Consider the following 57291-nt stretch of genomic DNA (forward strand, 5'->3'; position numbering starts at 1 on the left):
GCGGGCCCGCTTCAAGACCGACGCGCAGGGCCGCTACGCCTTCTGGACGGTGACGCCTTCTCCCTACCCGATCCCCACCGACGGCCCCGTCGGCAAGATGCTGGAGCTTACCGGACGCCACCCCTACCGGCCCGCCCACGTGCATTTCATGTTGATGGCCGAGGGCTACGAGACCCTGGTCACCCAGATCTTTGCCGAGAATGATCCATACCTGGATTCCGATGCCGTCTTCGGCGTCAAGGATTCGCTGGTCAGGGACTATGCCTTGAAGCCCCCCGGCACGGCTCCGGATCACCACACCATGCAGACCCCGTATCGCTATTTGAAATACGACTTCGGCTTGAAGGCAAGCTGAGAGTCTCGACGCAAAAACCATTGTTCCACAAGAGGTCAATCCGATGACTGCCATCGATCAGAACGCTATCGACACCCTGTTTACCGGCGCCCGGACGCACAATGTCTGGCAGGACAAGAGCGTCAGCGAAGAAAAGCTTCGGGAGCTCTATAACCTGATGCATTTTGGCCCGACGTCCATGAACTGCCAGCCCCTTCGCGTGTTGTTCCTGAAGAGCCAGGCGGCCAAGGAGCGCTTGAAGCCGGCACTGATGCCCGCCAACCAGGAAAAGACGCTCAAGGCACCCGTGGTGGCCGTGCTGGGTTATGACACCGAGTTCTACGAGCATCTGCCGCGCATGTTCTCTCACAACAAGGACGCCAAGTCGCTGTTCGAAGGCAAGACGGATTTCATCAACGCCACGGCCTTCCGTAACAGCTCCCTGCAGGGCGGATATTTTATTCTGGCCGCACGCTCGGTAGGGCTGGACGCCGGTCCGATGTCGGGTTTCAACAACGCCGCCGTGGATGAAACGTTTTGGCCGGACGGCAAGGTCAAGAGCAACTTTCTGTGCAACCTCGGCTACGGCGATACCGCGTCGCTCTTCCCGCGCCAGGAGCGTTTTGCCTTCGACGAGGTGTGCGAGGTTCTTTAGGGAAGTTAGTTGTTTAGGCAAGTTCTCTAAGAAAGCTTTTTAGGCAAGTGCGCTAGGTCAAACCTGTAAAGCCGACCGGGCCGAAGTGATCGGTCCGCTGGATCTTGCTCCTGTTGGGTCGTGACATATCACGGCCCCTTTTTATGGATATTATCGCGGGGCCGCGGATGGTTTACGACTGGCAGTTCATTGCATTGCTGATCTTTGCCGTGCTGATCACCGGCATCTCGAAATCGGGCTTCGCTGGGGGCGTGGGTGTCGTCGCCGTGCCGCTGCTCTCCTTGAAGACGAGCCCGACCGTGGCGGTGGCCCTCATGCTGCCCCTGCTGATCTTCATGGATGCCTTCAGTCTCAAGGCCTGGTGGAGGCACCGGGTCGACCAATTGCTTCGTCTGCTGTTTCCGGCAGCGGTGCTGGGTGTGGTGGTCGGCTATCTGACCTACGGCGTGTTCAGTGAAGACATTCTCAAGATCTTGCTCGGCGTATTTTCGATTCTCTTCGGGCTATGGGGATTGCTGAAACCCTTCAGGGGAAAGCATGCCATGCCGGGCTGGGCGGGGGCCGCCTGTGGAGGTCTTGCGGGATTCACCAGCTTCATTGCCCATGCGGGAGGGCCACCGCTCAATTTCTTTCTATTGCAGAGGTCCCTGAGCAAGGAGGCTTTTCTGGGCACGGCCGTGGTGTTTTTGGCCGGCATCAACCTGGTGAAGCTGGGGCCCTATGCGATGCTCGGCCTGATCAATGTCGAGAACCTGACGGTCGCGCTGTTGCTGATACCCGTGGCCTGGCTGGGGGTACGCCTGGGCCTGGTGATCCAAAAGCGAATCAATGGCGAGACCTTCTTCACGATCATCTTGATTCTGTTGTTGATTCTGGGAATTCGCCTGATAGTGGATGGCGTAACGTGACCCGCGAGCAACTCCCTTTTAATTGCACAGAGGAAGTGCATGGGACTAATGTGGATTTTCCCAGTCGCTTCATTGCCGAGGCGGATATGAATGATCAACTGCACGAGTTGCACCCCGAGGGGCCCTACGAAGAGCTTTCTGAAATCCCGATGTCAAAACTCTCCAGCACCGAGTTCGCTCGCTTTCTGGATTTCATCGAGAAGTTCGAGGATGCAACCGAGCAGTCCCTCTCCGCGACGCAGGGTTATCGGGAACTGCACATGATGATTCACGTCATGCGCAATCACCTGGCCGGCCGGCTCACCACTCCCACCTCGCTGGCGGACGCCTCCGGGCTTTCCTACGGTACGGCCAAGCGGGGCATCGAGAGTATCATCAAGCGGGGACTGATCCTTTCCCGCCCCCGTACGAAGTCGGGAAAGACAGTCTCTCTGCATCCTTCTCATACCATGATCGTGGAGTGGGAAAGTTATGCAACCCGGGTCAAGGCCTTGGTGGGAAATACCTTCGGGCTCGTCTCGCAGACCGACGCGACGAGCGGGATTATCCTGGCTGAACCCCACCAGTCGCCCGATGTAGTATCGCCGCCCAACGTTCTGTCTCAACGCCTTGAGCTCAAGGGAGGGCTACGGGTCCTGATGCACGCCGATCCCACCTTCATGGCGATGCATAACCTCAAGCGTCAGCTCGAAGCCATCTTCGGGGTGGACATCAAGAACAAGGCGAAGTCGATCGATAGCTTGCGCGAGGAGATTCTTGCCAACGCGCGTTTTGCGCATTCACATTACGACATCGTCACCTGTAATCTTCCCTGGTTCGGGGAATTGGCGTCACAGGACATGCTGCTACCCCTGGACGCCTTTATCGACCGAGAAAGCTACAACCTGTCCGATTTTCACTCGGTCGCCGTTCATAGTGCTCGCTATGCTGGAAAGCAGTACGGCATACCGGTACAGAGCACGCCGGAGCTGTTGTGCTATCGCAAGGACGTCCTGGAAAGTGCAGGCCTGACGCCACCAACGACCACGGAGCAGCTAACCAAGGTAGCCAGGGCGCTTCACGATCCCGGCAAGGGACGTTATGGCATCGCCTGGAATGCGGCCAGGGGAACGCCTTTGGGGCATACTTTCGCCTTCCTGATGGCGAAATTCGGTCAGCCGATCATCAATCTTCAGCGTATCGAGGGAGGCTATGCGTTCGAGGATGTGACAGGGGATCAGCTTCGTCCCATGTTCCTGACAGATGCCGCCTTTCGTGCCTGCGAATACATGCTGGACATATTGAAGTATTCGCCTCCCAATATCCTGCAGATGTCCTGGTACGAGCGCGCCAGGTCGTACGCGGCAGGTGAGGTCAGCATGGCCTATTGCTATACCTCGCTTGCGCCACTGTTCGAACTCAACAAGCAATCACCCGCCTGGCAGCATACCGGTTATCTTCCCCATACCGTCGGCAACCGTGGTCGACCCTTCGTTCCCATCGGCGGCTATGCACTGGCCATCCCCGCGAACCTGTCGGAAGAGCGAGTGGAAGCCGCCTGGGCGGCTTTGCGCCATCTGACGTGCCGGAGCATGTCCAAGCTCTATATCCTGAACGGTAGTCTGGTAACGTCACGGTTCAGTGTTAGCCGTGACCCTGAGGTATCGTCGTTATCCCCTCTCATCGGGGTGGTGGACAGAATGGCCAGGGAAGGCATCCTTCAGGCCTGGCCACGTCCTCCTGTTCCCGATATAAACGCCATCGTCGATATTGCCGGCCAGGAGATTTTCGAGGTACTCGCCGGTCGACGCTCAATAAAACAGGCGCTGACCCGGGCTCAAGACCAGGCCGACCAGCTGATGAGTAGCAAGGGCTACTATTGAGAAAGCAGAAAGCAGAGGGGGGAAGAGTGGTTAAGCCCTTCCAGCGACATTGGGCCAGGACCGAAACAAAGCGCCGCCATACGCTATCCGGAATACCGGATGGGGCAGGGCGGCGAAATCATCACAGCATTGTTACCCGCGGGATCTCACTGCATGATCATGCCGCCATCAATCATCAGCAACTGTCCGGTCATGTAGTCGGATTCCTGGCTGGCCAGGAACGAGGCCGTTCCAACGACGTCTTCCGGGTAGGAGTAGCGCTTCATCAGAATCATCTTTTCGGCCAGTTGGTCCATGGATTGACCCTGCTTGTCGAACTTGCCAATGCTGACAAGATCCTTGTCCAGTTGCTCCCACAGCTCAGTGCGCACGACACCAGGGCCGTAGCCGTTGACGGTGATGTTGTGATCCACCAGCGCCTTGGCGCCGCCATTGATCATGGCGAGTACGGCGTGCTTGCTGCAGGAGTAGGGCACGACATCATCGAAGGCCTGGCGCGACAGGATGGAGCCCACATTGAGGATTTTATAGGGACCGTTCTCCTTGCCTTGCTCGATCATTTGCTTGGCAGCTTCCTGCATGCCCAGCAGGCAACCCAGGGCATTGACATCCATGATCTGGTGCCAGTTCTCCTCGGTGATATCGAGGAACATCAGTGGCTTGTTGATACCGGCGTTGTTGACCATGACGTTGAGACTGCCGAAAGCCTCGACGGTGGACTTCACTGCGGCTTTCATCTGGTCGCGCTCGGTGACGTTCAGCTTGACGGCGATGGCCTTGCCACCATCCTTGCCGTTGATGCGCTTGACGACTTCCTCGCATCCCTCGATGTTTAAATCGGCCACGCAGACATTGGCACCCTGCTCGGCATAGTGCTCGGCGACGGCTGCACCCATGCCGCGAGCCGCACCGGTAATCAAGCAGTTCTTTCCTGAAAGTCGAGACTTGTCCATCGTGTCACCTCGGAGTCTTGTTAGGTTGGGTCATGGCATGGATGCGCTATGAGAATGGCGTTACATCAAGGTCCATGAATTGCGTGCCTTTCGACATGAAGCGTTTACCGCAAGGAGGCATCGAGCCGATCAAGTCTTGGCGGATCGCCTTTCCTTGTTAAGCGCCATTGTCTGCATGTCGAACGGGAAGGGACAGTTGGCTCGCTGAACGTTTTGACCAGATTGGATGTTTTAGTCAGGCCTGACGGGTAACCCACCTCGCTCCACCCCAAGCCATGGTGCCGTCACGCGACGCGTGAACGATTGGCGTGCGTGCTGCGAGGGTTCGGCAGGTTGCCAAGGACAGCCCTATTTACCAGACGGGTAATCAATACGCGGGGCCTGACATCTACAAAGAAGGATGTCGAGCGCGGGATAGGGGACCGCTTGCCGACGGAGCAATCACGAGGGCGAGCTGCTCGACCTGGTGCATGGTTGGTCGGTAGCGATCCTTCGCCGTGCCGAGCCTGCGGCTCGGGGCCTCGTATGGGCTAGCGTAGTGATTCGACCAGTGCGAGGTTCGTGCGCAGCGACTCGTGGGTAACTCGCAGGTGATTGGCAAATTCGCTCTGTTCCTCGACGTCATCGGAGTGCTGGCGATCAAGATAGGCAATCGCATCTCTCAACAGACGTTCCTGGTACGCCAGGTAAGCGGCATCGAATGCCTCGCCTTGCTCTTCCTGCAGCGCCTCGTAGGCCTCGCGGTCATGCGGGGCTGCCTCGACGCTGGCCCGCGCGTTGCCATTTGCCGCCTCTGCCAACCAGTCGTCGAGCAGGGAATGATCCCGACGCAGGGTTTTGGCCAGTTGGATGACCTCGTCGTGCGTCGCACGCTCCTCGGCCAGCGCCGACAGCTCGGCCTGGTGTTGGTGCAGGGTGCGCAGGGTGGCGTGCACTTCTGCCTGGTCGTAATCTGCCTGTGTCGGCAGGGCGAGTAGAGCGATCATCACGGCCGTGGCGAATAGCCAGCCTGGTGCAATTTTTCCTTTCATTCCTTCCTCCCGGTTCCTGTCCATGGTCCGCCCCGTCGTTCGTTCGGTTGCGCAATGCCTTGTTGCTTCCTACGGTAGTACAAGACGTCACGTTTCGGTGCCCGATTTATGCAGAGAGCAATCGACAAGCGCAGCAGGCGACGCAAACCGGAAACGCCCGAGGAAAAGCAGCAGAAGAAGCATGAACTGCTGGTCTTTCTGTTTCTCGCGGGCATCCTGTTTCCGATCCTCGCCGTACTTATCGTCTCTGGCTATGGCTTTGCCGTCTGGATCTTCCAGATATTCACTGGGCCTCCTGGGCCGCCCAGCTAGTGGGGGAGGTTGGCGGGCGTCAGGAATGGAGCTTGTCGAGAAAAGCGAATTGACGAAACAAGAACGAAACATTGTGACCGTGGAGAAACGAAATGGGAGTGGACCCATCGCGGCGGGCCTTGCTGAGAGGCCGCCTCGAATATACGCCCTCACTACGACCGCCCTGGACCCGTAACGAGCCGGATCTGATGGCGAACTGCAGCCAGTGCGGCGATTGTATCCAGGCCTGCGAGACCAACATTATCGTGCCTGACAAGGCCGGTTTTCCACGGGTCGACTTCCAGCTTGGTGAATGCACGTTCTGCCAGGCCTGCGTCGAGGTGTGCGCTGAACCTGTCTTTCATGACCCGGAGCGAACAGCTCCCTGGCGCCACGTCGCAGAAATCGGCCCCGCGTGCCTGGGCCCACAGGGCGTCTATTGCAGAAGCTGTGGGGAGAGCTGTGAAGAGGGGGCGATCCATTTCTCGTTTAATGCCCAGCGTGTGCCGGAGCCGGCGGTCGATACCGAGGCGTGTAGCGGATGTGGGGCCTGCGTGTCGGTATGCCCCACCCAGGCGGTAACGGTAGGCCTGCCGAGTACTCAGCATTCAACGAGGCTTCGGGAAGGGACATGAACGCACAAGTGCATATCTCGAGTCTTGTCGTGCAGCTTCAGCCTGAGCGAATCGCCGACATCAGACATCATTGCCAGGCCCACTCGGGAGTCGAGGTTCACGCCACGGACCCACGCGGCAAGATGGTGTTGGTGCTCGAAACGCCGGGACAACAAGAGATCGTCGAGTTCATCGACTGGCTACAGCAGGAGAAGGGGGTGCTTTCGGTGAGCCTGGTCTATCACCATGTGGAGAGCGCCGATGAACTGGACAGGGAGATGGAGGAGATGAGCTATGACGCTGACGCGACGTGACTTCATCAAGGCTTCGGCAGCGACGACGGCTACCGCAGCCGCGGGGATCAGCGCGACTGGCCAGGCGCAGAACATCGTTACCGATTCCGCGCAGACCCAGCTGAAGTGGTCAAAGGCACCGTGCCGTTTCTGCGGCGTGGGCTGCGGCGTCAATGTGGCGACAAGGGACAATCAGGTGGTGGCCACGCATGCCGATATCAACTCGCCGGTCAATCGAGGCGTCAACTGCATCAAGGGCTACTTCCTGTCCAAGATCATGTACGGCCAGGACCGCTTGACCCAGCCGCTGTTGCGCAAGACCAACGGCGAGTACGACAAGAATGGTGCGTTTACGCCGGTAAGCTGGGACGAGGCCTTCGACGTCATGGCCGACAAGTTCAAGGCGACGATTCGCGACAAGGGCTCCGAGGCGGTCGGCATGTTCGGCTCCGGCCAGTGGACAATATGGGAAGGTTACGCGGCCAACAAGCTGATGAAGGCCGGCTTTCGCTCCAACCATATTGACCCCAATGCGCGCCACTGCATGGCGTCGGCGGTGGCCGGCTTCATTCGCACCTTCGGCATCGACGAGCCGATGGGCTGCTACGACGACATCGAGGCCGCCGACGCCTTCGTGCTGTGGGGCTCGAACATGGCGGAGATGCACCCCATCCTCTGGACGCGGGTGACAGATCGCCGCCTCTCTGCCCCGCACGTGAGAGTCGCGGTGCTTTCCACCTTCGAGCATCGTTCGTTCGAGCTCGCCGACATGCCGATCATCTTCACGCCCCAGGCCGACCTGGCGGTGCTCAACTATATCGCCCGCTACATCATCGAGAACGACCGGGTCGACTGGGACTTCGTCAACGAGCATGTTCGCTTCAAGGAAGGCAATACCCTCATCGGCTACGGCCTGCGCCCGGAGCACCGCCTGGAGCTGATGGCGGATAACGCCGCCGACCCCGGCGGGGCCAATGACATCGACTTCGAACGCTACCGCGAATTTCTGCAGCAGTACGATGCCGACACCGTCACCGAGCTTTCGGGTGTGCCCAAGCGTCGGCTAGACGAGCTGGCGGAGCTCTACGCCGATCCCGATACCCGGGTCATGTCGTTCTGGACCATGGGGTTCAACCAGCACACCCGCGGGGTCTGGGCGAACAACATGATCTACAACATCCACCTGCTGACCGGCAAGATCTCCACCCCGGGCAACAGCCCCTTCTCGCTGACCGGTCAACCTTCCGCCTGCGGTACCGCACGCGAGGTGGGCACCTTCGCGCACCGGTTGCCGGCTGACATGGTGGTGATGAACCCCGGGCACCGGGAGTTCGCCGAGAAGACCTGGCGAGTGCCACCCGGGCTGATTCGCGCCGAGCCGGGCGCGCATGCCGTGCTGCAGAACCGCATGCTCAAGGATGGCGAGATCAACGCTTACTGGGTCCAGTGCAACAACAACGTTCAGGCGGCGGCCAACCTGGTCGAGGAGACCTACCCCGGCTACCGCAACCCGGACAATTTCATCGTGGTGTCGGACGCCTATCCCACGGTCACCACGGAGCTTGCCGACCTGATCCTGCCCACGGCGATGTGGGTCGAGAAAGAGGGCGCCTATGGCAATGCCGAACGGCGCACTCAGTTCTGGCATCAGTTGGTCGATGCACCGGGTGAATCCCGCTCTGATCTATGGCAGCTCATGGAGTTCTCCAAACGCTTCACGACCGATGAGGTCTGGCCCGCGGACATGCTCGACGCCAACCCCGACTTCAAGGGCAAGAGCCTGTTCGACGTGCTGTACCGCAATGGCATCGTCGACGCCTTCGGCCTCGACGAGCTCGACGAGGAGTACGCCAACGACGAGGCCCAGCATTTCGGCTTCTATGTCCAGAAGGGTCTGTTCGAGGAGTACGCCGCCTTCGGCCGCGGCAAGGCTCACGATCTTGCCCCGTTCGATACCTACCATGAGGTTCGGGGTCTGCGCTGGCCGGTGGTGGATGGTGAAGAGACCCTGTGGCGTTACAACGGCGAGTACGACCCCTATGTGGAGGAGGGCCGCAGCATTCAGTTCTATGGCCACCCCGACGGCAAGGCCGTGATCTTTGCCGTGCCTTACGAGCCGCCGGCCGAATCGCCCTCTGAGGACTTCCCGCTATGGCTGGTGACCGGCCGGGTACTCGAGCACTGGCACTCCGGCTCCATGACCCGGCGAGTGCCCGAACTGCACCGCGCCTTTCCTCAAGCGGTGGTCTATCTCCATCCGCAGGATGCGAGCGAGCTGGGCGTGAGGCGCGGCAGCGAGGTACGCATCATCAGCCCTCGCGGGGAGATGAACAGCCGCGTCGAAACGCGGGGCCGCAACCGCATGCCACGTGGGCTGGTGTTCGTGCCCTGGTTTGATGCCAGCCAGCTGATCAACAAGGTGACGCTGGATGCCACCGATCCTATCTCCAAGCAGACGGACTTCAAGAAGTGTGCCTGCCGGATCGAACCGGTCTAGGGGAGAAGAACAATGCGAATGATCGTGACCACCATCGCTATTCTGGGGATCAGCCTGGGGGCGCTCGCCCAACAACAAGAGGGCGATCATGATGCCCTGCGCGGCAACGTGCCACTACTCGAGGAGCGCACTCCCGAGCCGCTTTACGAGGTCGAGAACAATGACCTGCGACGGCCTCGGGCCTACCCGATGCAGCCGCCGACCATCCCGCACAAGATCGACAACTACCAGGTCGATCTCAACGCCAACCGTTGCATGAGTTGCCACAGCCGACAGCGGGTCGGCACTTCGCAGGCGCCGATGATCAGCGTGACCCACTACATGGACCGTGAAGGCAACTTTCTTGCCGAGCTCTCACCACGGCGCTACTTCTGCAACCAGTGCCATGTGCCGCAGACCGATTCGCCGCTGGCGGTCGAAAACACCTTCGTGGACGTTGTCGAGCTTCTTCGTCAGCGGCGCGAGACGCAAGAGTGAGGGCCGCTGAATGATAAAACGCATCAAGCATTTGCTGTCCACATTCTGGCGAATCTTCAATACCCCCAGCGGCTATTTCAGCCTGGGGTTTCTTACCGTGGGGGGCTTCATTGGCGGGGTGTTGTTCTGGGGCGGGTTCAACACTGCCATGGAGGCGACCAACACCGAGCAGTTCTGCATCAGCTGCCACGAGATGCGGGCCAACGTCTACGAGGAAATCCAGCCAACGATCCACTTCACCAATCGCTCGGGGGTGAGGGCGGTCTGTTCGGACTGTCACGTGCCGCACGACTGGACTGACAAGATGGCCCGCAAGATGCAGGCGTCGAAGGAGGTGTGGGGCAAGATCTTCGGGACGATCAATACCCGCGAGAAGTTTCTCGACCATCGCCTGGAGATGGCATCCCGCGAGTGGCGCCGCTTCGAGGCTAACGACTCGCTGGAGTGCCGCAACTGTCATGACGAGGGTGCCATGGACTTTACCCGGCAGAGTTCGCGGGCCGCCGAGGCACACCGGCGGGGCCTGATCGAGGGCGAGGATACTTGTATCACCTGCCACAAGGGCATTGCCCATGAGCTTCCGGACATGGCAGGGGTCGAGGGCTGGGAATGAGGGAGTGATGGGAGCTTAGTCAACCCCCAGTCCTGCGTGGCTTGAGCTGTACCCTCCCGGAGGATGAGATGCGCGCCATTGCCACCGTCTGCCTGAGCGGCGATCTGAGAACCAAGCTTGAGGCCATCGCCCGTGCGGGCTTCGATGGCGTCGAAATCTTCGAGAATGACCTGCTTTCCTTCGATGGCTCACCGGAGGAAGTGCGCGAACTATGTGAGCGGTTAAAGCTGCGGATTGTGGCCTTTCAGCCCTTCCGTGACTTCGAGGCCATGCCCGAACCGCAGCGTAGCCGCAACCTGAAACGCGCCGAGCGCAAGTTCGACCTGATGGAGCAACTCGGCACCGATTTCCTGCTGGTATGCAGCAATGTCTCACCCCAGGTCATCGACGACCTGGACCAGGCCGCTGCCGATCTGCATGAGCTGGCCGAGCGGGCTGCAGCTCGGGGCATCCGCGTTGGCTTCGAGGCACTGGCGTGGGGGCGGCATATTTCCGACTATCGGGATGCCTGGGAGGTGGTGAGGCGTGCCGATCATCCCTCGCTCGGTGTGGTGCTGGACAGCTTCCACATTCTTTCCCGTGGCCATGAGCTGTCTACCATCGGCAAGATTCCCCGGGAGAAGCTCTTCTTCGTCCAGGTCGCCGATGCGCCCTTGCTGAACATGGACGTCTTGCAATGGAGCCGCCACTTCCGCTGCTTCCCCGGCCAGGGGCGTCTGCCGCTCGATAACTTTATGCGGGCATTGGCAAAGACCGGCTACGACGGTCCCTTGTCGCTGGAGATCTTCAGCGATGCCTTCCGTGCGGCGCCAACCGAGATCACCGCCCTGGATGGCCTGCGTTCACTGATACTGCTCGAGAACCTGATAGAGGAAAGCCCCTGGGCCAGTCATATCCCGCCGGCACCAAATTACAATGGCATTCATTTCATTGAGTTCACTCTCGATGAGGGGAGTGCCGCTCCGCTGGGCGAGTTCATCAGTGCCCTGGGGTTTCGTCACGTCGGGCGCCACCGTTCAAAGAATGTCGAGCTATGGAAACAGGGCGATATTCACCTGGTGCTTAACTTCGAGACCGACAGCTTCGCGCATACCTTCAGGCTGCTGCATGGCACCTCAGTCTGTGCCGTGGGTTTCCGTGTCGATGACGTTGAGCAGTTACTGGCGCGCGCTCGAGCCTTCAAGGCGTCGACCTTGCGAAGCCATGTGGAGGAGGGCGAAATGGAAATCCCGGCATTGCGGGGCATCGAAGGCAGCTTGGTCTATCTGGTGGACGACGCGGCCGCGGCCGACCGTCAGTGGCGTACCGATTTCGAGCTCTTTGACCAGGCGAGTCGTGACGAAGCGGGATTGACCCGAGTTGACCATCTCTCATACGTGTTGCCGGCCACTCAACTGCTGAGTTGGCAATTGTTTCATCGAACCGTATTTGGCTTCGATGCCGAGGCGGAGCATGAAACCGTAGACCCCCGTGGCATGATGATCAGCCAGGCCGTCAACAGTCCCGATGGTTCGATTCGCCTGCCCTTGACCATCTCGCAATCGGAGGGCACGCTATCTGGCCGCTTCCTCAGCGAATTCCGCGGTGGTGTACAGCAGATCGCCTTTGCCAGCCACGACATCTTTGCCACGGTCGACGAGCTACAGGCGCGAGGTATGTCACTGCTGAAGATTCCTCAAAACTACTACGATGATCTGGAAGCACGCTTCGGCCTTGATGAAGCATTCTTGGAGGCGATGCGCACGCGCAATATTCTTTATGATTGCAATGAGAGTGGGGAATTCTTCCACGCTTACACCGAAACCTTCTCGGGGCGCTTCTTCTTCGAGATTCTCGAGCGTCGCGGCAATTATCGTCAATTTGGTGCCGCCAACACCGGTATTCGCCTGGCGGCACAGGCGGCACAGCGTTGAATGACGCAGGCACGATACTGATTCGGGAGCATGTCGTAGTCTGTTCCCGAAGCGGAGAGATGACATGAAACTCGGCCTGATCGGCAAGGCAATCATGAATTCCAGCTCGCCGGACTTGCATGTGCGGCTCGGCCAGTTGACCGGTATCCCTGCCACCTACGAGCTCTTCGATGCTAATGAGCAGCCCATCGTATCGCTGGAAAGTCAGGTGAGAAAGGTGATCGCCGACGGCTACCGTGGTGTCAACGTCACCTTTCCCTGGAAGGAAGAGGCCGTGAGACTGGCCACCAAACCCACGGAAGGGGCACGCATGGTCGGCGCTGCCAATACCCTGGTTTTCGAGAGCGACGACATCATCGCCGAGAACACCGACTTTACCGGCTTTATCAGCGGCTATCGGGCCACGCTAGGGGAGCGAAAGCCAGGCAAGGTATTGCTGATCGGTACCGGTGGCGTGGGCAAGGCGGTAGCCTTCGGCCTGGGCAAGCTGGGCGCCGAAGAAGTGGTGTTGATGGACCTCGACGAAGCCAAGTCCCGTCAGCTTGCCAAAGAGCTCAGGAATCAAGGGTACAACGCATCATGCATCTCGAAAGAGCAGATCGCCGAGACGATGCCGAACTGCAATGGCCTGGTCAATTGCACGCCCATTGGTCACGAGAAGAGTCCTGGCTGTCCGCTTCCCAAGGATTTGATCGGTTCACATCACTGGATCTTCGATGCGGTGTACGTGCCGCCGGTTACCGAGTTTGTCGCCGCCGCCAAGGCGGTTGGTGCGGATGTAGTGAGTGGCGTCAGCCTCTTTGTCTTTCAGGGCATCGACGCCTTCAAGCTGTTCTGTGAAGATGCCGAGGAGCGCGCGGCCGTCGAGGAGCAGGCCGTGTCCCTTTTTGCCCACTATCGCCGTGAACTGTTGAAGGAGACCGATGGATGAGCCAGCGCAAGGTACTGGTGCTGCATGGCCCCAATCTCAACCTGCTGGGCACCCGCCAGCCGGAGATATACGGCTACGAGACACTGGATGATGTCAATAACGCCTTGCGCGAGAAGGCAGTCATGGATGGCTGGGAGCTGAACAGTCTTCAGAGCAACCATGAAGGCGAGCTGATCGATGCCATTCATGCGGCCCGACTCGACGGCACCCTGGCGATTATCATCAACCCGGCGGCCTATACCCACACCTCCGTGGCGATCCTTGATGCCCTTAACGCCTTCGAAGGCATTGTCTATGAGGTGCACATCTCCAATGTGCATCAGCGCGAGAGCTTTCGTCACCATTCCTATGTCTCGCTGCGCGCCAATGGCGTGATTGCCGGTCTCGGCACCCAGGGCTATCACGCCGCTCTGGACGCCGCGATCAAGAACGCCGACAAGGCCTGAGCCGGCCCAGGCTGCCGCTTTCCATCGTCCACTTCGACCCGCCGTATTACGGCGGGTCTTGTGCCCCGAGATCGCGCCTGCAACGCTGCCTGGCTCCTCATGGCGGGTTCGGCGTACCCTAAAGACAGGTGCAGTTGCCGCGACCGATGACAGCTGTGTCTTGCCCAAGCGATGCACAAATAATAACCACTGCGGAGGACTCCCAATGTTCAAGCCATTAGACGCTGGCATACCGGCTACGCTCGGTGCCCTGGTCCTTGTCACAAGCACCCTGGCCCAGGCCGATACCATCCGCTTCGCCCATGTCGACCCCGATGACTGGCAGAGCTCCAAGAAGGGCGCAGCCGCGCACATGTTCAAGAGCGTTGTCGAGAGCGAAACCGAGCACAGCGTGGACATCTACCCCGCGGCCTCGCTGGGCGACGAAAACGAGTTGATCCAGCAGGCAATGGACGGTACCACCCAGGTGGTGATGGTCTCCGGGGCCATGTCGCAAATCTGCCCTGCCGCGGGGGTGTTGGATATTCCCTATATGTTCGAGACGCCACTAGTGGCCTGGCGGGTACTCGACGGCGATTTCGGTGACGCCCTGGCTGAGCACTGCCTCGATCAGACCGGGCTGCGCACGCTGGGCTATGGCGAGACCGGGGTACGTCACTTCACCAACAGCGAGCGCGAGATCCGTACCCCTGAGGACATGAGTGGGCTCAAGCTCCGGGTTCAGGATATCCCGCTCTACGTGGAGATGGTCGAGGGGCTCGGCGCCGAGCCTACGCCGATTGCCTGGTCGGAGCTGCCGACCGCCCTGTCGACCGGCGTGGTGGATGGTCAGGAGAACCCGGTCGGGACTATCTACAACAATAATTTACATGAACTGCAGGACTACCTGACGCTCGATGGCCATATCTACGCCGCCGACTTCCTGGTGATCAATGATGCCTACTTCAGCAGCCTCTCCGAGGCCGATCGCGAGGTGATCGAGCGCGCCGGAGTGCTGGCCGGCATGATGGGCCGCTCCATCCAGCAGTTTACTACCGCCCAAGGGCTCAAGGCCGTGCAGGAGGAGGGCATGCAGGTCTACAGCCCGACCCCCGACGAGCTCGCGCAGTTCCGCGAGCAGGCCCAGCCGCCGGTCATCGACTGGCTGGAAGCCGATCTGGGTGATGAAGCCGAGTGGATCCAGCGTCTGCAGGACGCCGTGGCTGAAGCCACCGAGTGATCGCTGGCTACGCCGTGCCGCCAGACGGCACGGCGTAGCCCTCTCCCTGGAGGCTCGAGATACATGGCAGCTATCTTCCAATCATTTCAGCGGCTGGCGGCGAGGGTCTTTGCTGGTGGCGCCGGCCTTTGTATGGCCATGATCTTCCTGATCATCTTTCTCAACGCCGTGGGACGCTACACCCTCGGCAGTTCACTGGCCTGGGGCGACCAGGTGCCGGTCTTCCTGGGAATCTACGGGGTCATGTTCGGCATGGCGTTGGCCTATCTGCAGGATCGCCACGTGCGCCTGGGGGTGATCGTGGACTTCCTGTCGATACGCCTCCGCGAGGCCCTGTTTTTGCTCGTTGACCTGGCCGTGGTCCTGATCGGGGCGGTACTGGCCTGGTCGGGCTACTTGTTCATGTCCAGCCGCGGTGGCATGAGAATCTCGGGGCTCAACAGCACTATTCGTAGCCTGCAAGAAGCGACAGGGCTAGAGGTCTTCAACGTGTTCGGCACCATGGCACCCTACCAGTTCGCCATTGTCCTGGGCGGAGGCATGCTTGCCGTGGCCGCGGCACTCAAGTTCATCGAGCGGCTTGGGGCCCTGCGTGCGACGACAGGCGAGGTGCCGTGAATGGTCTATCTCATCCTGCTGGTTAGCCTGGCCATCGGCGTACCGGTCGCCTTCGCCATCGTGGCGGCCCTGCTCTACTTCATGGCCGTGGGTGAACTCCCCTACCAGCTCGCCGCTGTGGCCACCCAGATGTTCTCCGGAATCAACTCCTTTGCCCTGTTGGCAATACCCCTGTTCATCCTGGCCGGGGAGCTGATGAACGAGAGCGGCATCACGGTACGAATCATCGCCTTCTCCAAGATCCTGGTCGGAAGGCTCAGGGGCGGACTGGCTCACGTGAATATCTGGGCCTCGGTGATCTTCGCCGGGCTTTCCGGTTCGGCGGTGGCCGACACCTCGGCGCTGGGGCGGGTGTTCATCCCCGAGATGGAGAAGGAGGGTTATCCCCGTGATTTTGCAGCAGCGCTCACTGCGGCCTCGTCGGTGATCGGCCCGATCATTCCTCCTAGTATTCCGGTGATCATCTATGCGCTGATCGTCAGCGGCGTCTCGGTGCCGGCGCTATTTCTGGCGGGTATCGTGCCGGGCCTCCTGCTGGCCATCTTCCTGTCAGGTTATGTAATGATCTTCGCGGGAAAGTACCAGAAACAGCCGACGGCACTGCCTACCCGAGAAAAGCGCAAGATCCTGCTTGAAGGGGTTATCCCGTTATTCATGCCGGTATTCGTGGTCGGCTCCATCCTGTTGGGCATTGTCACCCCTACCGAGGCGGCGGCCTTTGCCGTGGCTTATGCGCTGTTCGTGGGCATGGTGATTTTCCGCAAGATCCATCTCCGCGATCTGCCGAGCATCTTCACGCGCACCATGGTCGACACGGCCGTGATCATGATCATTATTTCTGCAGTGGCTGCGGCCAACTGGCTGCTCACCTTCAACCGCGTGCCCAACATGCTCACCGACCTGACGTTGGCCTATATTGCATCGGAATGGACCTTCCTCTTGGCAGTAATCGTACTGTTCCTGGTCGCGGGGCTCTTCCTGGAGGGGATTGCCGCCATGCTGGTGCTGGTGCCCATCCTGCACCCCATCGCGGTGGGCATGGGGGTGGATCCGGTGCACTTCGGCATCATTGTCATCTTCAATCTGATGGTCGGATTGATCACTCCGCCCATGGGGCTCTGTCTGTTTGTTGCAGACTCGGTCGCCAATGTGGGGTTGGCGCGGCTGTCGCGGCGAATCCTGCCGCTGTTCCTGGTGGAGCTGCTGGTGTTGTTGATCATTACCTTTGTGCCGGCCACGGTGACAGGCCTGCCAAGGTTACTGGGCTATTGATCCTTACAGCAGGCCGTAACTTTTCATCAGCCAGATAGCCAGGCTCAGGGTGGCGAAGGAGCCTAGGGTGCCGATCATCAGGGTGGCGGCGCTGACCCCGGCCAGGCCATAGCGGTGGCCAAGTAGCGGATAAATGCTGATCATCGGAGCGCAGGCGAACAACACGGCGCCTGTAACCCATACCGGATCCATCGCTGGCATCAACAAGAAGAACACGAGCACCGCCAGGGGATGCAGGATCAGCTTACCTATCACGATCTGGCTGACGTCGTTCAGCATGCCGCGCACCTGGAGCCCAAACAGCGTGCCACCGATCACGAACAGCGCCGCCGGCCCGGCGGCATTGGCCAGCATGTCGATGGCCTTGGCCAAAGGGCTCGGCAAGGCGATTCCGGTCACGGCCAGCAACAAGCCCACCATCAGGCCGACCAGGATGGGATTGCGGACCAGCCTGAAGAAAGTCTTGCGGGCTACCGTGGCGATGCCGGCGCCGCTCTGGCGACCTGCCTCGGCGAGGATAAGCGCCGCGGGGATGATCAATAGGTTCTCGATCACCATGTTCAACGCCAGCAGGACCGCCGCCGGCGAGGCCCCGAGCACCATGGCGGCTACTGGATAGCCGATGAAGCCGCTGTTGGAAGCGGCCATGCCCAGGGCGTGGATGGCCGCCTCGCTGAGCGACTTGCCCTGCAGAGCCAGTGTCAGCAGCAGGGCGAAGGCGAACACCGCCACCGAGCCCAACCCATAGGCCAGCAGGTAGTGGGGCTGGAAGACTTCCTCGAGGGGGTTTTCGGTCAGGGCCCGGATCACCAGGGCCGGCAAGGCGAAGTAGAGCACGAAGGTGGCCACGCCCTGTATCTGCTCTCGATTCAACAGGCGGATACCCATAGCCAGGTAGCCGGCGCCGATCAGCAGGAAGATCGGCGTGGTGATGGCAAGTATCTCAAGCATGTGGGTCTCCTTACCCATGTCCGGGCGCGTAGCGCAGGCCGATGTCGCTGGCACCGGTGTTGGAGAGATAGCGGAAGCCGAGAGACTGGTGTTTTAGAAACTGCACCCGTCAGCTGACATGAGCGCGGATTTGTCGCGCCTTTTCTTGCAGCAGCGGCAGGTACTGGCGGATCAAGGTGTCGAAGTCGATCCGGGCGGCGTTGGTACTGATGTTGATGGCACCCAGCAGCCTGCCGTTGGCATCAAAGGCCGGTACGGCCACCGAGCGTAATCCGGAGTCGAGCTCCTGATCGGCGATGGCATAACCTTGCTGGCGTGCCTTGAGGATGCAGCGCTTGAGCTCGGCCTTGTCGGTGATGGTCTTGTCGGTATATTTCTCGAGGACTACCCGCGCCAGGAAGGTGTCGAGTTCGGTATCCGGCAACTGGGCCAGCAGCACCCGCCCCATTGAGGTGTGAGCCGCCGGCAGGCGGGTACCCACCGAGAGGGTGATCGCCATCAACCGGTGGCGAGACGAAGAGCGCGCTACATAGGTGACGTCGTCGCCGTCGAGCACACCCAGCGACGACGACTCGCCACACTCCGCAGTGATGTCCTCGAGCAGCTGTTGAATCACGCTGCGGTAGTTATTGGAGGAAAGGAAGGCATAGCCGAGGTTCAGCACCTTGGGGGCCAGCTCGAAGTGGCGCTGTTGCTTACGGACATAACCCAAGGCATGCAGGGTCAGCAGGAAGCGTCGCGCCCGGGCACGGTTCATACCGGTGCGTGCCGCCACCTCGCTCAGCGTCATCTTCGGGTGGGCCTCGTCGAAGGCCAGGATGACCTCGAGACCACTGGCCAACGCCGTGACGAAGTCGCGATCTTCCGCCGAAATGGGGTGATCTTCCACGTTGAATCACTCTTGCCGATTATTGACTAGACTTGGTGTATCGGAGCGATTGCCATGTTCGCATGGCGAACTTTAGGTTGCAAGCCCAGCTACTGAGTGCGACTAAGGTCGGGTTTGATTCGCTCGCCTTCACTAGGTAGGTTTTTTTATGGCGAATTCATGTTCGATAAGCGAACTAAATATCTGGCTAGTCGCTAAACAAGAGGCACCTCTATGAATAAAATTATTAATGCAGCATTTTCAGCGGTTTGTGGCGGTGTTCTCGCCCTCACAGTTTCTGTTTCCAGCGCCGTTGCCCAGGAATGGCCGACCGATGATATTCGCCTGGTAGTTCCTTATGCCCCGGGCGGCACGACGGATGTATTGTCACGGCGTGTCGCCGATCTTCTCCAGCAAGAGCTCGATGCCAACGTGGTGGTGGAAAATCGTCCGGGCGCGGGTTCCACCGTGGGCACTGGTCGTCTCGCCCGTGGTGGACGTGATGTCGACCACACCATCCTGATGGCATCACCGGGACACACCATCGGTGCCGCTATCTACCCTGACCTGGGCTACGATCCGGTCGAAGATTTCGTCTTCCTGCAAAACATGATCGATATCCCCAACGTCATGGTGGTGCCCGCAGACAGTCCTTATGAGAGCGTCATCGAATTCGTCGAAGCGGCGAAAGAGGAGAACATGACCTTCAGCCACAGTGGCGTGGGTAGTTCCATTCACATGTCCGGCGAGTTGTTCAAGACACTGACCGATACCAACATGACGGCAGTCCCTTTTGCGGGTAGCGGCGCGGCACTTCCGGCACTCTTGGGTGGTGATGTGGATGTCTCGTTCGAGAATATGCCCACTGTTCTTTCGCATATCCGCTCGGGTGACTTGCGGGCCCTGGCCGTTACCTCTGCCGAGCGATCCGAGTACCTGCCCGATGTGCCTACCCTCTCCGAAATCGGTGAGTATAACCTCGACCAGTTCGTTACCACGGCATGGTTCGGCCTGGTGGCGCATAAATCCTTTCCCGAAGAAGCACAAAGCGTCATGCAGGATGCGCTGGCCAGGGTCATGGAACGTGAAGAATTCCTGGATTTCGCCGAGCAGCTTGGCGCTGAGCCGGGCCAGGTCTCTGGTGAAGAGTTCAAGCAATTCATCGCCGACGAAGTAGAGCGTTGGGAAGACGTAGCCCAGCAGGCCGGCATCAGCCAGTGAGCTAGGTAGTCTCCCATCAAGCACTGAGGCGAGGGCTTGCGTCCTCGCCTCTCTTGTTTTCTGGAGAAGGCAGCGATGACTACCTCGGAACCTAAACGCAGGGTGAAGGTAAAGGACGCCAGTGACGTGATAGCGGGAGTTGTGCTGTTCGGCTTTTCCGTCGTACTGATCTTTTATCTGGTGCCTAACTATATCAATGAACCACCGATCCTTCAAAGCCCCATGATGTCGCCTCAATGGCTGCCAAGGATCGTCGGCTGGTTGATATTGGTGTTTTCCATTCTCCTTATCCTTCAGGGCTTGCTGGTGGAAGGCAGCAACGAGGAGGATGAGCGAACTATCGAGAAAGGCTCGCCGCGACGTTTTGGGCTGATGGTGGTGGCGCTGGCGATATATGTCACCTTGTTCGAGGTCATGGGCGCCGTATTCTGCGGCATTCTGGCGACCTTGATCCTTTTTGTGGCGCACCCCGTTCGCACGTGGTGGGTATATAGCCTGGCATTCGTGTTTCCCATCGTCGTTACATTCCTGTTCGTAGAAGTCATGAATGTTCCGCTTCCGATGATGCCGTTCTGGTTCTGAGTCGCTAATTATTGTTCTGGGTGAACTATGGAAAACTTTTCGGAAGTCATAGAAATATTCTTTAGCCTGGACAACTTCCTGGCGATAGCCATCGGGGTGGTCATCGGGGTGGTCATCGGCTCCATCCCCGGGCTGACGGCGACCATGGCGGTGGCGCTGGCTCTGCCCTTCACGTTCTCCATGCAGCCAGTAGCGGCCATCCTGTTGTTGGTGGGTATCTACAAGGGAGGTATGTACGGTGGCTCGATCACGGCCATTCTGATAAGAACTCCCGGTTCACCCGCTTCTGCCTGTACCTTGCTGGATGGCTATCCCATGGCCCAGCAGGGCCATGCCAAGAAAGCATTGAAGACAGCGCTTTATTCCTCGGTCATCGCCGACTTCATCTCCAATATTGCGTTGATCTTCTTTGCCGCCTACTTGGCCAAGATCGCCCTGAATTTTGGTGCACCGGAGTTCTTCTGGCTGATCTGCTTTTCTCTTACCATCATCATTTCCCTGGCCAGTGGCTCCATGATCAAGGGCCTGATGGCCGCCTTGCTGGGCATATTGCTGTCAATGGTGGGACTGGATGATGTCTTCGGTTCCCAGCGCCTTACTTTTGGCAGCTATAACCTGATGGATAGCATCTCCTTTATTCCCCTGTTGATTGGCCTTTTCGCCATACCGGAGATTATCGAGTTCTACCGTAAGAAAGCAATTCCCCATATCAAGGCCAAGGCGAGCGGTGCTGGCCTGGCCTTCTCCGAACTCAAGCGTTGTATGAAAAGCATCGTGCGCGGCAGCTTGATCGGCGTGATTATCGGGGCAATTCCCGGAACCGGGGCGACCGCTGCCGCGTTCATTTCCTATAGTGATGCTCGTCGGCGTTCTCCCAACAAGGCAAACTTTGGAAAAGGCGAGGTGGAAGGCGTGGCTGCAGCCGAGGCCGGTAATAATGGCGTAGCCGGGGCCACGATGATTCCCCTCTTGTCCTTGGGCATCCCGGGCGATGTTATCACCGCCATCATCCTCGGTGCCTTCATGATCCATGGGCTGACGCCCGGCCCGCTCATGTTCCAGGAAAACTTGTCGCTGATCTATGCATTGTTCATGGGCATCATGTTCAGCTCAGTCGTCTTGCTGGTGGTGGGCAATGTGGCCATCAAGTACTTCTCCTTGATTGCCGATATTCCCAAGTCGATTCTTTTTCCCATCGTGTTGATGTTCTGTGTCTACGGCGCTTACGCGGTCAATAACGACACCTTCGATGTGGGCCTGATGCTGGCCTTCGGGGTGTTGGGTTATGTCTTCAACCGTGCCGCCATACCTGCGGCTCCGTTCTTGATCGGTTTTATTCTTGGACCCATGTTTGAAGATAATCTGCGTCGCTCTCTGTTGATCGGTTCCAATGACCTTTCTATTTTCGTGCGCGGGCCCATTACCTGGTTCTTTATCGTATTGACGGTGGGCTCCATACTGTTGGCGATCTACCGCTATTTGTCGACTCGCCGCGAGCTCCGGGCAGGCACTGGAACCGGCGATGAAGCTCCATGACTCCATGCTTTCCATCGGAACCACACGCCGCGCGAGCACAAGCCAAGGAGGAAATATCGATGGCAGGACCGTTGGCGGGATTGAGGGTACTGGATCTGAGCCGGGTGATGGCGGGGCCATGGTGCACGCAGAATCTGGCCGATATGGGCGCCGAAGTGATCAAGATCGAGCGACCTGGCCTGGGTGACGATACTCGCCACTGGGGACCGCCCTGGCTGGCGGACCGGGAGGGCCAACCGACCCAGGAATCTGCCTATTACCTTTCCGCCAACCGCGGCAAGCATTCGGTGACGGTCGATATCGGCAAGCCGGAAGGACAGGCGTTGGTACGTGAGCTGGCGGCCCGGAGCGATATTCTGGTGGAGAACTTCAAGAGCGGCGGTCTGGCCCGGAAAGGGCTTGACTACGACACGTTGGGCACGCTCAACCCCGGCCTGATCTATTGCTCGATTACTGGCTTTGGCCAGACTGGGCCTATGGCCCGGATGGCAGGCTACGATTACCTGGTGCAGGCTCAAGGTGGGTTGATGAGCATCACCGGGGTGCCCGATGGGGAGCCAGGTGCGGGGCCTCAGCGTGTCGGCATGGCGGTTGCTGACCTGACGACTGGCATGAATGCGACTATCGCTATTCTCGGTGCGCTACATCATCGCAGTCGTACCGGTGAAGGACAGCATATCGACATGGCACTGCTTGATGTGCAGGTCAGCTGGTTGGCCAATCAGGCGCTCAACTATTTCTGCAGCGGGACTCCGCCGACTCGCACCGGTGACTACCACCCCAACTTGGTACCCTATCAGCCATTTCCTACCGCTGATGGCGAGAAAGTGATCATTGCCATCGGCAATGACAGCCAGTTCGAGCGCTTCTGTACCGCGATAGGCCGTCCTGAGCTTGCCGTAGATCCACGTTTTGTCACTAATCCCCAGCGGGTCAAGCATCGTCCCGAGCTGATACCGATCATGGTGGAAACCACGCTTTCCAAAGCCAAGGATGAATGGATGGAATTGCTGCAGGGAATCGGTGTGCCATGCGGGCCGATCCAGAATATCGCGCAAGTCTTCGACGACCCACAAGTCAAGGCGCGAGGCATGAAAGTCGAGTTGGAGTCGGAACATGGTCCCGTGCCCGGCGTAGCCAACCCTATCAAGTTTTCCAAGACACGGTTGGAGTATCGAAAGGCGCCGCCACGCTTGGGAGAAGATACAAATGCGGTGCTGCAACGTCTGCTTGGCAAGGACGCGATGGAAATCGCCGCTCTGCGTGATAAAGGCGTGCTTTAGTATCGGTCGCGGCCGGTCCCAGTGCTGGGCGCTATTCCGACAGACTGCGCCGCTATCGTTGATCTCCCCGGTGGAACCTAATGTGGTCATCCGACAGTGACGCCGCCACAGACGAAGAGCGTTTGGCCGGTAATAAAGCCGCTGCGCTCGTCACAGAAGAAGCTCACCGCGTGGGCCACGTCGTCGGGTTGGCCCATGCGCTGTAGCGGGATATTGTCGATGATGCGGCGGGCGCGTTCGGAATCGGGAGGATTGTTCTGCCAGAAGGCGCTGGTAGCAATGGGGCCGGGGGCGACGCAGTTGACGGTAATACCCTGTTCCGCCAGTTCCAGTGCCCAGGTTCTAGCCATGGATTGCAGCGCTCCCTTGGTGGCACTGTAGAGAGTGCGCGCCTCCTTCCCCAGCACCACGCGGCTGGTATTCATCACGATGCGCCCCATCCCGCGAGCCTTCATGGCGGGTAGCAGTGCCTGGGTGCAGACCAGCGCCGATCGCACATTGAGATGCATCAGCTTGTCGAAGTCCTCGAGCCGCGCCTCTTCAAGCAGGGCCGGGGCGACGACACCCACGTTATTGACCAGTCGCGTCACCGAATATCGCTCAGCGATCTCCTCCATTACCCGCTGGGTCGCGCCGGCATCGGCAAGGTCGACCTGGCGCGCCGCCGCTTTCAGGGAGTCCGCTTCCGGCTCGACAATATCCGCCACGATAACGTGGTAGCCATCCTGCAGGAGGCGAAGGGCGATGGCTTGTCCGATGTTTCTCGCCCCACCGGTGACAACGGCGCAGTGTCTTTGTGCAGAGTCCTGGTTCATTCGGGTGTCCCTGGCGTGTACCTGTCGAAGAAACTTATGGCTAGTATGAAGGCCTCCCGCCGATAAAACACGGCAAGGCGTAGAGACCCCTCACTATGCGTCATTCCTGCACAAGGAAGATGGGGGCATCATGACGTTGCAAGAGGGATATCCATGTAGGGGAAGCAGGGAAGGCCAGTCTGCCGATCCTGCGAATGGTTTTATTCAATGCGACATCTGTCCCGGTCTGCTTGAATGAAATCCTTGGTCAAGCGAGGGAAAACAGGCTAATGCCGAAAGGTTCATTGCAAGCCATGGTGGTGGGAGCCGGTACCATGGGCACCACCCTGGCCAAATTGCTGGCGGGGCATGGCGTCAAGGTCACCATGGTGGACAGCGACCCGCAAGTGCTGGAAACCAGCCGCCTGGACGTGGGGGAAGGCGCTGTCACCATCCGCTTTACAACGACTTTGAAGGTGGATGAAAGCCCCGATTTCGTGATCGAAACTGTGACCGAAAACGTTGCGGTCAAGCAGGAGGTAGTGGCGCAAATCGAGGCCAGCGTGGCCGATACCTCCATCATCATGACCAATACCTCGGGTATCTCCATCGATGAGATTGGAAGCGCCATGCGCGTTCCACAACGGTTCTTGGGTGCCCACTTCTTTAATCCGGCTGACATCATTCCCGCAGTGGAAGTGGTTCCGGGTAGCCACACCGAGACTCTGGTAGTCGAAAAGGCCTGTCGATGGTTGAAGCGGCTGGGGAAACGACCGGCGGTACTCAACACTTGCGTGCCCGGTTTCGTCGCCAATCGGATCCAGCATGCGGTGATGCGTGAATGCCTCTCCTTGCTGGAGAAAGGCGTGGTGGAGGCCGAGGCGCTGGATGACATCGTGCAGTACTCCATCGGCGTGCGCATGGCGCTGAACGGGCCCTTGTGCCAGCGCGACCTCAATGGGCTGGACACCCACTTGGCCATCGCCCGATACCTCTATCCGGATCTTGATGCACGCCAGGAGCCCGCGGCTCTCCTCGAAGAGTACGTCGCCCAGGGGCGCCTGGGCGCCAAGGCAGGGCGAGGCTTCTACCATTGGAGCGACGAGTCGCGTGCGGAGCACCAGGCCCGGGAGCGGGAAAGCCTGCAACGCATCATTGAAATCGCCACGCAATACTCACCAAAAGACGAACCATGAACCGGGCAGTATAAAAAATGCCCCGAGGGTATCAACGGAGGCGTTCGGCCCCAACGATCGATATGCCCGCCAGGTTTAAGCCCGTTGTAAATCCCGAATTCAAGATAAGCGCTCTTTTGTTATCGCTGATTATTCGGTTATTCGACTATGTGTCTCTTATTGGCACCCCTTCTCGTCATGAGGTTTGTTTATGCTTGCCGCCCTTATCCAGCACCCTTTCATGAGCCAGCAGGCGCTGGCCGAGTGCAACGCCCAGGCCATGGTCGATGCCATGCTGGCCTTCGAGCTGGCTCTGGCCGAGGTCCAGGAGGCCCGGGGGGCGGTGCCCGAGGACGCCAGCCTGGCCATGCGCCAGACCTTCGAAGCGCATGCCTTCGACCTTGACGCTATCGCTGCCGGTGTCGCCAGCGGCGGCAATGCGGCCATTCCCTTCGTCAAGCAGGGGCGTGCGGCCTTGCCGGAAGACCTCAAGCGCTACTGGCACCAGGGTGCTACCAGCCAGGACGTGGTCGATACGGCCCTGATGCTGCTGCTAAAGCCCCGCCTGGCCGCCCTCGATGCCCTGCTGGTGCGCTGTCGCAGCGCAGCCCTCGACCTGATGCAGGCCCATGACGAGACCGTGATGGTAGGGCGCACCTTGATGCAGCAGGCGTTACCGATCACCTTCGGCGTCAAGGTGGCCCACTGGGCCATCGGCCTGGAGCAGGCCCGCCGTCGCCTGGCCGTACTGGAATTGCCGGTACAGTTCGGCGGCGCGGTGGCGGTGCACTCTGGTTTGGAAGGGCCGGGCCGGGACGACCTGGGCCTCGATTTCATGGATGCCCTGGCCGAGCGGCTGGGTCTCGCGACGGCGGTACTGCCCTGGCACACCGATCGCCAGCCGATCCATGCCCTGGCCACGGGGCTGGACGCCGCCGCCGGCGCCACCGAGAAGCTGGCCCTGGACGTGTCGCTGCTGACCCAGACGGAGCTCGGCGAGGTCGCCGAGCCGGCGGCACCCGGCATGGGGGAGTCCTCGTCGATGCCGCACAAGCGCAATCCGGTGCGCTGCGCGCTGATCCGCGGTGCCGCCCGCCAGGTGCATGGCCACACCACGGTGATCCTCAATGCCGCGGCCCAGCCCCTGGAGCGGGGCCTGGGGGAGTGGCACGCCGAGTGGGCGCCGCTGCTCGACAGTGCCCTGCTGCTGGAAGGCGCGCTGGAACAGGCCGCGGTGCTGCTCGAGGGCCTGGAAGTGCACCCCGAGGCGATGCAGCGCAACCTGGCGGCGACGGGCGGCGGCATCATGGCCGAGCCGGTCTCGCGCCTGCTCGCCCCGGTGGTGGGCCAGGACGCCGCCAAGCGCATCAGCGCCGAGGCCGCCGAGACGGCGCGCCTGACGGGACGCCCCTATGCCCAGGTACTGCACGAACAACTCCTGGCGGGGCACGCGGAGGTGGCGGGGCGCATCGAGCGTACCGACCTTGAGCGGGCCAGTGATCCGGCCTTGTACCTTGGTAGTAGCAAGGCACAGGTGCGGCGAGCGACTCACTGGCTAAACAACCAACAGGCAACGGTTTCTTGAAAGAAGACCACCTTCCTTTACAGAAACTGGCTCTTGCATGATTTGACGAACCGTCATTTCGAGATTATTTTGTTCGCATTACAAATCAATGTTCTTATTGCGAACGCGTTAGGGCTGGCCGGTGTCCTGGCTGGTGTCCTACGGAAGGCAATGGTGACGCCCTTGCTCTCGGCCATCCGCTAGGGATGGCCGGCGCGTACCTGCTGTTGACGGCGGCGCATGAACGGTACAGACAGAACAAGCGCTATGCTTTACGCACCCTATGCGTGGGCGTAGGGCAAGGCATCGCGACGCTCACCGAGCAGGTGCAAATAACGAAAGGAGAAGCTTCAATGGCATTTCTGTCCATCAAGGGCCGCAGCGTGGCCTATCGCCTGCTGGGCGCTGATTCCAACCCGCTGGTGATACTGGCGCACCCGCTGGGCATGAGCCAGGCGGTGTGGGACGACGTCCTGCCGGCGCTGCTACCGCGCTACCGCGTGCTGACCTGGGATCTGCCCGGCCACGGTGCGAGCCAAGCCTGGGGCGATGGTCCGATCACCCCGGCCGACCTGGCCAGTGAAGCCCTGGCGCTGGCCGACCACGCCGGTGCCGGCCGCTTCCACTTCGCCGGTACCTCCATTGGCGGTGTGGTGGGCCAGCAGCTGGTGGCCGAGCATGGCGAGCGGTTGCTCTCCACCACCCTGACCAACACCGGGGCGGTGATCGGCAACGCCGAGCTGTGGAATACCCGTGCCGGTCGTGTGCGCCAGGAAGGCCTGGCAGCGATGTCCGAGGAGATCGTGCCGCGCTGGTTCGCCCCGGCCTGCTTCGAGGCCGAGCCGGCGCTCAAGGACGGCTGGTGCATCCAGATGGGCCGTGGCGACGATGAATCCTACGCGCTGCTGTGCGAGATGCTCGGGCGCGACGTCTTCACCGGCAAGCTGACCGGGAAGCAAGTGAAGGTCCAGCTGTTCGGCGGCAGCGAGGACATGGCGACCCCGCCGGCGACGCTGGAGGCACTCGCGGCCGAGTGCGACGGCGCGCCGCTCGAGATCCTCGAGGGCGTCGGCCACGTGCCTTCCGTGGAGGTGCCAGGCCTGTTCGCCGAGAAGCTATTGTCAGTGATGGCGGTGGACCTGGGCGATGTGGGCGCCAACGGAGTGGACTATGCCACCGCCCTTGCCACACGCAAGCAGGTGCTGGGCGAGGAGCACGTGGCACGCTCGACCGAGAGCGCCACCAGCCTGGACGCGCCCTTCCAGCAGATGATCACCCGCCTGGCCTGGGGCGAGCTGTGGAGCAACGACGACCTGACCCGTCGCGAGCGCAGCATGATCACTACTGGCATCCTGGCCGCGCTGGGCCGCGAGGAGCTGACCCTGCACCTCAAGACCGCCAAGCGCATCGGCCTCTCCGAGGCGGAGCTGCGTCAGGTACTGATGCACGTGGCGATCTATGGCGGCGTGCCGGCGGCCAACCATGCCTTCGCGTTGGCCAAGGAGCTTGGGTGGGGCGGGGAGAAAGACTGATTCGCTTGATGGCAGACATGAGAGGATCCGGATGAGCGGTGAGACAGCAACGATGGACGAACCGGGTCAGTGGCGGCAGGCCCTGTTGGTCTACGGGCTGCTGTGGAGCCTGGGACTTTACCTGCGCCTGACGGTGCTGGTGGTGCCGCCGCTGATCCCCCAGCTCAAGGCGGTGCTGGGCTTCACCAGCGGCGAGGTGGCCATTGCCACCAGCCTGCCGCTGGTGACGCTGGCCGTGGGTGGCCTGGCTGCCGGCTGGCTGCTGGCGCGGGTCGGCGTGCTCCCCGGCATGCTGCTGGGGCTGGCGGTGATGGCGGGGGGCAGTGCGCTGCGCAGCCTGCCAGAGGGCTTCCTGGCGATGATGGCGGCCACCGTGATCATGGGGGTGGGCATCGCCTTCATGCAGGCCGCCATGCCGGTGTTGGCCAAACTCTGGTCGCCGGGGCGTGTCGGCCGCGCCTCGGCGGTCTACACCAACGGTCTGCTGTTGGGTGAATTGCTGGCCGCCGGCGCCACCGGCCCCTTGGTGGCGATCTGGCTGGGCGAGCAGTGGCAGTGGGCCTTCGCCCTGTGGGTGGTACCGGTCCCGCTGTTGATGCTGGCCCTGTTGGCGGGGAGTCGTCGGTTACCCAACACCGGGCGGGGCTCCTCCAGTGCCGGGCTGGTGCTGCCGGATCGCCACGATGGTCGCATGTGGCGACTGGTGACGCTGCTCGGTGCCGCCGCAGCGCTCTATTTCACCGGCAATGTCTTCCTGCCGGCCTTGCTCGAGGAGAGCGGACGCCTGGCACTGCTATCACCCAGCCTGACGGCCCTCAACGGTGCCCAGGTGCTCTCCTCTATGCTGCTGGTCCTCTATGCCGACAGGCTGATGGGGCAACACCGATCGCTGGTCGCCATCACGGCGCTGGCCCTGCTGGCCTTGCCGCTGATGCTCTGGCTGCCGGGACGACATGTGGTCTGGGCCGCCGGGTTGTTCGGCTTCTTCACCAGTGCGCTGTTCATCTTCGTGCTGGCCCTGCCCGCCTGGCTGGTGCGCGTCGAGGCGCTGCCGCGACTGATGGGCGGGATGCTGTTCTTTGGCTACCTTCTGGTCTTTGTCATCACCGTGGTCGGCGGCGGGCTCTATGACCTCTCGGGCATCGTGGCGCTGGCCTTCCTGCCGACCCTGATGATCGCCCTGGTGGCCATGGCCAATACCCGCCGGCTGCTCGCCTCCCGTCAGGCGGAGGCCTGAATGCTCAACGCCCGCATCAAGCTGCGCCACCTTCAGGCCTTTCTGGAAGTGGCTCGCCATCGCAGCTTTGCCCGTGCCGCCGACCGCCTGGCGATCACCCAGCCGGGCATGTCCAAGACCATCAAGGAACTCGAGGAGATCCTCGGCACTGCGCTCTTCGAGCGGACCTCCCGAGGGGTGGCGCTGACCCAGGCCGGTCTGACCCTGTTGCGCCACGCCGGCCCGGCGATCCGCGCCCTGGAAGAGGGCGTCAACGCGCTGGGCGAGGTACGCACCACGATCCGCTGGCTGCGGGTGGGCGCGCTCTCAACGGTCGAGAGCCGCCTGCTGCCCGAAGCCATTCGGCGTTGGCAGCAGGCCGAGGCCGTCGAGGCCGGTGTCAACGTGGTTACCGGGCCCAGTGCCTTCCTGCTCTCACGGCTGCGCCGGGGCGAGCTGGACCTGGTGGTGGGGCGCATGACCGAGGCGCGCGAGATCCGCGACCTGGCCTTCGAGCACCTCTACTACGAGCGCCTGATCCTGGTGGTGCGCGTCGGGCATCCGCTGGCCGAGGACGAGCCGCTCGAGGCCCACCGGCTGGAGGGTTACCCCTGGGTGCTGCCGCCTCCTCAGACCACGTTGCGCCAGCAGGTCGATAGCTTCTGCGTGCGCCACTCGCTACGCCCGCCAGGGCGTCAGCTGGAGACCCTGTCGCTGCCGTTGAGCCATCGCTACACCCTGGCGAGCGATGCGGTCTGGGTGGCGCCGGAAGAGGCGGTGCGCGATGCCCTGGACGAGGGTCGGCTCTGCGAGCTGTCCCTGCCGCTGGAGCAGCAGGGCGGCTCGGTGGGGCTCTGCACCAATACCAGCATGGAGCCTTCCCTGGCCCTGGAAGATTTTTGTGAGACCCTTCGGAAGGTAGCCGCGGACATGGCAGCGGCCGCGACATGACGATAATCGAGGGTGATCCATAACCCATGGGTTATGCGTAGAGGTAGAGGCATCAATTGGCAGGGCTGCGACAAGCCGCGACACTGATCAGGATCTACAACCCCGGAGACGATCGATATGCAGGACAACAGCAAGCGCTTCGTGGAGCGCGACCGCAACTGGCATCCACCGGCCTATGCGCCCGGCTACAAGACGTCCGTGGCCCGCTCCCCGCGCCAGGCGCTGGTCAGCATGCAGCATGCCACCGCCTCCGAGCTCACCGGCCCGGCGTTCCGTGGCCTGCGCATGGGTCCCCACGATAACGACCTGTTGCTCAACTTTCGTCAAGGTCAGGGCCAGGGCCAGGATCTCCCCCAGGGCGAGCGCATCATCATGTTCGGCCGCGTGGTCGACCAGTTCGGCAAGCCGGTGCCCCACACGTTGGTGGAAATGTGGCAGGCCAACGCCGGCGGCCGTTATCGTCACCGCAATGACAACTACCTGGCCCCGCTGGACCCCAACTTCGGCGGCGTGGGCCGCTGCCTGACCGACGAGGCGGGCTGGTACCGCTTCCGCACCATCAAGCCGGGTCCCTATCCCTGGCCCAACGATCCCAACAGCTGGCGCCCCTCCCACATTCACGTCTCGGTGATGGGCCCTTCGATCTCTACCCGCTTGATCACCCAGATGTACTTCGAGGGCGATCCGCTGATCCCGCTGTGCCCCATCGTCAACACTATCAAGGACCCCGACGCCGTCGAGACCATGGTCGGTCGCCTGGACATGGCTCGCAGCCGGCCCATGGACTGCCTGGCCTATCGCTTCGACCTGGTGGTACGCGGCGAACTGCAGACCTATTTCGAAAATCAGTAACCGGTTCGAAAACCAGTAACCGGGTTCGAAAATCAATAACCGGTTCGAAAACCAGTGACAGGACGGGGTAACCAGACCATGAAACAGCCCAATTCCCAGCCCGCCAGCGAGCTGATGCTGCGCGAGACCGCCTCCCAGACCGCCGGGCCCTATGTCCATATCGGCCTGGCCCTGGCCGCGGCCGGCAACCCGACCCGCGACGAGGAGATCTGGAACGAGATGGCCCGGCCCGAGGCCGAGGGCGAGCACATCGAGGTCGTCGGTACCGTGATCGACGGCAACGGCGACTTGGTGCGCGATGCCTTCATCGAGGCCTGGCAGGCGGACAGCAAGGGCGTCTACCAGCGCGAGTACGACCTCGAGAAGCCGTTCAACAGTTTCGGGCGCACCGCCACCACCTTCGAGCACGGCAGCGAGTGGACCCTCAAGACCGTCAAGCCGGGTCGCGTGCGGGTCGATGGCATCGATGAAGAGCACGGTGCCATCGACGACAAGGAAAACGACCTGGCGAGTGCGCGTAGTGCGCTGCTGATGGCCCCCCATATCAACCTGACCCTCTTCGCCCGCGGCATCAACATCCACCTGCAGACGCGGCTATACTTCGAGGATGAAGGCGAGGCGAATGCCGAATGTCCGGTGCTGAGTCGCATCGAGTCGCCGATACGCCGCGCAACGCTGATCGCCAGGCGCGAGGAGGTGGATGGCAAGGTACGCTACCGCCTCGACATCCGCCTGCAAGGCGAGGGTGAGACGGTCTTCTTCGATTTTTGATCAAGGGCGGCCGCCCCGGATTCTGGCCACGAACTCTGCCTATGGGTAGGGTTCGTGGTGGTTGTCAACGCGCCGAAAAGGTTCATCCATCCACGCCGACGTAGCGTCTCGGCCTAACGCGAGGTTTCCATGTCCAACCCCTGTATTATCTGCGTCGCTATCACGGGTAGTGTGCCGCGAAAGGAAAACAATCCTGCCGTTCCCGTCACCATCGAGGAGCAGGTCGAGAGCACCCAGGCAGCCTTCGAGGCCGGGGCCAGCATCGCCCATTGTCATGTGCGCAACGACGACCAGACGCCGAGCTCGGATCCCGAAAAGTTCGCCAGGCTGATGGAAGGGCTCAAGAAGCATTGTCCCGGCATGATCATTCAGCTCTCCACCGGCGGGCGCTCGGGGGCAGGCGAGGAGCGCGGTGGCATGTTGCCGCTCAAGCCCGATATGGCTAGCCTCTCGGTGGGGTCCAACAATTTCCCTACTCGGGTCTACGAAAATCCGCCGCAGCTGGTGGATTGGCTGGCCGAGGAAATGCTGAAGTACGATATCAAGCCCGAGATCGAGGCGTTTGATCTGTCGCACATTCACCAGGCGGTGAATCTCACGAAGCAGGGCAAGCTCAAGACTCCCCTCTACGTGCAGTTCGTGATGGGCGTCAAGAACGCCATGCCGGCCGACAAGCCGACCTTCGATTTCTATATAGAGACCCTCGAGCGGCTTGCGCCGGATGCCCAGTGGTGTGGTGCCGGTATCGGGCCGAATCAGGTCGTCTTGAACGAGTGGTCCATCGCCGCCGGTGGGCATACCCGCACAGGACTCGAGGACAACATGCGACTCGATCGCGATACCCTGGCGCCATCCAATGCCGCTCTGGTCGAGCGCACCGCGAAGCTTTGTGAGAAATATGAGCGTCCGGTCGCCACCTGGCAGCAGGCCCGCGAGATCCTCGGTCTGAAGGGCGTCTGATACATAGGAGACCGGAACTCAACTTATGAACAAGTGACCGGGACTCATCTGCGGAATCATCTGCATAGCGTGGCTCGCTGGTTATCCCACAAGGGCTTCGACGTCGAGCGCCTGCGTTTCGGCCTGCGCACGGCATTCGCCTCGTGCCTGGCGCTGGCCGTGGCATGGGCCATTGGCCTGGAGCACCCGCAGTGGTCGGCGATGACCGTCTGGGCCGCCTCGCAACCGGTGCGTTCGCTACTGGTCGAGAAGAGCCTTTACCGAGTCGTCGGCACCCTGGTGGGCACCGGGGCCGGCCTGCTGCTGTTGCTGATGACCGGGGACAGCCTGCTGTGGCTGGTCATTGGGCTGTCGCTATGGGTTGGGCTCTGTGCCGGGGCCGGCAATGCCCTGCACAGCATGATCTCCTACGCTACGCTGTTGTCGGGCTACTCCGCCTCGATGGTCGTCTTGCTCGGCACCGCCTCCTCCCTAAACACCCTGGCGCTGGGCGCCGACCGCCTGCTTACCGTGCTGGTCGGGGTAATCATGGCCCTGCTGGTAGGCCTGCTCTTGACCCCTCGCGCCTCCCGCAGCGATCTCGAGGAGCGAGGCCGCCGCAGTACCGCCCGGGTGTTGCATCTTCTGGCCGACCGACTGGGCCGGCCGTCGAGCCGCACCGTACAGGCGCCCAACGAGCTGCTTGTCGACATCGCTGTTCTGGAGGCCCAGCTGGAGCCAAGCGCAGCCGGGTCTCGCCGGGCCCGCCATTCGGCACGTTCCCAGCGGGCGATCCTCGCGGCGCTGACAGCCGCCCTGCTGTGGGTCCGGCGGCGCGAGCACGGGCCACGCCTCACTGCTGTCGGCGACGCCGTGGCGGAAGCCGCTCTGGCCATGGATAGTGCCGCACCACTGCCAGCGGTGGCGGCGCATCTGGCGCGTGCCCGTCAGCTGTCCACGGGCGATGCAGCGCTGGCCGAGGTGCTCGGACGTCTCGCCGATGCCCTGGCGGAGCGCCAGCGCTTTCGTGACACCGGCCGAACCGACCGAGAATTGGCTCGTCGCCAGGTGATCCGTCATCGCGACTGGGTACATGCTCGCCAGGCCATGCTGCGCACCACCGGCGTGCTACTGGTGATTGGTCTGACTTGGGTAGCCACCGGTTGGACCGCCGGCGCCTATGTGATGCTGGGTACCTCGGTGATGGTGACCCTGTTCTCCACCTTCGAGAATCCGGCATGGATCATGCGGCACATCCTGGCCTGGCAGGCGGTGGGCGCGCTCAGCGCCCTGGCGGTGCGCTGGTGGTTGTGGCCTTGGGCCGGTGCGGAGTGGCAGTTGGTAGCGATGCTGCTGCCGTTCATTGTGGTGACGGTGATTCCTTTCTCTCATCGGCGCACCCTCAATGGCTCCATGGATTACGTGATGATCCTGCTGCTGTTGTCACAGCCGGTTATGCCGCTCACCGGCACGCCCGGACACTCGCTGGCGGTCGCGCTGGCCGTGGTGGCCGGCCCGCTACTGGCCCTGATCGCCTTCCGGCTGGTCTTCCCGACCAACGCCCGACGTCGACAACGGCACCTTGAAAGCATGATGCTCCACGAGTTGGAGGGCATGGCCTTGCGAGGAACCGCCGGACGCGCCGAGATCTGGCAAGCGCGCCTCTACCATCGAGTAATGCGGCTCGTCCACTGGGCGTATCTGCTGGGCGAGCCATCCCATCGGGTGATCGACGCCAGCCTTACCGCACTGGAGCTTAGTGAGACCCTGCAGGCGCTACAGCAGTACCGCCAGGAGAAGGCCTCGCCCGGCACGGAGCGCCGCCTCGAGGCAAGCCTGCGCCGGGTCGGCCGCCTCAGGCAGGCCCCGCTGGAAGCCGCCGCCGCCCTTGAACGCCTTGCCCGTACCCTCGCTTGCCGCCAGCAGGTCGCGCTGGCGCAACGCGCCAGACACTCGGCAAGGCTGCTGCGAGACAGCCCCGGCTTCTTCCAACGGCTTGTCTGAACGGGCAACGCCTCACGCGCGAGCGGGTAGTCGATGCTTTTTCACGTGGGGAGTCGGTACTTTTTCAAACGGTAGGCGTAGGCGGCGCGGGTCATGCCCAGCCGGCGGGCGGCGGCGGTGATGTTGCCGTCGCTGCCGGCCTGGGCGGCCTCGAGCATGGCGCGCTCGACTTCTTCCAGGGTCATGCCGGCCTCGATCAGCGCGCGGACCCGCTCTTGCGGTGACGCTTCGCCAGGCGTGCCATCCGGCGAGGCCGTGAGCATGCCCGAGGCATCGAGGCCCTGGCCCTTCTCGCGCTCCAGGGTGGGGACCCGGTAGTCGCCGAACAGCGCCTTCTCGGTGATGCGCTTGTGATCGGCGGTGAGGATGACGCCGCGCTCGACGCTGTTCTTGAGCTCGCGGATATTGCCCGGCCAGCGGTACTGGCCCAAGGCCGAGCGGGCCTGGTCGGAGAAGCCCAGGGTGCGGCGCTGGTAGTGGTGCTCGAAGCGTGACAGGAAGTGTTCCGCCAGGGCGGCGATGTCCTCGCGTCGCTCGCGAAGGGGCGGCACGCTCAGGGTGAAGGCATTCAGGCGGTAGAAGAGGTCCTGTCGGAAGCTGCCCTCCTCGACGCGTCGCAGCAGGTCGGTATGGGTGGCGGCCACGATGCGCACGTCCACGTCCTGCACCGCCTGGGCGCCGACCCGCTCGATCTGCTGCTCCTGCAGTACCCGCAGTAGGGCGGCCTGGGCACGCGGCGAGAGCTCGGCGAGCTCGTCGAGGAAGAGGGTGCCGCCATCGGCCCGCTCGAAGCGCCCCATCCGCGACTGCACGGCGCCCGTGTAGGCGCCCTTCTCGACCCCGAACAGCTCCGACTCGATCAGCTCGGGCGGGATGGCGGCACAGTTGACGGCGATGAAGGGGCCCACGGCGCGCTGGCTCTGGTCGTGCAGGCGCCGGGCCAGGATCTCCTTGCCGGTGCCGGTCTCGCCCAGCAGCAGTACGGGCACCTCGGAGGGCGCCGCGCTGTCGAGCATGGCGAGCATCTCCTGGAAGGCCGGCGTCGAGCCGATGGGCGCCCAGTCCTCCTGGCCACGAGTGCGTGCCAGGTCCCCCTCCAGGGTGGCGATGCGCGCCTGCAACTCGTAGAGCTCATCGATCAGCGGCTCCTCGCGGAAGTGCTCGGCGAAGGCCTCGTGATCGGGCCACTCCCTGGCCAGCTTGCCGACGATGCGGCACTGGGGATCTCCGCACCCTCGACAGCTGACCTCGCGGAACTGCACCTCGCGGCCCAGCAGGTGGCTGGCATAGGCGCAGGCATAGCCCAGCAGGGTCCAGCAGACGGGCTCGGCCTGGGGCCCTCGCGGGCGCCAGACATCGACCTCGAACGAGCCCTCCCAGACAAACTCGCTATAGAACCAGCCGTTGTCCAGATCCATCTCCAGATGTATCGGAACTGCCTGGACATGGCCCTGCAGGGCATGTAACTGGGGGCCCGCCAGGTAGCTCTCTTCCAGAGCCTCGTCGTCTCCTCTGAGGGACCTGCCCAGCTCGGCATCCATCAGTCCCGAGTGGTAGCCCAGCCGCATGAAGAGTCCCTTGGCGCGCTCCATGCCCAGGGTGGTCACCAGCTCGTTGCGGAAGAAGGACGAGGCCGCCAGCGGCATCAGCAGCATGCGCTGCTCGCCAAGCCAGATCTGGCCCTCCTCCGGCAGGAAGCGCAGGGCATCCATGAGGTCACGGGCGCTGGGGTAGTCGGGGGGTGAAGCGGACATGACGTACTCCAGCTGTGTCGAGTCAAGGCAGGAGGATATCACCCCGCCCCAAAAAGAGGGGGAGGGGGCTATCCTGATGAAGTGAGGCCTTCACCATTTGCGAAAGGGGTCATCAAATGGTTAAGCCATATTATCGAACAGATGTCCGCATTCCGTATGACTCTATGCCAAGGGTGCGCCTAGTGCCCTGAAGACAGGGTCTTTTCCGAAGTCGGCACGGTTCTTGACAGTTAAAGAGTGTGGAGCGCGATGCTAACCTCTTGATTTATACCAAAGTCTAAGGCGTTGGTGTCGGTGTGCTCCGAAGGCGACATGCCCTTGACGAACAAACGGGTGACACTGACATGCACAACACAACAACGGTGCCCTCCCGGCACCTTCCCTCGCTCAGGCTCAAGCCCCTTGCCCTGCTCGGGGCTCTGCTGCTGCCGTCGGCAGTTGCGGCAGCCCCCGACAGCGAACCGGACGTCCGCGACCCCGCCGAGGTCTACCGGCAGGTCTGCGCCCATTGCCACGCCCCCGACAAGGCCGTGGGCCCTGAGATCACCATGGCCTTTCCCGAGGCGGCTCACGAAGCCCGGGGCGACTATGTCCGCATGGTGGTCCGTAACGGCCGGGCCGCCATGCCGTCCTTTCGCGAGGCCAAGATCAGTGATCCCGAGTTGGAGGCGCTGATCGAGGCTCTGGTGAGTGGCGACCTGGCGGATCATAGTGCGGACAAGGAGTAGGGCCATGAACCTGACACGTCGACAGCTCCTGAAGAACGGCATGCTGGTGGGCGCCTCCGCCCCCCTTTCCCTGGGGGCCGCCTGGGCCGCCGAGCGCGGACTCGCCGATGCGCCGGTGCATGGCCCGATCCGCCTCTACGGGTCCGACCGCTCGACCACCGAGCTGGGGCTGGGGCTGCGCCAGCAAGGCTGGGAACCGCGCTACGAGGGCCGCCTGGACCCGCTGGCGCTCAACGCCTTGCCTGCCGGCGCTCTGGTGACCGGTTTTACCGACGAGGCGGGCCTGGTGCTGTTGACCAGCCTGCTGGCCGGGCGCGGCCGGATCCTGGCACTGGGGCGCCATGAGGCGGGTCAGCACCGACTGCTGAGTCATCGCGGCCCCGTCGCGGCGCCGCTAGCGGAAGAGAGGGGTAGCTGGCAGGCCGCACTGGGGCGCGAATATGCCCGCCTGGCGCTGGCCAACGACGCAGGCCGACATGCTGAGTATTTTCGTCGCTCCGGCGGTGCCGCAGAGAACGCCAGCGAGCTGAGCTTCCTGGTTCAGCTGTAAGCCCCCGATCACGACAATCGAGAGACGAATTCATGAGCACGACACAGCGCATTCTTCCCAAGGGCGTGAGCGAAACAGACTTCGATGCCGCCCTGAGCCGTTTTCGCGAGATCATCGGGGCCGGCAGCGTCTTGACCGAGAGCGACCAGCTCGCGCCCTATACCAAGATCATGATGGCCGGCGACCAGTCGGATTACATTCCGTCCGCGGCCCTGTTGCCCACCACCACCGAGCAGGTGCAGGAGATCGTGCGCGCCTGCAACGAGTACAAGGTGCCGATCTGGACCATCTCTACCGGCAAGAACCTGGGCTACGGCTCCGCTGCGCCGGGCGCGACCGGCCAGGTGATGCTCGACCTGCACCGCATGAACCGGATCCTCAACGTGGACCCCGAGGTCTGCACGGCGCTGCTCGAACCCGGCGTGACCTACCAGCAGCTCTACGACTACATCAAGGAAAACGACCTCAAGTTGTGGCTCGACCCGCCGGCGCCCTCGGCGATCGCCGGGCCAGTGGGCAACACCCTGGATCGCGGCGTGGGTTACACCCCCTACGGCGAGCACTTCATGTTCCAGTGCGGCATGGAGGTGGTGCTGGCTAACGGCGAGGTGATTCGCACCGGCATGGGGGGCATCGAGAACTCCAGTTCCTGGCAGGTCTTCAAGTGGGGTTATGGTCCCTATATCGATGGCCTCTTCACTCAGTCCAACTACGGCATCGTCACCAAGATGGGCCTGTGGCTGATGCCCGAACCGCCCGCCTATCGCCCCTTTCTGATCCAGTACCAAGACCCCGAGGACATCGAAGAGATCGTCGATGTGCTGCGCCCGCTGCGTATCGCCCAGATCATCCCCAACGCCGTGGTGATCGTGCATACCTTGTGGGATGCGGGCACCCATGTGATGCGCAGGGACTACTACGACGGCACCGACTCTATCCCGCGCGAGGCCATCGAGCGCATCAAGGCCGATGAAGGCATCGGCGAGTGGAACGTCTACGCGGCGCTCTACGGCACCCCCGAGCAGATCGAGGTCAACTGGAAGATCGTCGAACAGGCCTTCGGGGCGAGCGGCAAGGCGAAGATCATGTACGGCGAGGAGGCCGAGAAGCGCGGCGGTGGCTTCGAGTATCGCTCGGCGCTGATGAAGGGCGACATGAACCTTCAGGAGTTCGGCCTCTACAACTGGCGCGGGGGCGGTGGCTCCATGTGGTTCGCCCCGGTCTCCCAGGCCAAGGGCAGCGAGACCAGGGATCAGACCGAACTGGCCCAGCAGATCCTCGGCAAGTATGGCTTCGACTATGTCGCCGAGTACATTGTCGGCTGGCGCGACATGCACCACGTCATCGACCTGCTCTACAACCGCCAGGACCCGGAGGAGACCCAGCGTGCCCATGACTGCTTCGCCGAGCTGATCGACGAATTCGCCAAGCGTGGCTACGGGCTGTACCGCACCAACACCGAGTTCATGGAGCAGGTCGCCGGCACCTTCGGCGACCCGCTGCGCGAGGTGCACCGCACCCTGAAGAATGCTCTGGATCCCAACGGCATCCTGTCGCCCGGCAAGTCGGGTATTCGCTCATGAGCGCAGTCCAGGCAACTTGCTTGCCTGGAATCGGGGACCTTCGGCAGTAAGTTAACCCCTGCTCGCCCCAGCGGAACTTCGCGCCAACAACGCTACCAACAACAATGGAGAGACATCATGAAAGCATTGCCCAAGCGCGCTTTCATCGTCGCCCTGGCGGGATCGCTGGCTGGCCAGCCCGTTTTCGCCGAGAGCCAGCCGGATGACGCTGACCACAGCGAGACCACCGTGGTGATGCTCGGCACCGGCACGCCGGTGCTTAAGCATGACCGAGCCGGCCAGGCGATACTGGTGGTGGTCGACAAGGAGATGTACCTGTTCGATGCCGGGCCGGGCTCGGTCAGGCACTTCGATGCCCTCTCGGGCAAGGACTTCATGCCCGAGGATATCTACTTCAGCAATGACTCCGTCTACGGCGAGATGAACAAGGTGTTCATCACCCACCTCGACTCGGACCACGTGCTGGGCCTGCCGGAGCTGATGCTACGCCCCTGGATCATGGGCCGTAGCGAACCGCTGAAGGTCATCGGTCCCCAGGGCCTCGAGGACATGACCGTCAATATCCTCGAGGCCTATCGGGACGATATCGACCATCGCCTGCACGGTACTCAGCCTGCCAATGAGCTTGGCTTCACGGTCGAGGTGACCGAGATCGGCGATACCCAGGTCGTTCATCAGGACGACAAGGTGACCGTTACCGCCTTCAAGGTGCCTCATGGTAGCTGGTCAGATGGCATGGCATTCGGCTATCGGGTTGAGACGCCGGGGAAGACCGTCGTTATCAGTGGCGACACCCGCCACGACGAGGCGCTCTACGAGCATTTCGAAGGCGCCGACATCCTGATCCACGAGGTGATGAGCGAAACCGGGGTCAGTCAGTTGCCGCAAGACTGGCAGGATTACATGTATCACGCTCATACCAGTACTCGGCAGCTGGCGGAAATCGGCCGGAAGATAGCGCCGGAGCTTCTGGTGATGACCCATCCGCTGCTCTTCGGTCAGACCGACGAGCAGCTGCGTGACGAGATGGCAGGCTATTACGACGGCAACTTCGTGCTGGCGAGTGACCTCGATATCTACGAATGAAGCATCAATCCCATTACAGCTAGGCCATGGCGGCCTGGAACATGGTCGCAGGAGAAAAAAGATGAGTGAACGCTACAGCAACTTCCATCTCCAGCCCATCGCCGGCGAGTGGCGAGAAGGCAGCAGCGAACGCAGCGCCGAGGTGACCAACCCTTATGACGGCAGCGCGCTGCTCGATATCCGCCTGGCGGATCGCAGCGATCTGGACGCCGCCTTCCTGGCGGCCGAGAAGGCCCAGGTCGAGTGGGCGGCGAAACCGCCGGGAGAGCGCAGCGCCGTGCTGCAGCGAGTGGTGGAGATCTTCGACGCTCGCAAGGAAGAGATCATCGACTGGCTGATCCGCGAGTCGGGCAGCACCCGCCTCAAGGCGAACGTCGAGTGGGGCGCGGCCCGCGGCATCACCCAGGAGGCCGCCAGCATGCCGGGCCGCGTCCACGGCATGACCCTGGCCTCCGATGTGCCGGGCAAGGAGAACCGCGTCTATCGCAAGCCGCTGGGCGTGGTGGGGGTGATCAGCCCCTGGAACTTCCCGCTGCATCTTTCCCAGCGCTCCATTGCGCCGGCGCTGGCGCTGGGCAACGCCGTGGTGGTCAAGCCGGCCAGCGATACCCCGATCACTGGCGGCCTGCTGCTGGCGAAGATCTTCGAAGAGGCCGGCCTGCCCAAGGGGCTGCTCAGTGTCGTGGTAGGCGCCGGCAGCGAGATCGGCGACGCCTTCGTCGAGCATCGCGTGCCGCGGCTGATCTCCTTCACTGGCTCGACCCCGGTGGGGCGGCATATCGGTGGGATCTGCAGCGGCGGTGAGCATATCAAGAAGGTGGCCCTGGAACTGGGCGGCAATAGCCCCTTCGTGGTGCTGGATGATGCCGACATCGACCAGGCGGTGAGCGCCGCGGTAATGGGCAAGTTCCTGCATCAGGGCCAGATCTGCATGGCGATCAACCGCATCATCGTCGCCGAGAACCTCTACGACGCCTTCGTCGCGCGCTTCGTCGAGCGGGTAAAGGGGCTTCAGGTCGGAGACCCCGACGATATGGCGACCGTGATAGGGCCGATCATCAATGCGAAGCAGCGTGAGGGGCTGGAGGCGAAGATCGCCACGGCCAGGCATGAAGGCGCCAGCGTGCTGCTCGACGGCGAGGTCAACGGCCAGTTGGTGCCGCCGCATGTATTCGGCGATGTGACGCCAGAGATGGAGATCAGCCGCGAGGAAATCTTCGGCCCCTTGGTCGGCATCCAGAAGGCCCGCGACGAAGCCCACGCCTTGGAACTGGCCAACGGCACCGAGTACGGCCTGTCGAGTGCCGTGTTCAGCGGCGACCTGGCGCGAGGCGTGCGCTTTGCTCAGGGCGTCAGGGCGGGTATGACTCACGTGAACGACATGCCGGTGAACGACGAGGCCCACGTGCCCTTCGGCGGCGAGAAGAATTCCGGCCTGGGTCGCTTCAACGGCGACTGGGCCATCGAGGAGTTCACCACCGACCAGTGGATCAGCGTTCAGCAGACGCCGCGCAGCTATCCGTTCTGAGTCAATCTGCTCCGGGCCACCAGTAGGGTGGCCCGGCTTCTGAGCTTTCAGTCAAGGAGAACGAACCATGCAGATTCAAGCGGCCGTGACCCCGGAACTGGGGAGTGACTTCGCATGGCAGGCGGTGGAGCTTGCCGTGCCCACCCTGGGCGAGGTTCGGGTGCGCATCGTGGCCACCGGTGTCTGCCATACCGATGCCGTGGCCAGGGACCTGGGGATCGCGCCCTTTCCCATCGTGCTGGGCCACGAGGGCGCTGGGGTGGTCGAGGCCCTCGGCGAGGGGGTGACGGGGCTCGAGGTGGGCGATCATGTGGTGCTGTCCTTTGCCCATTGCGGGCGCTGTGGCCACTGCCTGACCGGCCATCCCACCGTCTGCGATACCTTCAACGCGCTCAACTTCGGCGGCGCCATGGACGACGGCGGCCATCGCCTGGCACGTGACGGCGAGGCGCTGGCCACCTTCTTCGGTCAGTCGTCGTTCGCCAGCCACGCGGTGGTCAATGGCCGCAATGCGGTGAAGGTCGACCCCGAGGTGGACCTGGCACTGCTCGGCCCGCTGGGCTGTGGCATCCAGACCGGCGCGGGGACGGTGCTCAACCGGCTCAAGCCCGAATTCGGTTCCAGCCTGGTGGTCTACGGCTGCGGCGCCGTGGGGCTCTCCGCCATCATGGCGGCAAGCATCGCCGGCTGCCGGCAGGTCATCGCCGTGGATGTCCACGATAATCGCCTCGAGCTGGCGCGCGAGTTGGGCGCGACCCATGCCCTCAACGGCAAGCACGAAGACGTGGTTGAACGGGTTCGCGAGATCACCGGCGGTGGCAGCCATTTCGCGGTGGAAACCACCGGGGTGCCGGTAGTCGTGCGTCAGTCGCTGCACGCGCTGCGCCCGCTGGGCGTCTCGGCGATCGTCGGCGTGACGCCCGAGGTCACTCTGGATGTGCACCAGGACCTGATGGCCGAGGGCAAGTCGATGATCGGGGTGATCGAGGGCGACTCGGTGCCGCGGGTGTTCATCCCCCAGCTGGTGGCCTACTACAAGGCGGGGCGTTTTCCCTTCGACCGGCTGGTGAAGTTCTATCCGCCGGAGCAGATCAACCAGGCCTTCGAGGACTCGAAAAACGGCATCACCGTCAAGCCGGTGCTGAAGATTGACTGAGCCAGATTGAGGTCACCAGCGTGATCGGAGACTGGCAGGCACCTACGCACGGGGCGGCATCCATGGATGCCGCCCCGTGCGTAGGTGCAGGACCACGCTGCGTGGTCGAGCCTAGCCCAGGCAGGCGAGCGCCCCGGCCGCCAGGGCCTCGATGCCGGTGCGCATCGTCACCTCGTTGCCCGGGAAGTAGTAGGGCGAGTGCGGCATCTCCAGATGGCGCATCTTCTCTCCTACGCTGTTGCCCGGCGTGGTCTGCCAGCGCTCCGCGGGGGTCGCCCCGATGAACCAGTAGACATAGGGGATATCTTCGCCGCCGAAGCCTCCCGCCTCGGCATTGCCGAAGTAGGGAAAGTCCTCGCTGCCATTGAGTCGCGGCATCTCGTACAGGCTGGCCTCGCCGAAATGCGCGCCATGGGCGCGGCGCACTTGCCCGACGGCCATAGGATCATTGTGCAGGGCGATGGTCTCGTTGAGCACGCGAAATTCCGGCGGCTTCGGGGCACGGCCGGCCTCGCACTCGGCGCGCACGATGCGCTCGATGGCCTCCACCACCTGCTGGTGGAGGGCGTTGTCGAAGCTGCGGATATTGATCTCGAGTTCGGCGGAGTGGGGAATGATGTTGGCCTGGGTGCCGGCGTGAAGCTTGCCGACGGTCACCACCACGGTCTCCTCCGGGGGCACTTCGCGGGAGACGATGGTCTGCAGGCGCGTGACCACATGGGCGGCGATCACCACCGGGTCCACCGTCTGGGCCGGCATGGAGCCGTGACCACCGGCGCCATGGATGGTGACGGCCAGGTTGGTACAGGCGGCCATGGTGCTGCCGGCACGATGCCCGACGGTACCGGCGAGGGCCGGCATGTTGTGCTGGCCGAGGATGATATCCGGCCGGGCGAAGCGCTCGTAGAGGTCGTCCTCCAGCATGGCCCTGGCACCGCCGAAGATCTCCTCGGCCGGCTGGCAGATCAGCATCAGGGTGCCGGACCACTGCTCCTTGAGTCCGGCCATCACGGCGGCGGCGCCCACCACGCAGCTGCTGTGCAGGTCGTGACCGCAGGCATGCATCAGCGGGACCGTACCGCTCTCGGTCTCTGCGGTACGCGTGCTGGCGTAGTCCAGGCCGGTATCCTCCTTGATCGGCAGGGCGTCCATGTCACCACGAAGCATCACCGTGGGACCCTCGCCGTTACGCAGCAGGGCCACGACGCCAGTGCCGCCTACGCCGCGGGTCACCTCAAGACCGAGGTGTTCCAGCGCCTCGGCGAGTCGTGCGCTGGTGTCGTGCTCCTGAAAGGGCAGCTCGGGATATTGATGGAGCTGGCGGTAGAGCGCCTGGACCGTCTCAAAGGCGGCATCGGTCTGGACGCCGATCGCCTCTTTCAGGTCGGGAATCGTGGTGTGAATCGTCATGAGAGTCTCCCGTCTCGATCAGGAAGGTTGGCTGGCCAGGGAAGGACCCTGGGCGGCAGGTTTGATCAGGTACTGGCAGGCGGTGACGACGATGACGTTGAGCAGCATGGCCCAGACGCCAGCATGCCAGCCCAGCGGCGAGCTCCAGACGAAATCCATCAGCAGATAGGCCACGCTGCCGACCAAGGCGCCGAGCATCACGCTGAGGCGGCGCAAGCGAGGCAGGAACAGCGCGCCGATCACCATCGGGAACAGCTGGACGATCAGGCCATAGGCCCCGAGCAGCAGCATGACCAGCGAGGCGGGATTGGCCAGTGCGAAGAGATAGGCGATCAGCGACAGGCCCAGTACGCTCCAGCGGGTCACGGACACCGTGGCCTTCTCGCTGGCCCCCTTCATCACTGTGGGAGAAAGGACGTCGCGCACCAGCACGATGGCCGCGGTATGCGCCAGGTTGGCGCCAGTCGACATGGCGGCCGCCAGCGCGCCGGAGAGCATCAGGCCGATGACCCAGGGCGAGAAGTTGGCCACATCCATGACCATGCGCAGCAGCACGGTGTCGGCACGTGCCAGGGACTCGTCGGCGAAGACCAGGATTCCGGCGAAGCCGATGATCAACAGGGGGACCAGCAGGGTGGCGTAGAGGGGGTAGAAGACACTGACCTTTCGCAGCGTCTTGCCGCTGTCCGCCGAGTAGAACTTCATGAACAGGTGCGGCCACATGGCGCCACCGAAGGCACTGATCAGCACCGCCGTGCTGAAGTAGCCCCAGCCCATATTGTTGGCACCCGGCATGGTCAGGTACTCGGGGGCGGCCTGCTGGAGCTGGGTGAACATCTCCCCGACCCCGCCATAGAGGCGTTCGGGAATGGTGAGACCAAGGAACCAGGCGATGGCGATCATCATGATGCCCTGCACCAGGTTGGTCCAGCCGATACCGCTCAGGCCGCTGGCGAATACATAGGCGGCCACCACCAGGAAGGCCAGCAGGGCTCCCAGCCAGAAGGGCACCAGGCCGTCGGTGGCCGCCTGGAACAGCAGGCCGGCCCCGGCGATCTGGATGGTCAGATACGGCACCAGCGCCGCCACCCCGATGACCCCGGCCAGCATGCCGAGCGGCTTACTCTGGTAGTGGTCGGCGATCATGTCACCCTGGGTGAGGTAGCCGCGCTCGCGGCCCAGCTTCGCCACCCGCGGCCCCAGGGCCCAGATGGTGATCGGTACCAGCGACAGGTAGGCAAGGATGTAGAAGGCCGGTGAGCCATGCTGATAGGACCAGCCCGGTGCGCCGAGGAAGGCGAAGGCGGAGAAGATCTCTGCCCCGAGGATAAAGAACAGTATTACCACGCCGACATGGCGGCCGCCGGCGACATAGCCCTCCAGGCTGGAGCTTTCCTTGTTGCGCGCCTGCAGGCCGACCCACAGTACCGCGGCGAGGTAGGCCAACGTGATGCCGACCACGATCAGGGAATCACTCATGACGGCCACCTCCGTGACGAACGACGAAGGCGACCCACATGCCAGCGAACAGCACCAGCATCCACAGGATGTACCAGAAGAACAGGAAGGGCAGGCCGAGCACGGTGGGCTCGATGCGATTGGCGATCAGGGCCCCGGGCCAGATCATAGCCAGGGTGCATACCGCAAAGTGCAGCCCTGTCAGGAGGTGATAGGTCTTGTTCATGGGGATCGTCCAGCTCGCCGATGGCGAGACTTGTTATGGGTTGTCCCGACACTATGGGAGGCCTTGTCCGATAGAAAAAATATAGCTTTGGCATTGCTGACATGCCGTACTGATATGGCTAGAGTGAATCCCTCCCATCTGATGAGTCGAGACGGCCCGTGGAATTTCGCCAACTCAGCTATTTCATTGCGGTTGTGGAGACCGGCTCCATCTCCGCGGCTAGCCGTCGAGTGCATGTCGCCCAGCCGGCGCTCACCCGGCAGGTTCGACTATTGGAGGAGGACCTGGGCACCCGACTGCTGGAGCGTCATGCCCGCGGGGTAAGCCTGACGGTGGCCGGCAAAGCGCTCTACGACGAGGCCGTTCAGTTGCTCGACAGGCGAACGCAGATCAGGACACGGCTCTCGGCGCTGGGCCAAGGGCTGATCGGCAAGGTAAGCCTGGGAGTAACGGTGACCCATCTTTGGGTGCCGGAAGTGGCAGCGCTGCTGAGGCACTATCGTGACCGCTATGCCAAGGTTGCCTTCGAGGTCTTCCCGCTGCTGTCGGGCCCCCAGCTGGAGCGGCTGAGAGAAGGCAGCCTGGATGCCGGCATCCTCTACCTGGACAGTGCTGAACAGCCCGGCCTTCAAACCCGGCTGCTGCAGCACGACCACCTGATGCTCGCCGTGCCTGAGGCTTCACGGTGGGCTACAAGGCCGCTGAACCGCCTGAGAGAGCTGAATGACGCCGACTTCGTGTGGGGCTTTCGCAGCGTCTCACCGGTCTACTATGACCGTGTGATGGCCCACTTCGATCGTCTAAAATTCGAGCCGCGGGTAGTGCAGTATGGCGCCGACAACATCACCATTCTCAGCATGGTGGCGGCGGGGCTCGGTATCGCTATCGTCCCTTCGGCCAGCAGCGCTCATCCCATGCCAGGCGTGTGCTTTTTGCATCTGGATGAACTCACCGCCTGCGATATGCCGCTGTGGATGGCCTGGCGGTCGACCAACGACTCGCCGGCACTTCACAACCTGATTGGCCTGGTCGACGAAGTATTTAGGTAAGAAGCACTTCTTCGCCCGGCCAGGCGGGCGAGGCTGTCTCGCCTGGCCCATTGACGAGAAGGACGATGCCATGCGCCTGCGGTTCTTGTTACGCCTGTTAGTGTTGATTTCGATCATGTTGCCCCTGGCACTGCTGGCCGGTTGTGAGGAGACGCCGACCGGACGTTCCCAGCTGGCGTTGGTGCCGGAAACCTTGATGACCCAGATGGGTGGAGACGCCTTCGACCAGTTGCGCCAGCGCCAGCCGGTGTCACGCGACACGGCCGTCAACCGCCGGGTGCAGTGCGTGGCCCAGGCGGTGGTGACCGCCGCCGAGGCGCGCTACCCGGCCGCCGACCTGCCCGAGGCCTGGGAGGTCGTGGTCTTCGAGGATTCCTCGCCCAACGCCTTCGCCCTGCCAGGGGGGCGCATCGGCGTGCATGCCGGCCTGCTTCAGGTGGCCGAGACCCCGGCCCAGCTGGCGGCGGTGATCGGACATGAGGTGGGTCATGTGCTCGCCGACCATGGCAACGAGCGCCTCACCCAGGAGCTCGGCATCAAGGCGGTGCTGCTGCTGGTAGGGCTGTTCGGCGAGGAGCAGCTGGGAGGGCAGCAGATGATGCAGGCGCTGGGCCTCGGCGCCCAGCTCGGCATCACCTTGCCGTTCAGTCGTGCCCACGAGGAGGAGGCCGACCTGATGGGCCTGGCGATCATGGCGCGCGCGGGCTTCGACCCGCAACAGAGCGTGGCGCTGTGGCGCAACATGGCCGCCGCCGGCGATGGCCAGCCCCCCGAGTTCCTGTCTACCCATCCGGCCCACGGATCGCGCATCGAGGCACTTCAAGAAGCCATGGAGGAGGCCGAAGCGACCTATCGCGCCACCACCCCGGCCGACTGTGCCGGGTAGTCGTGTCGGGCCTGCCCCAACCGCCAGGCCAGCACGATACCCATGAGTGAGCAGCCTGCGGTAACGCTCCAGGTCCAGTGCCATCCCCCCACCTGGGAAGCCAGCCAGGCTACCAGGGGTGGGCCAGCGAACTGCCCCAGGGCCGACCACTGCTGCATCCAACCGATAGTGGTCGAGACGGTGCGCTCGCTGGGGGCCAGCTTCACGGCCAGCATGAACAGCGCACCGGGGATGACACCGCCGACGGCAGAGAACATCAGGATAGCGGCAAAGCGCAGCATGGGCGCCTGAGCCGTCAACTCGCCGAAGGCCAGGAAGGTGCCCAGGGCGGTGAAGGTAAAGCCGAGGTAAAGCAGGTGCGCAGGGGCGACGCCGCGGTGCATCAGTTGCCCCGACCCCAGGTTGCCGACGATATTGATGGCGGCCACCAGGGTGGTCAGCGAACCGGCCAGCAGCCCGCCGAGGCCCGCCTGCTGGTAGATGGTGGGCAGAAAGCCAATCACCGCGAGCCACTGGCTCGAGTACATCGCGAAGCAGACCGCGACCAGCCAGGGACCCGGCGTGCCCAGGGTGAGCGCCAGTCGTTGACGCCAGCCCTCTTCGGCTCCGGCAGACAGGGTGAGCGCTCCGTGGCGACGGTGGTCGGCCGGGACCCGGTGACCTAGCCAGGCCAGCATGATCGCCGTCCATCCGGCCAGCACCCACCACCAGCCCTGCCAGCCCAGCCAGTCGATCATCCAGGGGCCGAGCAACAGGGCGCTGCCGATGCCCAGTCCCATATAGCAGCTCCACAGGGCCAGCGCCCTGTTCAAGCGCTCGATGGGCACCAACTGACGGAGCAGGGCAGGAGCCGGCAACACCACCAACAGGAAGCCCAGGCCTTCCAGCCCTCGGCAGGCGAGCAGGAAGGCGGGCGTCTGGGCCAGGCCGCCCAGAGCACTGGCTGCCAGCAAGATGCCCAGGCCGAAGGTCATGCTGCGCTTGAGCCCTAACGAATCCGCCGACAGGCCGACCAGCAGTCCCAGCGACATACCGGCAAGCTGGACCAGCGAGACCAGAAAGCCGGCCTGAAGCAGGGTGATGTCGAGGGCCTCCCTGAGAATCGGCAGGGCCGGGGGCAGCTTGCCCACGTGCAGGGCGGCAGTGATACCCGACAGGACCACCACGAGACCGGGTGGTACGAAAAGAAACTTCATGTACAGGCTCCAGGGACAGGAGGCGTGGGTCGTTCTTTAGGAGACTAAGAGAGTGCCCGGTGGGTGGCCATGCCTGCTTTAGTCGAGGGTTGGGGCGAGTCGAGGCGGGGCGCGTCAGCCCATCCGACCCATCCTTGCTCTTTGTCGCCTCAATGATGGTGTCACTCGGCGAACATCTCGAACAGCAGGCCGCGCAGCCAGCGGTTGCCGGTATCCTGGTGGAAGCGGCGGTGCCAGAAGAGGTTGATGGGGATCTCGGGGAAGGTCAGTGGGTGCTCGCGCATCGTCAGCGCGAAGCGCTCGCGGGTCACCTCGGCCAGCTTGTCGGTGACCGTCACCACCAGATCGGTGCGGCTGATGATATAGGGCACGGCCGCGAAGTGGGGCAGCTCGAGGCGAACCGGACGGGTGATCCCGGCCTTGGCCAGCGACTCTTCCACGATGCCGTGGCCGGTGCCGCGGGCCACCACCACGGCGTGGCGGGCGGCGACGAAGTCGTCCAGATTGAAGTCACCTGCCGCCAGCGGGTGGTCGCGGCGCATCAGGCAGACATAGCGCTGCACGAAAAGCCCCTGCTGGTAGAAGCCGGCACCGAGCTGGGGGATCAGGCCGATCGCCAGGTCGACCCGGCCATCTTCCATGTCCCGCTTCAGGTCGTCGTGCTGGCTGCGCACGGTACTCAGCCGAATACCGGGTGCCTCCTCGGCCAGGCGTTGCAGCAGGCGGGGCAGGAAGACAATCTCGCCGATGTCGGTCATGGCGATGTGGAAGGTGCGCTCGCTGATGGCGGGGTCGAAGTCGTCCGGCCGGTTGAGGGCTTCCTGCAGGCGGGCCAGGGACTGGGCCACCGGCGGATGCAGGCGGCTGGCCAACGGGGTTGGCAGCAAGCCTTGAGAGGTGCGCTCGAAGAGCTCGTCGCCCAGCAGCTTGCGCAACCGTTTCAGTGCGTGGCTGACCGCTGGCTGGGTAAGGCCAAGGCGTAGCGCCACGCGCTGGGTGTTCTGTTCCTGGTAGAGCAGGTCGAAGACCACCAGCAGATTAATGTCGATGTCCGAGAGCCGGATCATTGCGGTTCGCCTCGTGCACGAGATGCCGTTCTGGGTAGCTTGTCGATATACGACATTAGTCGATGTTTGGAGGTGCTGCGGCGTGCAAGTGGCTGGTTCATCTTGTTATTAGCATCACTTATCGGATGAATTCAGGGAGCTGTGTGGCCCTTGCCTGGCCCAAGGCATAGCGTAAGGCAAATCCTTACGACATCCCTGGCTGGAGACACACATGGTATCGAACAACCACGACAAGCGCCTTTCCATCGGCATCGTCGGCGGCGGCATAGGTGGCGTTGCCTTCGCCGTGGCCCTCTCGCGGGACGCGGGCCTCGATGTCCACCTCTTCGAGGCCGCTGAGCGCTTCTCGGAAATCGGCGCCGGCGTCTCCTTCGGCCCCAATGCCGTGCGTGCGATCACACTGCTCGGTCTCGAGAAGCCCTACCGCGATATCGCCGATGCCTCCCCCGCCCCCTTCGAGGATGTCTGGTTTGAATGGCGGCGCTGGCATGACGACGCCTATCTGACCGCCACCCTGGCCCCGGGCTGTGGCCAGTCCTCTGTCCACCGGGCCGATTTCCTGGAGGCTATTGTCGAGCAGCTGCCCGAGGGGATCGCCCGCTTCGGCAAGCGCTGTGTCGAGGTCGAGCAGGACAGCGACGGCGTCACCGCACATTTCGCGGACGGCAGCACCTTTACCGGCGACATCCTGATCGGCTACGACGGCATCAAGTCGGCGGCACGCGATCATGTGCTGCCGCCGGCGCAGTATGGTGACCTTGGCCCCTTCTGGAGCGGTACCTATGCCTATCGCGGCATGATTCCCACCCAGCAGCTTGAGGCCGCCATGGAGGCCAAGGGCGCCGATAAGCGTCTGGCATTGGTGCCGCAGATGTACCTTGGGCCTGACCGCCACATCCTGACCTTTCCGGTGAAGCAGTCGCAGCTGGTCAATGTGGTGGCCTTCATCACCGACCGCTCCACCCCGAATCCCAAGCTGCCCGAGGGCGAGGAGTGGGTCAGCTCCGTGACCCAGGAGGAGCTGCTGGGCGTCTTCGCGGGCTGGGGAGCCGGTTCGCAGGCCATTCTCGACTGTATCCCCGAGCCCACCCGCTGGGCCCTGCACGAGCTTCCCGAACTGCCCCGCTATCATCGCGGACGGGTGCTGCTTGTCGGCGATGCCGCCCATGCCATGGTGCCTCACCAAGGGGCGGGCGCCGGCCAGGCGCTGGAAGATGCCTATGTGCTGGCCAGCTTGCTGACCGACGAGGCCTGCAACCGGCATAACGCCGAGAAGACGCTGGCGGCCTTCGAGGCGGTCCGCCACGCGCGCACCTGCAAGGTCCAGCGCACCTCCCATGAAGCAGGGGATGTGTATGAGTTCGCCGGAACCGGCATTGGCGACGATGAAACCAAGCTGATCGAGAACCTGGAAACTCGCTACGACTGGCTGTGGAACCACAATCTGCAGGACGACGTGCTAGCCGCCAAAAAGCGGTTGGGCCGGGAGCAGGATGGGGGCTCACGGATGGCAGAAGCACGCGGGACCTGAGCGGTCCGTGATGTGCTACCCCGCCTGGCGGATTGGCACGCGGCTCAGGTGGTTGTTCTCGTCGGCGATGCGTGTCAGCAGCCGGCAGAGGGTCTCCCGCTCGTCCTCGCTCAAGGGGGCGAGGATTTCCTCCTGCACCTCGTCCACGGTCGGCTCGGCGTCGTGGCGAAGCCGTTCGCCCTCCTCGGTCAGGGTGACCAACATGGAGCGGCGATCCTCAGGGTTGCGCCGTCGGGTCACCAGGCCGCGCTCCTCCAGCTTGCGAACCACCACGGCCACGGTGTTGCGATCCAGCGCCGTATGGCCGCCCAGGGTGATCTGGTCGATCGGCCCTTTCTCCTCGAGCGCGCAGAGGAGGATGTACTGCAGTTGGGTCAGGTGGTAGGCCTCGCACTTGCGCAGGAAGATCGCGACGCTGATCTGGTGGCAGCGCCGCAGCAGGTTACCGGGCAGCACATTGGCCTGAGTAAGCGGAATTCGGGTCATCGTCTCGTCATCTCAAGGGGGGCGGGTGGCTGGCCGGGCAGGCCGGTCGGCCCGGCATGGTGGACTAACTTATCAGAGTGCCCGGACATCCGCTGGCGATACCGGGCCCGGGCGGGCTAGCGAAAACGGCCAAGGTGTCGGGCCTTGGCGGAAAGTCGTATTGCCCGCCGGCAAATTAGTCACAATACTGACGAATTAAGTCGTGGCCAATTACCACACCAAGTGAAACCGGCACCATGGGTTTCCTGTTCACTTTTTTCGTACCAACAACGAATACCCGTAGCGCACGGGATGGAGCGAGTAGATGCAGTACTTCCTCGACGGTTACCGCAGTGGCGACCCGCGGATTCAGCCTGTTGCCGAAGGGCGCAGCGACGAGCAGGGTCTGCTGCCGGAAGAGGTGGACGTGCTGATCGTCGGTACCGGGCCGGCCGGGTTGCTGCTGGCCGCCCAGTTATCGACCTTCCCCGAGATCGTCACCCGCGTCGTGGAGAAGGCCGATGGGCCACTCGAAGTGGGACGTGCCGACGGTGTGGCCTGTCGCACGGTCGAGATGTTCGAGGCCTTCGGCCTGGCCGAGCGGATGACCTCCGAGGCCTACTGGATCAACGAGACCCACTTCTGGGGGCCGGACCCCTATGACAAGGCACGGATCGCCCGGCTCGGCCGTGTGCAGGACGTTCGCGACGGGCTGTCTGAGTTCCCGCACGTGATCGTCAACCAGGCCCGACTGCTCGACTTTCTGCTGGAGTACATGCACAACTCCTCCAGCCGCCTGCAGGTCGACTACCGCCACGAGACGCTCAAGGTGGAGGTGCCCGAGAACCCTGACGAGCGCGTCACGGTGACCCTCAACACCCCAGAGGGCGAGAAGAGCGTCCGAGCGAAGTACGTTGTCGGCTGCGACGGTGCGCACAGCGTCGTGCGCGAGTCCATCGGTCGAAAACCACAAGGCCACGGTGAAGACAAGGCGTGGGGCGTGATGGACGTCCTGGCAGTGACCGATTTCCCGGATATCCGCTTCAAGTGCACGATCCAATCCGCCGACGCGGGCAACATCCTGCTGATTCCTCGCGAGGGCGGCTACATGGTGCGGATGTACGTCGACATGGGAAATATCGCCCCGGATGCCTGGCTGACCAAGGAAGAGGTGCTGGAGAAGGCTCAGGCAGTATTGGCGCCGTACACCTTCGAGGTGAAGGAGACCGCCTGGTTCTCCGTTTACCGTGTTGGTCACCGGGTCACCGATAAGTTCGACGATGTCGACGACGATCAGGTGGAGAGCCGCACGCCTCGTGTCTTTATCGCCGGTGATGCCTGCCACACCCACACCGCCAAGGCTGGGCAGGGGATGAACGTGTCGATGCAGGACACCTTCAACCTTGGTTGGAAGCTGATCTCGGTGCTTCAGGAGCGTAGCCCGGCCAGCCTGCTGCACACCTACAACGCTGAGCGTCATGTCATCGCGAAAAACCTGATCGAAATGGATACCCGCTGGTCGAGGGCGATCGGCGCCGCGCAGGCCTCCGACGACCCGCAGGCAGCGATGACCGGCCTGGCCGAGGTGCAACGGCAATTCGTCACCAACAGCGAGTTCACCGCGGGGTTCGCCACCCACTACGCGCCGGACCTGCTCACTGGTGACGACAGCCACCTGGGGCTGGCCACCGGCTTCCCGCCCGGGCGCCGCTTCCACTCGGCCGAGGTGATCCGACTCGGCGATGCCAAGCAGGTCCACCTCGGGCACGTGCATCGCGCCGACGGCCGCTGGCGGCTCTACGCCTTCGCCGACATGGTCGACCCGAGAAGTCCGGGATCGCGGTTCAACGCGCTGATGGATTTCCTTGCCAGCGAGGCGTCGCCGATTCGCCGCTTCACCCCGCAAGGGGCCGACCCGGATGCGGTCTTCGATGTCCACGGCATCATCCAACAGTCTCACCTCGAGGTGGACTGGGCCGACATGCACGACCTCCTCAAGCCGCACAAGGGGGCCCTCGGACTGCAGGACTACCAGAAGGCCCACGCGCCCGTGCTGGGCACCGACCAGGACATCTTCGACCTGCGGGGCATCGACCGTGGCGCCGGCGCGCTGGTGGTGGTACGACCGGACCAGTACGTCTCGCTCGTGCTCCCGCTGGATGGGTTCGAGGAACTCAACGAGTTCTTCTCCCGCTTCATGGTGGAGCCTGACTGAAAGCGTTGACTCGCACGTCGCCAGGAATCATAAGGGGTGGACCGGCATCGTCGTGCGCTGGTCCATCCCGGTCGATCTTCGGCAATACGCTGCCGGCGCGCGTGGCGGACGAGGCGGTAGCACTTGGCGTTAACTTACCGTACGGTTGACCTCGGTTGTCATGGCGGGGAAGGGGGCCATGACCGGCCGACTGACGCTGACCAGTTCCAGGAAACACTCTTCGACGGTCCGCCCGGTCGTCTCGAGTATGTGGTCGGCCTGGCGATAGTCAGCGTCGCGCTCCGTCAGGATGCGGGTCAGGTCTTCCTTGGCAATCTTGAGGTTGTTGCCTTCCAGTGGGCGCATGTCTCCTTCCGCCATCAGCCGTCGCATCAACTCGTCGGGCGATGCCTTCAGCCAGACCGTGTAGAAGCTGCTGAGCAGTTTTTGGAAAGTTTCGGGCTCGGTAACCAATCCACCACCGACCTCGAGTACCGACAGGGGATGCTGTTCGTTCACGTGCTCCAGCGCCTGCCGCTCCAGACGCCGGTAGGTGCGTTGACCACCAAGCTCTAGGACTTCGCCTACCTTCATGCCTCCCTGTGCTTCGATGACCTGACTGAGGCGGATGAAGGGGAGGCTGAGCTCCGAGGCCAGCAATTCCCCGAGGGTCGTCTTGCCGCCAAATCGGATGCCGATCAGGGCGATACCGGACTGGCAAGTACGAGGTGGGGCGAAGTGCCGAGCAAGCAGTTGGTAGGCCTCCTCGAGTTGGGAAGAGGACAGACGGTGCAGCAAGTCGCTGAGCGAGTTGGGAAGCGCCTGCTGGCCCAAGGCAGGCAGCAGCCCATGCAGCGGCACGACCATCGCCTGAGCCAGCCGCTGCAGCAATTCGATAGAGATGTTGGCCTTACCAGTCTCGATCTGAGCCAGGTAGCGCTCGGATATACCGGATTGTGCAGACAAGTTTTTTCGTGCAATGCCACGACGAGCTCGGTAGGCACGCACGCGTTCGCCGATGGATTTGGCAAGGCTTGGTTGCGACTTGGCCTCTTCCACGTCACTAGCGCTTTTTTCTTCTGGTTTCATGAGGGTTCTCGGTGTGCTTGTAGCAGAAGATGCTTGCCAAGGGTCCAGGCGGACTCAATGAATCTACCAGCCCCCTTACAGGTCATGATGCTGGCATTATAATGCATGATAACCGGTGAGCAATACTGCTCCCGCCCTCTGCTTCTAGTTGACTCCCCCGTCTGACCTGCCGTATCGGCGTGCGTGACCATCGGACCGCCTCTCCGACGCCCTGTTGACTGGTGATGTCGCCGCTCGGCCCCCTTCCTACTCGGGCGAGGGAGGGTTGGCTTATTCCAGTTGTCTACCTGGCATTAAGACTAAGGTCGGGTTTCGTGAGCACCTGCAAATGGAACTATAATGCACGCCGCTGCACTGAAGTGCCGTACCTTTCGTGTGGTGGGTGCCATCTTAGCGCCCTCTGATCGTCGGTCGAGCGTTTCAGCTATGGCCTCGAGGCCGGCTGGCCCTCCCGTGTGACCCTGGATGGGCGCGAGGGAGATGCCGTGTGCCTTCAAGCTCTGGTGATGTACAGCTTATGGATCGTGAAGTGGCAGCAGTCGACACGCTGAGGTGGCCTATGCTGAAGAGGGGGTTTATTACTCCACGACAGTGTAGTCCCTGCTGTCGTCCCTCATGACCGGAATGAGTCGCCTGCTGGTAGCCAAAGACTGCCTGGCGATTAGTTACCAACAATGCTAACGAAGTGAGAAACTTTATGACCCTCAAGACAATAGTCAAGAGCTTGGCGATTTTTGCCGTCGCGGGTGGAGTTGCTATTCAGTCAGCCCAAGCGAAAGACTTGCGGTTGGCACCTGGCGTCCCCCCGGCCCACCCGGCCCACACTCCCCTGTATACTGAATTCGTGCCGGCTCTGGCCGAAGAGTCTGATGGCCGCCTGGGTGGGCAGATCATGGGGACGGAGATTGCCTCGCTGGGCAATATGCGCACGGCGCTGCGTAGTGGCCTGGTGGAAGCCGGTCTACTACTGCCGGCCTACTTCCCTGCCGACCTGCCCAATTTCAACCTGATCGGCGATATGGCGCTTCTCGGCACGAACTCCTATGCCATGAATGGCGCAGTCACCGAGTACATCGCTACCTGTGACGCCTGTCAGGCTGAGCTCAAGCAGATGGGTATCGTCTATACCAGTACCCATACGACCGATGTCTACCACCTGCTGACCAACA

General features: G+C 62.5%; 53 protein-coding genes and 1 pseudogene (2 of these 54 cut by a window edge). 41 read left to right on the forward strand and 13 right to left on the reverse strand.

Annotated features, from left to right (window positions below; genetic code table 11):
- The 4 genes from BM341_RS12860 to BM341_RS12875 form a co-directional block, all read left to right on the forward strand.
- A protein-coding gene (locus tag BM341_RS12860; protein WP_089796470.1) for an intradiol ring-cleavage dioxygenase crosses the window boundary here: on the forward strand, positions 1-355 show its 3' portion. It extends 506 nt beyond the left edge of the window; only the last 355 of its 861 coding nucleotides appear in the window; its start codon lies off the left edge, out of view; its stop codon occupies positions 353-355.
- Between the two features lie 43 nt (positions 356-398).
- Entirely contained in the window at positions 399-989 is a 591-nt protein-coding gene (locus BM341_RS12865) for a malonic semialdehyde reductase (protein WP_089796471.1), read from the forward strand.
- A 143-nt stretch (positions 990-1132) separates the two neighbouring features.
- Positions 1133-1897, forward strand: a complete 765-nt coding sequence (locus BM341_RS12870) for a sulfite exporter TauE/SafE family protein (RefSeq protein WP_245784269.1) — start codon at positions 1133-1135, stop codon at positions 1895-1897.
- An 86-nt stretch (positions 1898-1983) separates the two neighbouring features.
- On the forward strand, positions 1984-3759 hold the full coding sequence (locus tag BM341_RS12875; protein ID WP_089796555.1) for an extracellular solute-binding protein: 1776 nt from the start codon (positions 1984-1986) through the stop codon (positions 3757-3759).
- Between the two features lie 146 nt (positions 3760-3905).
- Here BM341_RS12875 and BM341_RS12880 read toward each other — a convergent pair whose 3' ends face one another.
- Both BM341_RS12880 and BM341_RS12885 read right to left on the reverse strand, forming a co-directional pair.
- Positions 3906-4712: an SDR family NAD(P)-dependent oxidoreductase gene (locus BM341_RS12880; RefSeq protein ID WP_089796473.1), complete on the reverse strand. Its 807-nt coding sequence runs from the start codon at positions 4710-4712 to the stop codon at positions 3906-3908.
- 530 nt (positions 4713-5242) lie between these two features.
- Complete coding sequence (locus tag BM341_RS12885) at positions 5243-5743, reverse strand: DUF4142 domain-containing protein (protein WP_175507864.1); 501 nt, start codon at positions 5741-5743, stop codon at positions 5243-5245.
- 108 nt (positions 5744-5851) lie between these two features.
- Here BM341_RS12885 and napE point away from each other — a divergent pair, with 108 nt between their 5' ends.
- From napE to BM341_RS12945, 12 genes are all read left to right on the forward strand, one after another.
- Positions 5852-6055, forward strand: coding sequence for a periplasmic nitrate reductase, NapE protein (gene napE, locus BM341_RS12890; RefSeq protein ID WP_089796475.1), 204 nt, complete (start codon positions 5852-5854; stop codon positions 6053-6055).
- A gap of 92 nt (positions 6056-6147) precedes the next feature.
- A complete protein-coding gene (napF, locus tag BM341_RS12895) occupies positions 6148-6669 on the forward strand; it encodes a ferredoxin-type protein NapF (protein WP_089796556.1) in 522 nt (173 codons plus the stop codon).
- Complete coding sequence (locus tag BM341_RS12900) at positions 6666-6962, forward strand: chaperone NapD (protein WP_175507865.1); 297 nt, start codon at positions 6666-6668, stop codon at positions 6960-6962. The genes napF and BM341_RS12900 overlap by 4 nt, the downstream gene beginning before the upstream one ends.
- On the forward strand, positions 6943-9438 hold the full coding sequence (gene napA, locus BM341_RS12905) for a nitrate reductase catalytic subunit NapA (RefSeq protein WP_089796477.1): 2496 nt from the start codon (positions 6943-6945) through the stop codon (positions 9436-9438). Before BM341_RS12900 ends, napA begins: the two co-directional genes overlap by 20 nt.
- 12 nt (positions 9439-9450) lie before the next feature.
- Positions 9451-9915: a nitrate reductase cytochrome c-type subunit gene (locus tag BM341_RS12910; protein ID WP_245784270.1), complete on the forward strand. Its 465-nt coding sequence runs from the start codon at positions 9451-9453 to the stop codon at positions 9913-9915.
- Between the two features lie 10 nt (positions 9916-9925).
- Entirely contained in the window at positions 9926-10528 is a 603-nt protein-coding gene (locus BM341_RS12915) for a NapC/NirT family cytochrome c (RefSeq protein WP_175507866.1), read from the forward strand.
- Positions 10529-10596: 68 nt separating this feature from the next.
- Positions 10597-12441 carry a bifunctional sugar phosphate isomerase/epimerase/4-hydroxyphenylpyruvate dioxygenase family protein gene (locus BM341_RS12920; RefSeq protein ID WP_089796479.1) on the forward strand — a complete coding sequence of 615 codons (1845 nt, stop codon included), beginning with the start codon at positions 10597-10599 and terminating at the stop codon, positions 12439-12441.
- A 64-nt stretch (positions 12442-12505) separates the two neighbouring features.
- Complete coding sequence (locus tag BM341_RS12925) at positions 12506-13372, forward strand: shikimate dehydrogenase family protein (RefSeq protein WP_089796480.1); 867 nt, start codon at positions 12506-12508, stop codon at positions 13370-13372.
- Positions 13369-13818 (forward strand): type II 3-dehydroquinate dehydratase, encoded by a 450-nt coding sequence (gene aroQ, locus BM341_RS12930; RefSeq protein ID WP_089796481.1) that lies wholly within the window; start codon positions 13369-13371, stop codon positions 13816-13818. The genes BM341_RS12925 and aroQ overlap by 4 nt, the downstream gene beginning before the upstream one ends.
- Positions 13819-14023: 205 nt before the next feature.
- A complete protein-coding gene (locus BM341_RS12935) occupies positions 14024-15037 on the forward strand; it encodes a DctP family TRAP transporter solute-binding subunit (protein ID WP_089796482.1) in 1014 nt (337 codons plus the stop codon).
- Between the two features lie 63 nt (positions 15038-15100).
- Entirely contained in the window at positions 15101-15655 is a 555-nt protein-coding gene (locus BM341_RS12940) for a TRAP transporter small permease (protein ID WP_089796483.1), read from the forward strand.
- Entirely contained in the window at positions 15656-16927 is a 1272-nt protein-coding gene (locus BM341_RS12945) for a TRAP transporter large permease (protein ID WP_089796484.1), read from the forward strand.
- A gap of 3 nt (positions 16928-16930) precedes the next feature.
- Here BM341_RS12945 and BM341_RS12950 read toward each other — a convergent pair whose 3' ends face one another.
- Positions 16931-17878 carry an AEC family transporter gene (locus tag BM341_RS12950; RefSeq protein WP_089796485.1) on the reverse strand — a complete coding sequence of 316 codons (948 nt, stop codon included), beginning with the start codon at positions 17876-17878 and terminating at the stop codon, positions 16931-16933.
- Between the two features lie 109 nt (positions 17879-17987).
- Positions 17988-18767 carry an IclR family transcriptional regulator domain-containing protein gene (locus BM341_RS12955; protein ID WP_089796486.1) on the reverse strand — a complete coding sequence of 260 codons (780 nt, stop codon included), beginning with the start codon at positions 18765-18767 and terminating at the stop codon, positions 17988-17990.
- A gap of 213 nt (positions 18768-18980) precedes the next feature.
- On the opposite strand from BM341_RS12955, the gene BM341_RS12960 reads away from it, so the two are divergent.
- From BM341_RS12960 to BM341_RS12975, 4 genes are all read left to right on the forward strand, one after another.
- Complete coding sequence (locus BM341_RS12960; RefSeq protein WP_089796487.1) at positions 18981-19967, forward strand: Bug family tripartite tricarboxylate transporter substrate binding protein; 987 nt, start codon at positions 18981-18983, stop codon at positions 19965-19967.
- Between the two features lie 75 nt (positions 19968-20042).
- Positions 20043-20549: a tripartite tricarboxylate transporter TctB family protein gene (locus tag BM341_RS12965; protein ID WP_089796488.1), complete on the forward strand. Its 507-nt coding sequence runs from the start codon at positions 20043-20045 to the stop codon at positions 20547-20549.
- Positions 20550-20576: 27 nt separating this feature from the next.
- On the forward strand, positions 20577-22085 hold the full coding sequence (locus tag BM341_RS12970) for a tripartite tricarboxylate transporter permease (protein WP_089796489.1): 1509 nt from the start codon (positions 20577-20579) through the stop codon (positions 22083-22085).
- Between the two features lie 59 nt (positions 22086-22144).
- A complete protein-coding gene (locus BM341_RS12975) occupies positions 22145-23368 on the forward strand; it encodes a CaiB/BaiF CoA transferase family protein (RefSeq protein WP_089796490.1) in 1224 nt (407 codons plus the stop codon).
- An 86-nt stretch (positions 23369-23454) separates the two neighbouring features.
- Here the strand turns inward: BM341_RS12975 and BM341_RS12980 are convergent, their stop codons facing one another.
- Positions 23455-24183 carry an SDR family NAD(P)-dependent oxidoreductase gene (locus BM341_RS12980; protein WP_089796491.1) on the reverse strand — a complete coding sequence of 243 codons (729 nt, stop codon included), beginning with the start codon at positions 24181-24183 and terminating at the stop codon, positions 23455-23457.
- Positions 24184-24452: 269 nt separating this feature from the next.
- Between BM341_RS12980 and BM341_RS12985 the strand changes: the two genes are divergently transcribed.
- The 10 genes and pseudogenes from BM341_RS12985 (at position 24453) to BM341_RS13025 (ending at position 35166) form a co-directional block, all read left to right on the forward strand.
- Complete coding sequence (locus tag BM341_RS12985) at positions 24453-25358, forward strand: 3-hydroxyacyl-CoA dehydrogenase NAD-binding domain-containing protein (protein ID WP_175507867.1); 906 nt, start codon at positions 24453-24455, stop codon at positions 25356-25358.
- A gap of 190 nt (positions 25359-25548) precedes the next feature.
- Positions 25549-26922 carry a class-II fumarase/aspartase family protein gene (locus tag BM341_RS12990; protein WP_089796493.1) on the forward strand — a complete coding sequence of 458 codons (1374 nt, stop codon included), beginning with the start codon at positions 25549-25551 and terminating at the stop codon, positions 26920-26922.
- Positions 26923-27071: 149 nt separating this feature from the next.
- Positions 27072-27230 (forward strand): annotated as a pseudogene (locus tag BM341_RS19280) (3-oxoadipyl-CoA thiolase); the annotation flags it as partial.
- A 24-nt stretch (positions 27231-27254) separates the two neighbouring features.
- Entirely contained in the window at positions 27255-28433 is a 1179-nt protein-coding gene (locus BM341_RS12995) for an alpha/beta fold hydrolase (RefSeq protein WP_175507871.1), read from the forward strand.
- A gap of 31 nt (positions 28434-28464) precedes the next feature.
- The gene (locus BM341_RS13000; RefSeq protein ID WP_175507868.1) at positions 28465-29670 is read left to right on the forward strand and encodes an MFS transporter; all 1206 of its coding nucleotides are present in this window, start codon (positions 28465-28467) and stop codon (positions 29668-29670) included.
- Positions 29671-30600, forward strand: a complete 930-nt coding sequence (pcaQ, locus tag BM341_RS13005; RefSeq protein WP_089796496.1) for a pca operon transcription factor PcaQ — start codon at positions 29671-29673, stop codon at positions 30598-30600.
- A gap of 117 nt (positions 30601-30717) precedes the next feature.
- Entirely contained in the window at positions 30718-31452 is a 735-nt protein-coding gene (pcaH, locus tag BM341_RS13010; protein WP_089796497.1) for a protocatechuate 3,4-dioxygenase subunit beta, read from the forward strand.
- Between the two features lie 78 nt (positions 31453-31530).
- Entirely contained in the window at positions 31531-32223 is a 693-nt protein-coding gene (locus tag BM341_RS13015; RefSeq protein ID WP_089796498.1) for a protocatechuate 3,4-dioxygenase subunit alpha, read from the forward strand.
- Positions 32224-32352: 129 nt separating this feature from the next.
- Positions 32353-33183: a 3-oxoadipate:acetyl-CoA acetyltransferase gene (locus tag BM341_RS13020; protein ID WP_089796499.1), complete on the forward strand. Its 831-nt coding sequence runs from the start codon at positions 32353-32355 to the stop codon at positions 33181-33183.
- A gap of 69 nt (positions 33184-33252) precedes the next feature.
- The gene (locus BM341_RS13025) at positions 33253-35166 is read left to right on the forward strand and encodes an FUSC family protein (protein ID WP_175507869.1); all 1914 of its coding nucleotides are present in this window, start codon (positions 33253-33255) and stop codon (positions 35164-35166) included.
- A 41-nt stretch (positions 35167-35207) separates the two neighbouring features.
- On the opposite strand, the gene BM341_RS13030 is transcribed toward BM341_RS13025, so the two are convergent.
- Positions 35208-36920, reverse strand: coding sequence for a sigma-54-dependent Fis family transcriptional regulator (locus BM341_RS13030; RefSeq protein ID WP_089796501.1), 1713 nt, complete (start codon positions 36918-36920; stop codon positions 35208-35210).
- Between the two features lie 344 nt (positions 36921-37264).
- On the opposite strand from BM341_RS13030, the gene BM341_RS13035 reads away from it, so the two are divergent.
- The 6 genes from BM341_RS13035 (at position 37265) to BM341_RS13060 (ending at position 43551) form a co-directional block, all read left to right on the forward strand.
- The gene (locus BM341_RS13035) at positions 37265-37648 is read left to right on the forward strand and encodes a c-type cytochrome (protein WP_089796502.1); all 384 of its coding nucleotides are present in this window, start codon (positions 37265-37267) and stop codon (positions 37646-37648) included.
- 4 nt (positions 37649-37652) lie between these two features.
- A complete protein-coding gene (locus tag BM341_RS13040; RefSeq protein WP_089796503.1) occupies positions 37653-38198 on the forward strand; it encodes a hypothetical protein in 546 nt (181 codons plus the stop codon).
- Between the two features lie 32 nt (positions 38199-38230).
- A complete protein-coding gene (locus BM341_RS13045) occupies positions 38231-39781 on the forward strand; it encodes an FAD-binding oxidoreductase (RefSeq protein ID WP_089796504.1) in 1551 nt (516 codons plus the stop codon).
- 117 nt (positions 39782-39898) lie between these two features.
- On the forward strand, positions 39899-40867 hold the full coding sequence (locus tag BM341_RS13050; RefSeq protein WP_089796505.1) for an MBL fold metallo-hydrolase: 969 nt from the start codon (positions 39899-39901) through the stop codon (positions 40865-40867).
- Between the two features lie 61 nt (positions 40868-40928).
- Positions 40929-42395: an aldehyde dehydrogenase family protein gene (locus tag BM341_RS13055; RefSeq protein ID WP_089796506.1), complete on the forward strand. Its 1467-nt coding sequence runs from the start codon at positions 40929-40931 to the stop codon at positions 42393-42395.
- A gap of 67 nt (positions 42396-42462) precedes the next feature.
- Positions 42463-43551, forward strand: coding sequence for an NAD(P)-dependent alcohol dehydrogenase (locus tag BM341_RS13060; protein WP_089796507.1), 1089 nt, complete (start codon positions 42463-42465; stop codon positions 43549-43551).
- Between the two features lie 111 nt (positions 43552-43662).
- Here BM341_RS13060 and BM341_RS13065 read toward each other — a convergent pair whose 3' ends face one another.
- The 3 genes from BM341_RS13065 to BM341_RS13075 are packed head-to-tail and all read right to left on the reverse strand — an operon-like array spanning position 43663 to position 46645.
- The gene (locus tag BM341_RS13065; protein WP_089796508.1) at positions 43663-44961 is read right to left on the reverse strand and encodes an amidohydrolase; all 1299 of its coding nucleotides are present in this window, start codon (positions 44959-44961) and stop codon (positions 43663-43665) included.
- Positions 44962-44979: 18 nt separating this feature from the next.
- Entirely contained in the window at positions 44980-46440 is a 1461-nt protein-coding gene (locus BM341_RS13070; RefSeq protein ID WP_089796509.1) for a sodium:solute symporter family protein, read from the reverse strand.
- Complete coding sequence (locus BM341_RS13075; RefSeq protein ID WP_089796510.1) at positions 46433-46645, reverse strand: hypothetical protein; 213 nt, start codon at positions 46643-46645, stop codon at positions 46433-46435. The genes BM341_RS13070 and BM341_RS13075 overlap by 8 nt, the downstream gene beginning before the upstream one ends.
- A 158-nt stretch (positions 46646-46803) precedes the next feature.
- Between BM341_RS13075 and BM341_RS13080 the strand changes: the two genes are divergently transcribed.
- Together BM341_RS13080 and BM341_RS13085 are read left to right on the forward strand one after the other, a co-directional pair.
- Positions 46804-47694 carry a LysR family transcriptional regulator gene (locus tag BM341_RS13080; protein ID WP_089796511.1) on the forward strand — a complete coding sequence of 297 codons (891 nt, stop codon included), beginning with the start codon at positions 46804-46806 and terminating at the stop codon, positions 47692-47694.
- 70 nt (positions 47695-47764) lie between these two features.
- Positions 47765-48580, forward strand: coding sequence for a M48 family metallopeptidase (locus BM341_RS13085; RefSeq protein ID WP_089796512.1), 816 nt, complete (start codon positions 47765-47767; stop codon positions 48578-48580).
- On the opposite strand, the gene BM341_RS13090 is transcribed toward BM341_RS13085, so the two are convergent.
- The gene (locus tag BM341_RS13090; protein ID WP_089796513.1) at positions 48544-49776 is read right to left on the reverse strand and encodes an MFS transporter; all 1233 of its coding nucleotides are present in this window, start codon (positions 49774-49776) and stop codon (positions 48544-48546) included. The two genes, BM341_RS13085 and BM341_RS13090, sit on opposite strands and share 37 nt — an antisense overlap.
- 161 nt (positions 49777-49937) lie before the next feature.
- Positions 49938-50843: a LysR substrate-binding domain-containing protein gene (locus tag BM341_RS13095; protein ID WP_089796514.1), complete on the reverse strand. Its 906-nt coding sequence runs from the start codon at positions 50841-50843 to the stop codon at positions 49938-49940.
- Between the two features lie 211 nt (positions 50844-51054).
- Between BM341_RS13095 and salA the strand changes: the two genes are divergently transcribed.
- Complete coding sequence (gene salA, locus BM341_RS13100; protein WP_089796515.1) at positions 51055-52374, forward strand: salicylate 1-monooxygenase; 1320 nt, start codon at positions 51055-51057, stop codon at positions 52372-52374.
- Positions 52375-52389: 15 nt separating this feature from the next.
- On the opposite strand, the gene BM341_RS13105 is transcribed toward salA, so the two are convergent.
- On the reverse strand, positions 52390-52860 hold the full coding sequence (locus BM341_RS13105; RefSeq protein ID WP_089796516.1) for a MarR family winged helix-turn-helix transcriptional regulator: 471 nt from the start codon (positions 52858-52860) through the stop codon (positions 52390-52392).
- Positions 52861-53164: 304 nt separating this feature from the next.
- On the opposite strand from BM341_RS13105, the gene BM341_RS13110 reads away from it, so the two are divergent.
- Positions 53165-55054 carry an FAD-dependent monooxygenase gene (locus BM341_RS13110; RefSeq protein WP_089796517.1) on the forward strand — a complete coding sequence of 630 codons (1890 nt, stop codon included), beginning with the start codon at positions 53165-53167 and terminating at the stop codon, positions 55052-55054.
- Between the two features lie 129 nt (positions 55055-55183).
- On the opposite strand, the gene BM341_RS13115 is transcribed toward BM341_RS13110, so the two are convergent.
- The gene (locus tag BM341_RS13115) at positions 55184-56122 is read right to left on the reverse strand and encodes a helix-turn-helix transcriptional regulator (protein WP_089796518.1); all 939 of its coding nucleotides are present in this window, start codon (positions 56120-56122) and stop codon (positions 55184-55186) included.
- 697 nt (positions 56123-56819) lie between these two features.
- On the opposite strand from BM341_RS13115, the gene BM341_RS13120 reads away from it, so the two are divergent.
- Positions 56820-57291: the 5' portion of a C4-dicarboxylate TRAP transporter substrate-binding protein gene (locus tag BM341_RS13120; RefSeq protein ID WP_089796519.1), read on the forward strand. Its footprint extends 659 nt past the window's final position; 472 of the gene's 1131 nt are visible here — the first part of the coding sequence; its start codon is at positions 56820-56822; its stop codon lies beyond the right edge, outside the window.

It is taken from the genome of Halomonas korlensis (assembly GCF_900116705.1).
Taxonomy (GTDB): Bacteria; Pseudomonadota; Gammaproteobacteria; order Pseudomonadales; family Halomonadaceae; genus Halomonas; species Halomonas korlensis.

Bases quoted from the DNA above. Each gene is read 5' to 3' on its own strand.
- napE (WP_089796475.1), top strand. From the start codon at position 5,852: ATGCAGAGAGCAATCGACAAGCGCAGCAGGCGACGCAAACCGGAAACG.
- BM341_RS13085 (WP_089796512.1), top strand. From the start codon at position 47,765: ATGCGCCTGCGGTTCTTGTTACGCCTGTTAGTGTTGATTTCGATCATG.
- BM341_RS12865 (WP_089796471.1), top strand. From the start codon at position 399: ATGACTGCCATCGATCAGAACGCTATCGACACCCTGTTTACCGGCGCC.
- BM341_RS12980 (WP_089796491.1), bottom strand. From the start codon at position 24,183: ATGAACCAGGACTCTGCACAAAGACACTGCGCCGTTGTCACCGGTGGG.
- BM341_RS13045 (WP_089796504.1), top strand. From the start codon at position 38,231: ATGAGCACGACACAGCGCATTCTTCCCAAGGGCGTGAGCGAAACAGAC.
- BM341_RS12940 (WP_089796483.1), top strand. From the start codon at position 15,101: ATGGCAGCTATCTTCCAATCATTTCAGCGGCTGGCGGCGAGGGTCTTT.
- BM341_RS12960 (WP_089796487.1), top strand. From the start codon at position 18,981: ATGAATAAAATTATTAATGCAGCATTTTCAGCGGTTTGTGGCGGTGTT.
- napF (WP_089796556.1), top strand. From the start codon at position 6,148: ATGGGAGTGGACCCATCGCGGCGGGCCTTGCTGAGAGGCCGCCTCGAA.
- BM341_RS12915 (WP_175507866.1), top strand. From the start codon at position 9,926: ATGATAAAACGCATCAAGCATTTGCTGTCCACATTCTGGCGAATCTTC.
- BM341_RS13030 (WP_089796501.1), bottom strand. From the start codon at position 36,920: ATGTCCGCTTCACCCCCCGACTACCCCAGCGCCCGTGACCTCATGGAT.
- BM341_RS12975 (WP_089796490.1), top strand. From the start codon at position 22,145: ATGGCAGGACCGTTGGCGGGATTGAGGGTACTGGATCTGAGCCGGGTG.
- BM341_RS12950 (WP_089796485.1), bottom strand. From the start codon at position 17,878: ATGCTTGAGATACTTGCCATCACCACGCCGATCTTCCTGCTGATCGGC.
- BM341_RS13055 (WP_089796506.1), top strand. From the start codon at position 40,929: ATGAGTGAACGCTACAGCAACTTCCATCTCCAGCCCATCGCCGGCGAG.
- BM341_RS12935 (WP_089796482.1), top strand. From the start codon at position 14,024: ATGTTCAAGCCATTAGACGCTGGCATACCGGCTACGCTCGGTGCCCTG.
- BM341_RS12870 (WP_245784269.1), top strand. From the start codon at position 1,133: ATGGATATTATCGCGGGGCCGCGGATGGTTTACGACTGGCAGTTCATT.
- napA (WP_089796477.1), top strand. From the start codon at position 6,943: ATGACGCTGACGCGACGTGACTTCATCAAGGCTTCGGCAGCGACGACG.
- BM341_RS13075 (WP_089796510.1), bottom strand. From the start codon at position 46,645: ATGAACAAGACCTATCACCTCCTGACAGGGCTGCACTTTGCGGTATGC.
- BM341_RS13110 (WP_089796517.1), top strand. From the start codon at position 53,165: ATGCAGTACTTCCTCGACGGTTACCGCAGTGGCGACCCGCGGATTCAG.
- pcaH (WP_089796497.1), top strand. From the start codon at position 30,718: ATGCAGGACAACAGCAAGCGCTTCGTGGAGCGCGACCGCAACTGGCAT.
- BM341_RS12910 (WP_245784270.1), top strand. From the start codon at position 9,451: ATGCGAATGATCGTGACCACCATCGCTATTCTGGGGATCAGCCTGGGG.
- aroQ (WP_089796481.1), top strand. From the start codon at position 13,369: ATGAGCCAGCGCAAGGTACTGGTGCTGCATGGCCCCAATCTCAACCTG.
- BM341_RS12920 (WP_089796479.1), top strand. From the start codon at position 10,597: ATGCGCGCCATTGCCACCGTCTGCCTGAGCGGCGATCTGAGAACCAAG.
- BM341_RS13000 (WP_175507868.1), top strand. From the start codon at position 28,465: ATGAGCGGTGAGACAGCAACGATGGACGAACCGGGTCAGTGGCGGCAG.
- BM341_RS13015 (WP_089796498.1), top strand. From the start codon at position 31,531: ATGAAACAGCCCAATTCCCAGCCCGCCAGCGAGCTGATGCTGCGCGAG.
- BM341_RS13070 (WP_089796509.1), bottom strand. From the start codon at position 46,440: ATGAGTGATTCCCTGATCGTGGTCGGCATCACGTTGGCCTACCTCGCC.
- BM341_RS13020 (WP_089796499.1), top strand. From the start codon at position 32,353: ATGTCCAACCCCTGTATTATCTGCGTCGCTATCACGGGTAGTGTGCCG.
- BM341_RS12995 (WP_175507871.1), top strand. From the start codon at position 27,255: ATGGCATTTCTGTCCATCAAGGGCCGCAGCGTGGCCTATCGCCTGCTG.
- BM341_RS12945 (WP_089796484.1), top strand. From the start codon at position 15,656: ATGGTCTATCTCATCCTGCTGGTTAGCCTGGCCATCGGCGTACCGGTC.
- BM341_RS13040 (WP_089796503.1), top strand. From the start codon at position 37,653: ATGAACCTGACACGTCGACAGCTCCTGAAGAACGGCATGCTGGTGGGC.
- BM341_RS13035 (WP_089796502.1), top strand. From the start codon at position 37,265: ATGCACAACACAACAACGGTGCCCTCCCGGCACCTTCCCTCGCTCAGG.
- pcaQ (WP_089796496.1), top strand. From the start codon at position 29,671: ATGCTCAACGCCCGCATCAAGCTGCGCCACCTTCAGGCCTTTCTGGAA.
- BM341_RS12875 (WP_089796555.1), top strand. From the start codon at position 1,984: ATGAATGATCAACTGCACGAGTTGCACCCCGAGGGGCCCTACGAAGAG.
- BM341_RS12925 (WP_089796480.1), top strand. From the start codon at position 12,506: ATGAAACTCGGCCTGATCGGCAAGGCAATCATGAATTCCAGCTCGCCG.
- BM341_RS13060 (WP_089796507.1), top strand. From the start codon at position 42,463: ATGCAGATTCAAGCGGCCGTGACCCCGGAACTGGGGAGTGACTTCGCA.
- BM341_RS13090 (WP_089796513.1), bottom strand. From the start codon at position 49,776: ATGAAGTTTCTTTTCGTACCACCCGGTCTCGTGGTGGTCCTGTCGGGT.
- BM341_RS13065 (WP_089796508.1), bottom strand. From the start codon at position 44,961: ATGACGATTCACACCACGATTCCCGACCTGAAAGAGGCGATCGGCGTC.
- BM341_RS12985 (WP_175507867.1), top strand. From the start codon at position 24,453: ATGCCGAAAGGTTCATTGCAAGCCATGGTGGTGGGAGCCGGTACCATG.
- BM341_RS13115 (WP_089796518.1), bottom strand. From the start codon at position 56,122: ATGAAACCAGAAGAAAAAAGCGCTAGTGACGTGGAAGAGGCCAAGTCG.
- BM341_RS12880 (WP_089796473.1), bottom strand. From the start codon at position 4,712: ATGGACAAGTCTCGACTTTCAGGAAAGAACTGCTTGATTACCGGTGCG.
- BM341_RS12900 (WP_175507865.1), top strand. From the start codon at position 6,666: ATGAACGCACAAGTGCATATCTCGAGTCTTGTCGTGCAGCTTCAGCCT.
- BM341_RS13050 (WP_089796505.1), top strand. From the start codon at position 39,899: ATGAAAGCATTGCCCAAGCGCGCTTTCATCGTCGCCCTGGCGGGATCG.
- salA (WP_089796515.1), top strand. From the start codon at position 51,055: ATGGTATCGAACAACCACGACAAGCGCCTTTCCATCGGCATCGTCGGC.
- BM341_RS12990 (WP_089796493.1), top strand. From the start codon at position 25,549: ATGCTTGCCGCCCTTATCCAGCACCCTTTCATGAGCCAGCAGGCGCTG.
- BM341_RS12885 (WP_175507864.1), bottom strand. From the start codon at position 5,743: ATGAAAGGAAAAATTGCACCAGGCTGGCTATTCGCCACGGCCGTGATG.
- BM341_RS12970 (WP_089796489.1), top strand. From the start codon at position 20,577: ATGGAAAACTTTTCGGAAGTCATAGAAATATTCTTTAGCCTGGACAAC.
- BM341_RS13095 (WP_089796514.1), bottom strand. From the start codon at position 50,843: ATGATCCGGCTCTCGGACATCGACATTAATCTGCTGGTGGTCTTCGAC.
- BM341_RS13105 (WP_089796516.1), bottom strand. From the start codon at position 52,860: ATGACCCGAATTCCGCTTACTCAGGCCAATGTGCTGCCCGGTAACCTG.
- BM341_RS12965 (WP_089796488.1), top strand. From the start codon at position 20,043: ATGACTACCTCGGAACCTAAACGCAGGGTGAAGGTAAAGGACGCCAGT.